The organism is Pseudomonas sp. NFACC02 (genome assembly GCF_900110765.1).
Lineage (GTDB): Bacteria > Pseudomonadota > Gammaproteobacteria > Pseudomonadales > Pseudomonadaceae > Aquipseudomonas.
Genome location: NZ_FOEO01000012.1, coordinates 1 through 57671 on the forward strand (window position 1 = coordinate 1; position 57671 = coordinate 57671).

At 60.7% G+C, this 57671-nt stretch carries 51 protein-coding genes (1 of these 51 running past the window's edge); 15 read left to right on the top strand and 36 right to left on the bottom strand.

Features of this window, described 5'->3' with window-relative positions; all coding sequences use genetic code 11:
• From BMY73_RS12420 to BMY73_RS12510, 19 genes are all read right to left on the bottom strand, one after another.
• Nucleotides 1–239: DUF4372 domain-containing protein (locus BMY73_RS12420; RefSeq protein ID WP_139214213.1), on the bottom strand; the 239-nt coding region annotated here is incomplete at its 3' end.
• A 207-nt stretch (nucleotides 240–446) separates the two neighbouring features.
• Nucleotides 447–1301: an urea ABC transporter ATP-binding protein UrtD gene (gene urtD, locus BMY73_RS12425; protein WP_092407380.1), complete on the bottom strand. Its 855-nt coding sequence runs from the start codon at nucleotides 1299–1301 to the stop codon at nucleotides 447–449.
• On the bottom strand, nucleotides 1298–2377 hold the full coding sequence (gene urtC, locus BMY73_RS12430; protein WP_092407383.1) for an urea ABC transporter permease subunit UrtC: 1080 nt from the start codon (nucleotides 2375–2377) through the stop codon (nucleotides 1298–1300). Before urtC ends, urtD begins: the two co-directional genes overlap by 4 nt.
• The gene (gene urtB, locus BMY73_RS12435; RefSeq protein ID WP_092407385.1) at nucleotides 2377–3966 is read right to left on the bottom strand and encodes an urea ABC transporter permease subunit UrtB; all 1590 of its coding nucleotides are present in this window, start codon (nucleotides 3964–3966) and stop codon (nucleotides 2377–2379) included. The genes urtC and urtB overlap by 1 nt, the downstream gene beginning before the upstream one ends.
• 167 nt (nucleotides 3967–4133) lie before the next feature.
• Nucleotides 4134–5399, bottom strand: a complete 1266-nt coding sequence (urtA, locus tag BMY73_RS12440; RefSeq protein ID WP_062378900.1) for an urea ABC transporter substrate-binding protein — start codon at nucleotides 5397–5399, stop codon at nucleotides 4134–4136.
• A gap of 353 nt (nucleotides 5400–5752) precedes the next feature.
• The gene (locus BMY73_RS12445) at nucleotides 5753–7126 is read right to left on the bottom strand and encodes a PepSY-associated TM helix domain-containing protein (protein ID WP_092407387.1); all 1374 of its coding nucleotides are present in this window, start codon (nucleotides 7124–7126) and stop codon (nucleotides 5753–5755) included.
• Nucleotides 7127–7211: 85 nt separating this feature from the next.
• The gene (locus BMY73_RS12450) at nucleotides 7212–7658 is read right to left on the bottom strand and encodes a DUF2946 domain-containing protein (protein WP_092407556.1); all 447 of its coding nucleotides are present in this window, start codon (nucleotides 7656–7658) and stop codon (nucleotides 7212–7214) included.
• A gap of 37 nt (nucleotides 7659–7695) precedes the next feature.
• Complete coding sequence (locus BMY73_RS12455; RefSeq protein WP_092407389.1) at nucleotides 7696–8187, bottom strand: copper chaperone PCu(A)C; 492 nt, start codon at nucleotides 8185–8187, stop codon at nucleotides 7696–7698.
• Nucleotides 8188–8239: 52 nt separating this feature from the next.
• On the bottom strand, nucleotides 8240–8665 hold the full coding sequence (locus tag BMY73_RS12460; RefSeq protein ID WP_092407558.1) for a DUF2946 domain-containing protein: 426 nt from the start codon (nucleotides 8663–8665) through the stop codon (nucleotides 8240–8242).
• A gap of 68 nt (nucleotides 8666–8733) precedes the next feature.
• Entirely contained in the window at nucleotides 8734–9057 is a 324-nt protein-coding gene (locus tag BMY73_RS12465) for a helix-turn-helix domain-containing transcriptional regulator (RefSeq protein ID WP_092407391.1), read from the bottom strand.
• Nucleotides 9057–9395 (bottom strand): type II toxin-antitoxin system RelE/ParE family toxin, encoded by a 339-nt coding sequence (locus BMY73_RS12470; protein ID WP_092407393.1) that lies wholly within the window; start codon nucleotides 9393–9395, stop codon nucleotides 9057–9059. Before BMY73_RS12470 ends, BMY73_RS12465 begins: the two co-directional genes overlap by 1 nt.
• Before the next feature lie 102 nt (nucleotides 9396–9497).
• Nucleotides 9498–10235, bottom strand: a complete 738-nt coding sequence (locus BMY73_RS12475) for a cobalt-precorrin-6A reductase (RefSeq protein ID WP_092407395.1) — start codon at nucleotides 10233–10235, stop codon at nucleotides 9498–9500.
• The gene (locus BMY73_RS12480; RefSeq protein WP_092407397.1) at nucleotides 10232–11329 is read right to left on the bottom strand and encodes a cobalt-precorrin-5B (C(1))-methyltransferase; all 1098 of its coding nucleotides are present in this window, start codon (nucleotides 11327–11329) and stop codon (nucleotides 10232–10234) included. Before BMY73_RS12480 ends, BMY73_RS12475 begins: the two co-directional genes overlap by 4 nt.
• Nucleotides 11329–12531, bottom strand: a complete 1203-nt coding sequence (locus tag BMY73_RS12485; protein WP_062378888.1) for a bifunctional cobalt-precorrin-7 (C(5))-methyltransferase/cobalt-precorrin-6B (C(15))-methyltransferase — start codon at nucleotides 12529–12531, stop codon at nucleotides 11329–11331. Before BMY73_RS12485 ends, BMY73_RS12480 begins: the two co-directional genes overlap by 1 nt.
• A complete protein-coding gene (locus tag BMY73_RS12490) occupies nucleotides 12516–12887 on the bottom strand; it encodes a hypothetical protein (RefSeq protein WP_062378886.1) in 372 nt (123 codons plus the stop codon). The genes BMY73_RS12485 and BMY73_RS12490 overlap by 16 nt, the downstream gene beginning before the upstream one ends.
• 40 nt (nucleotides 12888–12927) lie before the next feature.
• Nucleotides 12928–13503, bottom strand: a complete 576-nt coding sequence (locus BMY73_RS12495) for a hypothetical protein (RefSeq protein WP_139214215.1) — start codon at nucleotides 13501–13503, stop codon at nucleotides 12928–12930.
• On the bottom strand, nucleotides 13484–13852 hold the full coding sequence (locus BMY73_RS12500; RefSeq protein ID WP_092407399.1) for a hypothetical protein: 369 nt from the start codon (nucleotides 13850–13852) through the stop codon (nucleotides 13484–13486). The genes BMY73_RS12495 and BMY73_RS12500 overlap by 20 nt, the downstream gene beginning before the upstream one ends.
• 98 nt (nucleotides 13853–13950) lie before the next feature.
• Nucleotides 13951–14523, bottom strand: coding sequence for a hypothetical protein (locus BMY73_RS12505; RefSeq protein WP_062378877.1), 573 nt, complete (start codon nucleotides 14521–14523; stop codon nucleotides 13951–13953).
• Nucleotides 14504–15790, bottom strand: a complete 1287-nt coding sequence (locus BMY73_RS12510; RefSeq protein WP_092407401.1) for a PAAR domain-containing protein — start codon at nucleotides 15788–15790, stop codon at nucleotides 14504–14506. The genes BMY73_RS12505 and BMY73_RS12510 overlap by 20 nt, the downstream gene beginning before the upstream one ends.
• 338 nt (nucleotides 15791–16128) lie before the next feature.
• Here BMY73_RS12510 and cobG point away from each other — a divergent pair, with 338 nt between their 5' ends.
• The 7 genes from cobG (at nucleotide 16129) to BMY73_RS12545 (ending at nucleotide 23073) form a co-directional block, all read left to right on the top strand.
• Complete coding sequence (gene cobG / locus BMY73_RS12515; RefSeq protein WP_371914972.1) at nucleotides 16129–17481, top strand: precorrin-3B synthase; 1353 nt, start codon at nucleotides 16129–16131, stop codon at nucleotides 17479–17481.
• Nucleotides 17474–18100, top strand: a complete 627-nt coding sequence (locus BMY73_RS12520) for a precorrin-8X methylmutase (protein WP_092407405.1) — start codon at nucleotides 17474–17476, stop codon at nucleotides 18098–18100. Before cobG ends, BMY73_RS12520 begins: the two co-directional genes overlap by 8 nt.
• Nucleotides 18097–18831, top strand: a complete 735-nt coding sequence (locus BMY73_RS12525) for a precorrin-2 C(20)-methyltransferase (RefSeq protein ID WP_371914973.1) — start codon at nucleotides 18097–18099, stop codon at nucleotides 18829–18831. Before BMY73_RS12520 ends, BMY73_RS12525 begins: the two co-directional genes overlap by 4 nt.
• Nucleotides 18831–20543: a precorrin-3B C(17)-methyltransferase gene (gene cobJ / locus BMY73_RS12530; RefSeq protein ID WP_092407407.1), complete on the top strand. Its 1713-nt coding sequence runs from the start codon at nucleotides 18831–18833 to the stop codon at nucleotides 20541–20543. The genes BMY73_RS12525 and cobJ overlap by 1 nt, the downstream gene beginning before the upstream one ends.
• A gap of 343 nt (nucleotides 20544–20886) precedes the next feature.
• Nucleotides 20887–21687 (top strand): hypothetical protein, encoded by an 801-nt coding sequence (locus BMY73_RS12535; protein WP_092407409.1) that lies wholly within the window; start codon nucleotides 20887–20889, stop codon nucleotides 21685–21687.
• Between the two features lie 50 nt (nucleotides 21688–21737).
• On the top strand, nucleotides 21738–22451 hold the full coding sequence (locus tag BMY73_RS12540) for a hypothetical protein (protein WP_092407411.1): 714 nt from the start codon (nucleotides 21738–21740) through the stop codon (nucleotides 22449–22451).
• Nucleotides 22435–23073, top strand: coding sequence for a hypothetical protein (locus BMY73_RS12545; protein WP_062378867.1), 639 nt, complete (start codon nucleotides 22435–22437; stop codon nucleotides 23071–23073). Before BMY73_RS12540 ends, BMY73_RS12545 begins: the two co-directional genes overlap by 17 nt.
• 20 nt (nucleotides 23074–23093) lie before the next feature.
• Here the strand turns inward: BMY73_RS12545 and BMY73_RS12550 are convergent, their stop codons facing one another.
• From BMY73_RS12550 to BMY73_RS12610, 13 genes are all read right to left on the bottom strand, one after another.
• Complete coding sequence (locus tag BMY73_RS12550; protein WP_092407413.1) at nucleotides 23094–23690, bottom strand: MarC family protein; 597 nt, start codon at nucleotides 23688–23690, stop codon at nucleotides 23094–23096.
• Nucleotides 23691–23755: 65 nt separating this feature from the next.
• Nucleotides 23756–26551: a hybrid sensor histidine kinase/response regulator gene (locus tag BMY73_RS12555; RefSeq protein WP_062378982.1), complete on the bottom strand. Its 2796-nt coding sequence runs from the start codon at nucleotides 26549–26551 to the stop codon at nucleotides 23756–23758.
• 93 nt (nucleotides 26552–26644) lie between these two features.
• Entirely contained in the window at nucleotides 26645–27940 is a 1296-nt protein-coding gene (gene purD, locus BMY73_RS12560; RefSeq protein ID WP_092407415.1) for a phosphoribosylamine--glycine ligase, read from the bottom strand.
• Between the two features lie 173 nt (nucleotides 27941–28113).
• Nucleotides 28114–29721 (bottom strand): bifunctional phosphoribosylaminoimidazolecarboxamide formyltransferase/IMP cyclohydrolase, encoded by a 1608-nt coding sequence (gene purH / locus BMY73_RS12565; protein ID WP_092407417.1) that lies wholly within the window; start codon nucleotides 29719–29721, stop codon nucleotides 28114–28116.
• Between the two features lie 81 nt (nucleotides 29722–29802).
• A complete protein-coding gene (gene fis, locus BMY73_RS12570; RefSeq protein WP_062378860.1) occupies nucleotides 29803–30123 on the bottom strand; it encodes a DNA-binding transcriptional regulator Fis in 321 nt (106 codons plus the stop codon).
• Nucleotides 30120–31133, bottom strand: coding sequence for a tRNA dihydrouridine synthase DusB (gene dusB, locus BMY73_RS12575; RefSeq protein ID WP_062378859.1), 1014 nt, complete (start codon nucleotides 31131–31133; stop codon nucleotides 30120–30122). The genes fis and dusB overlap by 4 nt, the downstream gene beginning before the upstream one ends.
• Nucleotides 31134–31427: 294 nt before the next feature.
• Entirely contained in the window at nucleotides 31428–32810 is a 1383-nt protein-coding gene (locus tag BMY73_RS12580) for a DUF3426 domain-containing protein (RefSeq protein ID WP_092407419.1), read from the bottom strand.
• Between the two features lie 47 nt (nucleotides 32811–32857).
• Nucleotides 32858–33736 (bottom strand): 50S ribosomal protein L11 methyltransferase, encoded by an 879-nt coding sequence (prmA, locus tag BMY73_RS12585; protein ID WP_092407421.1) that lies wholly within the window; start codon nucleotides 33734–33736, stop codon nucleotides 32858–32860.
• Between the two features lie 135 nt (nucleotides 33737–33871).
• Nucleotides 33872–35236 (bottom strand): acetyl-CoA carboxylase biotin carboxylase subunit, encoded by a 1365-nt coding sequence (gene accC / locus BMY73_RS12590; RefSeq protein WP_062378854.1) that lies wholly within the window; start codon nucleotides 35234–35236, stop codon nucleotides 33872–33874.
• 17 nt (nucleotides 35237–35253) lie between these two features.
• Complete coding sequence (accB, locus tag BMY73_RS12595) at nucleotides 35254–35715, bottom strand: acetyl-CoA carboxylase biotin carboxyl carrier protein (protein ID WP_062378852.1); 462 nt, start codon at nucleotides 35713–35715, stop codon at nucleotides 35254–35256.
• An 80-nt stretch (nucleotides 35716–35795) separates the two neighbouring features.
• A complete protein-coding gene (gene aroQ, locus BMY73_RS12600) occupies nucleotides 35796–36248 on the bottom strand; it encodes a type II 3-dehydroquinate dehydratase (RefSeq protein WP_062378850.1) in 453 nt (150 codons plus the stop codon).
• Nucleotides 36249–36414: 166 nt separating this feature from the next.
• A complete protein-coding gene (locus BMY73_RS12605) occupies nucleotides 36415–38202 on the bottom strand; it encodes a protein-disulfide reductase DsbD (RefSeq protein WP_092407423.1) in 1788 nt (595 codons plus the stop codon).
• Between the two features lie 170 nt (nucleotides 38203–38372).
• Nucleotides 38373–40031, bottom strand: a complete 1659-nt coding sequence (locus tag BMY73_RS12610; protein ID WP_062378847.1) for a response regulator — start codon at nucleotides 40029–40031, stop codon at nucleotides 38373–38375.
• Between the two features lie 384 nt (nucleotides 40032–40415).
• On the opposite strand from BMY73_RS12610, the gene BMY73_RS12615 reads away from it, so the two are divergent.
• The 6 genes from BMY73_RS12615 to BMY73_RS12640 all read left to right on the top strand — a co-directional run bounded on the left by BMY73_RS12615 (nucleotide 40416) and on the right by BMY73_RS12640 (nucleotide 47070).
• Nucleotides 40416–41510 (top strand): DUF2333 family protein, encoded by a 1095-nt coding sequence (locus tag BMY73_RS12615; RefSeq protein ID WP_092407425.1) that lies wholly within the window; start codon nucleotides 40416–40418, stop codon nucleotides 41508–41510.
• A 3-nt stretch (nucleotides 41511–41513) separates the two neighbouring features.
• The gene (locus BMY73_RS12620) at nucleotides 41514–42059 is read left to right on the top strand and encodes an NUDIX hydrolase (protein WP_062378844.1); all 546 of its coding nucleotides are present in this window, start codon (nucleotides 41514–41516) and stop codon (nucleotides 42057–42059) included.
• Between the two features lie 185 nt (nucleotides 42060–42244).
• Nucleotides 42245–42616, top strand: coding sequence for a translation initiation factor Sui1 (locus BMY73_RS12625; RefSeq protein ID WP_092407562.1), 372 nt, complete (start codon nucleotides 42245–42247; stop codon nucleotides 42614–42616).
• A gap of 185 nt (nucleotides 42617–42801) precedes the next feature.
• Nucleotides 42802–44715, top strand: a complete 1914-nt coding sequence (speA, locus tag BMY73_RS12630) for an arginine decarboxylase (RefSeq protein ID WP_092407427.1) — start codon at nucleotides 42802–42804, stop codon at nucleotides 44713–44715.
• A gap of 187 nt (nucleotides 44716–44902) precedes the next feature.
• Nucleotides 44903–46099 (top strand): contractile injection system protein, VgrG/Pvc8 family, encoded by a 1197-nt coding sequence (locus BMY73_RS12635; protein WP_092407429.1) that lies wholly within the window; start codon nucleotides 44903–44905, stop codon nucleotides 46097–46099.
• A gap of 83 nt (nucleotides 46100–46182) precedes the next feature.
• On the top strand, nucleotides 46183–47070 hold the full coding sequence (locus BMY73_RS12640; protein WP_092407431.1) for an alpha/beta hydrolase: 888 nt from the start codon (nucleotides 46183–46185) through the stop codon (nucleotides 47068–47070).
• A gap of 330 nt (nucleotides 47071–47400) precedes the next feature.
• Here BMY73_RS12640 and BMY73_RS12645 read toward each other — a convergent pair whose 3' ends face one another.
• Nucleotides 47401–48774, bottom strand: a complete 1374-nt coding sequence (locus tag BMY73_RS12645; protein ID WP_092407433.1) for an MATE family efflux transporter — start codon at nucleotides 48772–48774, stop codon at nucleotides 47401–47403.
• A gap of 187 nt (nucleotides 48775–48961) precedes the next feature.
• Here BMY73_RS12645 and BMY73_RS12650 point away from each other — a divergent pair, with 187 nt between their 5' ends.
• Nucleotides 48962–53890: an alpha-2-macroglobulin family protein gene (locus BMY73_RS12650; RefSeq protein ID WP_092407435.1), complete on the top strand. Its 4929-nt coding sequence runs from the start codon at nucleotides 48962–48964 to the stop codon at nucleotides 53888–53890.
• A 148-nt stretch (nucleotides 53891–54038) separates the two neighbouring features.
• On the opposite strand, the gene BMY73_RS12655 is transcribed toward BMY73_RS12650, so the two are convergent.
• Entirely contained in the window at nucleotides 54039–54332 is a 294-nt protein-coding gene (locus BMY73_RS12655) for a hypothetical protein (protein ID WP_092407437.1), read from the bottom strand.
• Nucleotides 54333–54565: 233 nt separating this feature from the next.
• Here BMY73_RS12655 and pbpC point away from each other — a divergent pair, with 233 nt between their 5' ends.
• The gene (pbpC, locus tag BMY73_RS12660) at nucleotides 54566–56914 is read left to right on the top strand and encodes a peptidoglycan glycosyltransferase PbpC (RefSeq protein ID WP_256571172.1); all 2349 of its coding nucleotides are present in this window, start codon (nucleotides 54566–54568) and stop codon (nucleotides 56912–56914) included.
• Between the two features lie 61 nt (nucleotides 56915–56975).
• Here pbpC and BMY73_RS12665 read toward each other — a convergent pair whose 3' ends face one another.
• Nucleotides 56976–57542 carry a DUF4136 domain-containing protein gene (locus tag BMY73_RS12665; RefSeq protein ID WP_092407441.1) on the bottom strand — a complete coding sequence of 189 codons (567 nt, stop codon included), beginning with the start codon at nucleotides 57540–57542 and terminating at the stop codon, nucleotides 56976–56978.
• A gap of 55 nt (nucleotides 57543–57597) precedes the next feature.
• Nucleotides 57598–57671, bottom strand: partial view of a DUF4136 domain-containing protein gene (locus BMY73_RS12670; protein WP_092407443.1) — the 3' end only. Its footprint extends 550 nt past the window's final position; only the last 74 of its 624 coding nucleotides appear in the window; its start codon lies off the right edge, out of view — the gene reads right to left on this strand; the stop codon is at nucleotides 57598–57600.

Here is a 57671-nt window from a genome sequence, read left to right on the forward strand (position 1 = left end):
GAGCGAGCGATGGGACCGGCCCGGAGATGGTAGCGATGCGGGGCCAGAGTCTCGGAGAAAGTCGCCAGGGACCGCAGGCTCAAGGCTTGGGTTAAATGGCCGCTGACCAACGTCACCAACAATTGCCAGGAAGTGCAGCGTTTGACGTAGCGATCAGCTTGATGTGCTTCGACGGATCGCTCGAATGAAGAGCGTGGGATGGCACTGAGCAACTGAGTTAAAAAAGTGCTGGAAAACATGAGTCAAAATCGAGTCTGAAAAATCCGATTATGACTGAAGGCGGCCAACAGCAAGGGGGAGCAAGCTCCCCCTTCGGTTTTTACCGGACACTAGTGACGCTCCGCGTGGGAATGCCGCGATGGACGCTCTGCGTCCGCGATGTGACGCAGAGCGTCACGGGATGCATTCCCACGCAGAGCGTGGCAACGATCAAATAACTGGGCGGTTCACCGCCCCAGATACACCTCGATCACCCGCTCATCCGCCTGCACGTCCTCAAGCGATCCCTCGGCCAGCACGCTGCCCTGATGCAGCACCGTGACGTGGTCGGCGATGGTGCCGACGAAGCCCATGTCATGCTCGACCACCATCAGCGAGTGCTTGCCCGCGAGGCTCTTGAACAGCTCGGCGGTGAATTCGGTTTCGGCGTCGGTCATGCCCGCGACGGGTTCATCGAGCAGCAGCAGTTGCGGGTCTTGAACCAGCAACATGCCGATCTCCAGAAACTGCTTCTGGCCGTGGGACAGCAAACCGGCCGGACGCGACATCGACGAGGTCAGGCGGATGGTTTCCAGCACCTCATCGATACGGTCGCGCTGCTCGCCGTTGAGCGTCGCCCGCAGGCTCGCCCAGACCGACTTGTCAGTCTTCTGCGCCAGCTCCAGATTCTCGAACACGCTCAAGGCTTCGAACACCGTGGGTTTCTGAAACTTGCGGCCAATGCCGGCCTGAGCGATCTGGACCTCGCTCATTTTCGTCAGGTCCAGGGTTTCACCGAACCAGGCTTTGCCGTGGCTGGGGCGGGTCTTGCCGGTGATCACGTCCATCAGCGTGGTCTTGCCCGCGCCGTTGGGGCCGATGATGCAGCGCAGTTCGCCGACGCCGATGTACAGGTTCAGATCGTTGAGTGCTTTGAAGCCATCGAAGCTGACGCTGATGTCTTCCAGGGTCAGGATGGTGCCGTGCAGCGTGTTCAGGCCCTCGCCAGCCACTTGCCCCAGGCCGATGGCGTCACGGCTGGTGCCGGCATCGCTGTTAGGGTCCAGCATCGGGTCGAAGGCGGGAGTCGGCGTGCTTTTCATTGTTCGCCCCTTTTCTTGATCAGGCCAATCACGCCTTTGGGCAGGTACAGCGTCACCACGATGAACAGCGCGCCGAGGAAGAACAGCCAGTATTCGGGGAAGGCCACGGTGAACCAGCTCTTCATGCCATTGACCAGACCAGCACCGAGCAACGGGCCGATCAACGTTCCGCGACCGCCCAGCGCAACCCAGACAGCGGCTTCGATGGAGTTGGTCGGCGACATTTCGCTTGGGTTGATGATCCCGACCTGTGGCACGTACAGTGCGCCTGCCAGGCCACACAGTACGGCGCTCAGCACCCAGACGAACAGCTTGAAACCACGGGGATCGTAGCCGCAGAACATCAGACGGTTTTCGGCATCCCGCACGGCGGTCAACACCCGGCCGAATTTACTGCGCGCCAGTTTCCAGCCGACATACAGGCTGCCCACCAGCAACAGCACGGTGAGCAAAAACAGGACGGCGCGGGTGCCTTGCGAGGTGATGCTGAACCCCAGGATGCTGCGGAAGTTGGTGAAACCGTTGTTGCCACCAAAACCGGTTTCGTTGCGGAAAAACAACAGCATTCCGGCGAAGGTGAGCGCTTGGGTCATGATCGAGAAGTACACGCCTTTGATCCGCGAGCGGAAGGCGAAGAAACCGAACACCAATGCCAACAGCCCCGGCGCCAGCACCACCAGGCACATGGCCCAGAGGAAATGTTCGGTGCCCACCCAGTACCAAGGTAGCTCGGTCCACGACAGGAACGTCATGAAGGCCGGCAGGCTGTCGCCCGACGCCTCACGCATCAGGTACATGCCCATGGCATAGCCGCCCAGCGCGAAGAACAGGCCGTGGCCCAGCGACAGCAGGCCCGCGTATCCCCAGACCAGATCCAGCGCGAGCGCGACGATGGCGTAACACAGAATCTTGCCGACCAGCGTCAGGGTGTAGGCTGAAACCTGCAGGTTGTTGCCCTCGGGCAGCAAGGACATCAGCGGCAGGGCGATCAACACGGCGAGGATGACCACGCCGACGGAGATCGTGACTTTGGTGCCAGCGCGTTGCGCGGCGGTAACCATCAGTGGCTGATTCATCAGTCGATCACCCGTCCTTTGAGCGCGAACAGACCTTGCGGACGTTTCTGGATAAACAGAATGATCAGCGCCAGGATCAGGATCTTGCCCAGTACTGCGCCGATTTGCGGTTCGAGAATCTTGTTGGCGATGCCCAGGCCGAAGGCGGCCATTACGCTGCCTGCCAGTTGGCCGACGCCGCCGAGCACCACCACCAGGAAGGAGTCGATGATGTAGCTCTGGCCCAGGTCGGGTCCGACGTTACCGATCTGACTCAACGCCACGCCGCCGAGCCCGGCGATGCCCGAACCCAGCCCGAAGGCCATCATGTCGATACGACCAGTCGGCACGCCACAGCACGCCGCCATGTTGCGGTTCTGGGTCACGGCCCGCACGTTCAGGCCCAGACGAGTCTTGTTCAGCAGCAGCCAGGTGAGCACCACGACGAACAGCGCGAAGCCAATGATGATGATCCGGTTATATGGCAGGACCAGATTGGGCAGCACTTGAATGCCGCCCGACAGCCATTCCGGGTTGGCGACTTCGACGTTCTGCGCGCCGAACACCACGCGAATCAGCTGGATCAGCATCAGGCTGATGCCCCACGTGGCCAGCAGGGTTTCCAGAGGACGGCCATAGAGGTGGCGAATCACGGTGCGTTCCAGCGCCATGCCGATACAGGCCGTGACGAAGAATGCGACGGGCAATGCCACCAGTGGATAAACCTCGATCGCGCCCGGTGCGTAACGCTGAAACATGATCTGCACAACGTAGGTGGCGTAGGCGCCGAGCATCAGCATCTCGCCATGGGCCATGTTGATCACGCCCAGCAGACCGAAGGTGATCGCCAGTCCGAGTGCCGCGAGCAACAGGATCGAACCGAGCGAAATGCCGCTGAAGACCTGACCGATCACTTCCCCGATCATGAGTTTGCGTTTGACCTGAGCCAGACTGGTTTCAGCGGCCAGACGCACGCTCGGGTCGGTTTCGACATTAGGTTCGAGCAGGTTTTCCAGGCGGGTACGGGCCAGCGGGTCGCCGGTTTCGCCCAGCAGGCGAACGGCGGCCAGACGCACCGTCGGGCTGGTGTCAACCAGTTGCAGGTTGGCCAGTGCCAGGCTCAACGCCGCGTGCACGGCATCGTCTTTTTCGCTGGCGACCTGTTGCATAAGCCATTGCAATTGCGCAGGACGCGCGCTTTTTTGCAGCGTCAATGCTGCGGCCAGACGCAACCTGGCGTCGGCGGCGAGCAACTGATGACTCGCCAGCGCGGTCTCCACCAGCCCGCGAAGGCGGTTGTTCAGGCTGATCGCTTGAGGCTCGTCAGGGGTGGGGGCATCGGCCAGCGCAGGAGCGTTCGGGTCGACGGCAGTGAAGGTGTCGCCATTCTGGATGAAGGCACGGTTGCTGCTGTCGGCGGCCACGCGGCCTTCCTGCAAGGCAATCAGTAAATCTACGCGCGCCGGGTCGGGCCTGGCAGCCCAGGCTTCCAGCAGTTCAGCGCGTTCGGAGGATTCGGCCGCGACAAAGTCGCTGGCATCGCTGGCGTGCGCGGCCAAGGGCAGCAACAGGCTCAGGGCGAGAATGAGACGGTAGAAAGATCTGGGCATATCGGTGTCCTGGAAGCACCCGCATGACGTAACGTCATGCGCAGATGCTGATCGTTCCCACGCTCTGCGTGGGAATGCATCCCTGACGCTCTGCGTCATCCGTTAAACGACGCAGAGCGTCCAAGCATGGTGCCCACGGGGACCTTGGGCACCATCAGGGACGGGTGTCAGTTACTCTTCACCGCATAGTCAGGCTTTTTGTCGTTACCCGGAATGTACGGGCTCCAGGGTTGCGCGCGGATCGGCTCTTTGGTCTTCCACACGACGTTGAACTGACCGTCGGCCCTGATCTCGCCGATCATGACCGGCTTGTGCAGGTGGTGGTTGGTCTTGTCCATTTCCAGGGTGAAGCCCGACGGCGCAGCGAACGTCTGGCCGGCCATGGCTTCGCGGACTTTATCCACGTCGGTCGACTTGGCTTTCTCGACCGCTTGAGCCCACATGTGGATGCCCACGTAGGTGGCTTCCATCGGGTCGTTGGTCACCGCCTTGTCCGCATTCGGCAGGTTGTGAGCCTTGGCGTAGGCTTTCCAGTCAGCGACGAATTTGGTGTTGACCGGGTTCTTCACCGACTCGAAGTAGTTCCAGGCGGCCAGGTTGCCCACCAGCGGTTTGGTGTCGACGCCGCGCAATTCTTCTTCGCCGACCGAGAACGCCACGACGGGAACGTCGGTGGCCTTCAGGCCCTGGTTACCCAGTTCCTTGTAGAACGGAACGTTGGAGTCGCCGTTGACGGTAGAGATCACAGCGGTCTTGCCACCTGCCGAGAACTTCTTGATGTTGGCCACGATGGTCTGGTAATCGCTGTGACCGAACGGGGTGTAGACCTCTTCGATGTCGCTGTCCTTCACGCCTTTGGAGTGCAGGAAGGAGCGCAGAATCTTGTTGGTGGTGCGCGGGTAGACGTAGTCGGTGCCCAGCAGGAAGAAGCGTTTGGCGGCGCCGCCGTCTTCGCTCATCAGGTACTCAACCGCAGGAATGGCCTGCTGGTTAGGCGCGGCGCCGGTGTAGAACACGTTCGGCGACATCTCTTCACCTTCGTACTGCACCGGGTAGAACAGCAGGCCGTTCAGCTCCTCGAACACCGGCAGCACTGACTTGCGCGACACCGAGGTCCAGCAGCCGAAGACGACGGCAACCTTGTCCTGCGTGATCAACTGACGCGCCTTTTCCGCGAACAGCGGCCAGTTGGATGCCGGGTCAACCACCACGGCCTCCAGCTTCTTGCCGTTGACACCGCCTTTGGCGTTGATTTCGTCGATGGTCATCAGCGCCATGTCTTTGAGCGACGTCTCAGAGATGGCCATGGTGCCAGACAAAGAATGCAGAATGCCGACCTTGATGGTTTCAGCGGCCTGGACCGTCCAGGTCATTCCCATCGCGGCGATCGATGCGGACAAGGTGAACGCTTTAAGCAAACTACGACGCTTCATTGGCTAGCTCCATTTTTCGATTTTTTTAGTCATGACTGCTATTGGCGGTGCAGAGGGTGAGGCTGCTTAGGCTTTAGCAAACGCTGGGCCAAGGCGTGAAACGTCGCAAAATGGAATGAAAACGTCGCGCGCTCAGGGGAAGGTGCGCCAATGTGGGGCTGAGTTGACGGAGTGGTGCGCAGGGTGCGCCGATGTGGTGCGGGGAAGTTGTCGGATCCGACAGGTTTTTACAGTGAGTCCGCGCAGAATGGCGGCGGCTCATGTGAGAAACGAAGGGCGGGGCCTGAAACCGGAAATGAGGAGGAATTCATCACTAAACCACCCAAGAGGTTCCAGGCCCCGCAGGACGCAATCTAAGCTGTTGCCGCAGATTTGGCAAAGCGCGAACGTGCTATCCGATCGAGCAACCATACTGCCAGCATGGAAATCCCGACGAGCGGAAAGGCAATGCCCAGCACGATCATCACCGCCGTCGCGATTTTCCAGCGCGGCAGGTCATGGCGCAGGGGCGGAACGCCGAAACGGTTTTGTGGACGGCGCTTCCACCAGATGACGATTCCGCTGACCGAACTGAGCAAGACCATCAGGCAGACCAACAGGATCAGCAACTGATTCACCCAGCCAAACATCCTGCCTTCATGCAGCATCACGCCCAGCTCGGTGGCTTTGGACACCGCGCTGTAGTCGGTGTACCGCACGTCCGCCAGCACCTTGCCGGTGTATTGATCGACATGCAGGGTGGCGTCGTTGCGCGGGTCATCCGCAAACACCGAAACCGTGAACACGCCATCGGCGGTTTTCGGCGGGGTGATGCTGTATCCGGGCTCGACCTTGCGCTCATTGGCAATGTCGACGACCCGCTGCAGCGTAATCGTCGGAGAGGCCGGCGCGCTGGACATGCCGGTGTGGTGCATGTGCTCGGCATGGTCGCCACCGGACACCGGCATCGGTGTATTTTCCACCGCCCACGGCACCGTCTGCACACGGGCATTGTTCAGGTCGCCCGCTTGTTTTTCGGATGTGGGCACGTCGTTCCACATTGCAGCCGGGAAGGTGTTCCAGACATCGGCGTACACCTTGCCCCACAGGCCGGTCCAGGTCATGCCGCTCAGCAGCATGAACAACAGGGCGACTGAACCCCAGAATCCGGTCACGGCATGCAAGTCGCGCCACAGTACCCGACCACGTGCGCTGATGCGGGGCCAGAGCACGCCGGCCGACGAACGCCCCCGAGGCCACCACAGGTAAACGCCTGACACAACGAGGACAATCCCCCAGCCCGCCGCCATTTCAATCAGGCGATCACCCACTGTGCCGATCAGCAGCTCGCCATGTATCGCCCGGGCCATCGCCTGCAAATTGTTCATGGCGTCCTGTGTGCCCAGCACCTTGCCGTTGTACGGGTCGATGAACAGGTTCACCTCCCGGCCGTCCTGCTTGATGACGAACTGCGCACTGCTCTCAGCATGGGCGGGAGGCAGGTACTTGCTGATCAGTGCCTGCGGATAGGCCTCGAGCACGCGCTGTTGCTGTTCGTCAGCGGACAACCTGTGATGCGCAGGTTTGACCGTCAGCAGGTCGTGGTACATCAGCGAATCGAGCTGAGGTTTGAACAGGTAAACCATGCCGGTCAGTGACAGCATGATCATGAAAGGCGCAACGAACAGGCCGGCATAGAAATGCCATCGCCACGCCAGGTTGTAGAACGAAACGTTGGGTTTGGACATGGTGCAACGCTCCCGTCAGGGATGAACACGGCGCAGCTCGCGGGCCGCTCGAACGCGGCCCGCGGGTACGAAATCTTTTTTGGGATCAGGCGACTGACGAGAAGGGAGGAGCACGACTGCGGGCGTTGGGGAACACACTGCGTTGAGCGTGACCCTGTTGCGGGGCTGCGTTGTAGAAGTCAGCAGGTCTTGGTGGAACAGGGGCCACGACCGCGAGGGTCCGGGTCAGTGCCGGGCAACTGAACAGCAAGGTGCAATAGCCGCACTTGGCCCAGATCACATGGTCGACGCCCGCCACGTCACCGGTGTCCGCGTGATGCCCGCTATGGTCATCCGCTGCCATGTTCATTGGCGCCGACATGTCCATGTTGGCCGGCATCGAGGCGACCATCGACATGCCCGCGTGATGCTCCATCGGCATCGACTGCGAGATCAGCGGTCCGATGAAGATCATCAGCATGGCGAACAGGCTCAGCCATGCACCCGATGTCTTACCGGGTGCAGGCGTGGAGCGGTCGCGTATCGCGGACAGGCGGCTCAATGGAAATCAGCTATGGCGGTCAGGGCTGTCAGTGGGCGTGAACCGGAGGCGCATCGTCGGGTGCCTGTTTCTGCACCTGGACGTCAACCGTCACGTCGCCGGTTTTCTCGAAATGAAGGGTCAGCGGGAAGGACTGGCCGTCTCTCAGCTTCGAGCGGTCTTTAAGATCCAGCAGCATGACGTGGTAAGCCATGGGCGCGAATTTCACCTCGCCACCGGCCGGAATGTCCACTGTCTGCACCTGCTGCATCTTCATCAGACCATCTTTGTTCACATGCTCGTGCAATTGAGCGGCGCCAGCGACAGGGCTGTCGACACCGGTGAGACGATCGGCGTCCGGGCCCGCATTGCTGATCACGAAGTACGCCGCCACGGTGGGCGCATTCGGCGGCAGCTCCATCGACCACGGATGGGCGATTGCGAGATGGCCCTTTGTATACTCATGAGCGTCAACGTAGCAGGCAGGCAACAGCAACGCCGCGAGTAACAGGACGCTTTTTCGTGTGACGGTTTTCAACATGGCAACGAGCCTCCAATCATTCAGAAACGCGACGTGCTGCGTGAACGAACGATCAGACGCGAGGGGAGGCGCGAGGATTGAGGCTCGGCCATTGCTGGCGCGGTGGCGCGTGAAAAACCAGGATCGCCGACGGGAAACGCATCGGCTCGAAGATCGCGAACACCCCGAACATCTGATCGCTCGGAAGGGCCACCAGCGACAACGACCCGGAACAGCACGGGCAGTGCTGCATCGACGAATGCTGACCGCCGTCAGGCGCGCGCTGACTGACTTTGCCGACCAGCCCCAGTGGCGTGGCGACGAGCTGGGTACCGTTGCCGGTGCAGAAACTGCCCCACACCACCTGCTCGCCTTGCGTGCGCGGCATGGTCGGCGTCATCGGCATCGCCAGCATGCCGAACAGCAGCGCAAAACACGCCACCCAGGCAAAGGCCCGGCGCCGTTTGAGGCTGATGAGTCGATCTTGTTGTTCTTTCATGTCGGCCATTTAGCCTGAATGGCCGTGAGATGTAAAAAGCACAGCCGCGACGTTATGTCGCGGGTGCCTCACTGAGCGGGGATTGCCTGCACCTGAATGTCGACTTTCAGCCAGGAACGCATGGCTGCAAAGATAGCCGCCAGATTGTCCATGCTCGGATTGCCATGGGCGGACAGCATGCGGTGAAGGCTTTTGCTTGGCTTTTCAGTCTCCTTTGCCAGCGCTTCAAACCCAAGGGTCGCATTCACCAGATCACGAAGGATGATCCGGGCGACCTCGGGATCGCCGTTCAGGAAAAGGGTGGCGGCCTCATCCAGCAGGCCTTGCGCAAACGCGGGATCCTGCTGAACCCGCTCGTTGATCGTGAGTTTGTAGCTGCGGGTCAGAGCCATCAGGCGCCTCGTCCATTCGTTTGTTTTTTGGCTGCTTTGTAATCGGCTATCAACGTTCTGGCGCGCTTGATGTCTGCGGTTTGCCCTGACTTCGTTCCTCCGCCAAACAGGATGATCAGCCGCTGGCCTTCCTGGAGCAGGTAGATCCGGTAACCGGGCCCCCAGTTGATTCGATACTCGCCCAAACCATCGAGCCACTTGATGTTAGACGTATTACCCGACTCCAGCCTGGCCAGCGCGGTATGCACTTTTATCGCTGCCGGCGCAGGCAATTTGCTGAACCAGTCATGAAAGGGGCTTTTCTGATCGTTGGATATATATTCTTGAACAATGATCATTGGGGATGATAGTAACGCTTAAGTTACTAGTTTGGCCATCAGCTTGTTGGGTCGCCAATTTTCTCGCCGATCAAGTTGTTCAGTGCGGTACATAGATATGCTTCAGTGAAAATAATCCAATGCAGCCAGCAACTCCTCAATCCGCCCAAACTCCCTGTCCACCGCCGCCAACACCGGCCGCTTCAACACCAACACTGGCAACCCTCGTTCCCTGGCCACTTCAAGCTTGGGCTCGGTGGCGCGGCTGCCGCTGTTTTTGCTGACCAGCACGTCGATGTTGCGGCGCTCGAACAGCTCGCGTTCATCTTCAAGATGAAAGGGCCCGCGCGCGCCGATCACTTCACAGCGTTGGTTGCCGGGATACACGTCCAGCGCGCGGAGCGTCCAGAACTGGTGCTCGGGGATTTCATGGAGATGCTGCAAGGGCTCGCGGCCGAGGGTGAACAGTGGACGCTTGAAAGGGGCGAGGGCGGCGATCAGGTCTGGCCAGTTGCTGACTTCACGCCAGTCATCGCCCTGACCTGGCCGCCATGACGGGCGACGCAGGGCCCAGCAGGGCACATGGGCGAGTCGTGCTGCGACGGCAGCGTTGTGGCTGATCTGCGCGGCATACGGGTGAGTCGCGTCGAGAATCAGGGAGATGCCTTCTTCACGCACGAACTGCGCGAGGCCCTCAGCGCCACCGTAACCGCCAACACGCACCCGGCATTGCAGGTCGCTGGGCACGCGGCCGACGCCTGCGAGGCTGTAGACATGCTGCGGCCCCAAGGTTCGGGCAATCGCCAGTGCCTCAGTCACGCCCCCCAGCAGCAGGACGCGAGGTCTTTGGTGCTGTTTCAATGGAAATCCCCCGCATGGCCAACGATCCCGCCTTGACGGTCGATCGCGAACACTTCCACCTGGACCTGCGCGGGCACCACGCTTCGAGCGAAGTCCAGCGCGTGCTGGCAGACCGCATCGCCCAGCGCCACGCCGACGGCCGAGGCCATCGCCAGCGCTTGCTGACTGGTATTGGCGGACCGGATGTTCTGTTGCAGCTCGGCATCGGCGCCAATCGCCGCTGCCCATTGCGCTAGCTGATCCAGGTTGATGCTGGAGTGGCGGCTGTGCAGGTCCATATGACCGGCAGCCAGTTTGCTGATCTTGCCGAAACCACCGCACAGGCTGAGTTTATCCACAGGCACTTTGCGCAAGTGCTTGAGCACGGCGCCCACGAAGTCGCCCATCTCGATCAGCGCGATGTCGGGCAAGTGGTAAACGCGGCGCATGGTGTCTTCACTGGCATTGCCAGTGCAGGCCGCGATGTGCTGATAGCCGTTGGTTCTGGCGACGTCGATGCCTTGATGAATCGACGCGATGTAGGCCGCGCAGGAAAACGGTCGGACAATGCCGCTGGTGCCAAGGATCGACAAACCACCCAGGATACCCAGGCGCGGGTTCATGGTTTTGAGCGCCAGTTCGCCCCCGTTTTCCACACAGACGGTTATTTCGAAACCACCGCTGTAGCCAAACTCATCGGCCAGGCCGGTCAAATGTTCGGTCATCATCTTGCGCGGAACCGGGTTGATGGCGGGTTCGCCAACGCCAAGGACCAGGCCCGGTCGGGTCACCGTACCAACACCGGGACCTGCGACAAAACGGATGCCGGGCGCAGCGATCAGACGCACCTGTGAATACAGCAGCGCACCATGGGTCACGTCGGGATCGTCACCGGCATCCTTGATCGTGCCGGCTTCAGCGCCGGTGTCCGTCGCGCGACAGAACTCCAGGCGCATTTGTACCTGCTTGCCTTTGGGCAGCGTGATGTCGATTGCGTCGTTGACCTCGCCTGCCAACAGCAGCCGCGCGGCCGCCAGCGACGTTGCCGTGGCACAACTGCCCGTAGTCAGGCCACTGCGCAGGGGCGCAGGTTGTTCGGCGGTTTCCTCGCGCATCAGGGCTTGATCGCTTCAAGCAACGTGATGGGCAGCGCCTGACGCCAGGTGTCGAACTCGCCCAGCGGTTTGGCGTGCGCCAGATGAATACGGGTCAGGTCCCCGCCGTGTTGCTCGCGCCAGTTCACCAGCATCGCCTCGCTTTGGAGGGTGACCGCATTGGCCACGAGCCGTCCCCCCGAGCGCAACTGTTGCCAGCAACTGTCCAGCACCCCTGCGCGCGTGACACCACCGCCGATGAAGATCGCATCAGGCGGCTCCAGTCCTTCAAGCGCGTCCGGCGCGCGGCCGCGTATCAGTTGCAGACCCGGCACGCCGAGCGCGTCCCGGTTGAATTCGATCAGTTGTTGGCGATCTTCATTGGACTCGATCGCCACGGCCCGGCATGTCGGGTGTGCGCGCATCCATTCGATACCGATGGAACCGCACCCCGCGCCGACGTCCCACAGCAACTCGCCGGGAACCGGAGCAAGGCGTGTCAGCGTGATCGCACGCACATCGCGCTTGGTCAGTTGGCCGTCATGGCGAAACGCATCGTCCGGCAGGCCGCCCAACGGTGACAGGCGCAGGGTGTTCGGCTCTGCACGGCACTCGATAGCGACCAGGTTCAAGGCGGCGATTTCCGGGTTCGACCATTCGTTGGCCACGCCGTCGATTCGCCGCTCCAAGGCGCCACCCAAGTGTTCGAGAACGGTCATATGGCTGAGGCCGAATCCGCGTTCCCGCAAAAGCGCCGCGATGGCGGCCGGGCTGCTGCCATCGTTGCTCAGCACCAACAGCCGCAGCCCGTTGTGCAGTTGCGCGTTCAGTGCGGCCAGCGGGCGGGCCACCACCGACAAAGTCACGACGTCCTGCAACGCCCAGCCCAGACGCGCGGCAGCCAGCGAATAGGAGGAGGGCGCGGGAATCACTCGCATCTGATCGATGGGCACATGACGGGACAGGCTCACGCCAACGCCAAACAGCATCGGGTCGCCGCTGGCGATAACGCAGACTGGCTCTCCGTGCTGCTCCAGAACCGGTTGCAACGAGAACGGGCTCGACCACTGACGCCGCTCGGCCTGAATGCACGGCGGCAGCAGATCGAGCTGACGCGAACTGCCAAACACCAGGCGTGCGCGCAGAAGCGCATGCCGGGCATTTTTGCCCAACCCCTTATAGCCGTCTTCACCGATTCCCACGACCGTCAGCCACGGTGACATGTATTGCCCTCAAACCTGATGCTTGCAACAGGCCGACTGGATCGGCCTGTGGATAAGCTCGGCATGATACAGCGGCGCCAGGCTTGCGTCGTCAGACAGCCTATCGACCCCACTGCCCACATCATTCGCCGCTCCTCAAACGACCCCGACGTATTCTTGTAATCCGAACGCCGAATAAACGCCTTTGCCTTTATCCGCAGATGATCAGCCAGCAGCTGCGCAAGGCTTTCGTTGGTCTGCGGAAAAAACTGAATGCCTTCCTCGATGGCAAGATCCGGCAGGTTGTCCATGTCGGTGCACAGGCGTAGCTGTGGATTTTTGCTGTGGAGGAGACTGAGCTTGCGGAATCTGGGCATGGTCTACCACTCCAAAGGTGTCAGGAGTTTTTAGAAACAGTCACTGCGGGGTAGGGCAGCTTGCAGCGGCGACCTTGAGCATCTTGGCGTGGTCCATATAATGTTCAGGATCGTATGGCTCGGCAGTTATTTTGAAACTGGATCGGTTTCTATGAAGCCACTGAGAAACGGTCAACGCCCAAAGTCGGCCATCGTGACGGGCAAACAAATCGAAGTCATGAACCGTAAGATTGCTGGATTCATCCAAAGCGGAGTACCGGTAACGCAGCTTTGTGTACCAACCCTCAATTTTAGTTATCTCCTTGATCGCCTCAGTCGCTTGCATTTCGTCGGCGTGGCTTAGCGCATACATGGTGCCGATAGTCAGTTTTTCGTTTTCTTTAAGCTCCGCTAACGGTGCCGGCAGAGGCTCGCGGCTGATCAGTCTTGATGTGTTGCAATAAAATACCCATTTTCCGGATGCAACATAGTCGTCGGCATATATCACTATTCCATTGCCTTGATCTGTCTTGTATGTGCTTGTCATCTGATTGAATCCGTAGTAGGTCACTGTCGTTAGTGACAGGAAGAAGAGAGTGGTGCTCAACCAAGGAGTTTTAGTTGGGCTGAAATTCAAACTGGCCTCCTGGAACCCCTAACGGTGTGTTGCCAGAAGTTACTGGGTTGATAGCCCCTATTGTCTGGTAGGTAAAAAATAGAGACTTGTCGTTATCTTTGCGCTCTTCTTTTAATATATTCCACCTACGACACCATTCTTCCGACGGTGCTGCATCACCACTCATGTCACATAAGTTCCCCATCCGTCTTTCTTCAAACGACCCCCACGTATTCTTGTAATCCGAACGCCGAATAAACGCCTTTACCTTGATCCGCAGATGATCAGCCAACAGTTGCGCCAGGCTTTCGTTGGTCTGCGGAAAAAACTGAATGCCTTCCTCGATGGCAAGATCGGGCAGGTTGCCCATGCCCCCTGCCGATGCACAGGCGGCTGTGGAGGAGAGTGAGCTTGCGGAATCTAGGCATGGTCTACCACTCCAAAGGTGTCAGAAGTTTTTAGCAACAGTCACTGTGGTGTAGGGCAGCTTGCGGCGGCGGCCTTGAGCATCTTGGCGTGGTCCATATAATGTTCAGGATCGTATGGTTGGGCGGTTATCTCGAAGCTGGACTTATTGCCAACGATTGACTGCCAGACTTTTAATGCCCATGCTTGACCATTGTGCCTAGCCAATAAATCAAAAGTATGCACATTTAGATCGCTGTATTGATCTAGGCTGGAGTAGTGATAACGTAAGCTTTTGTGCCAGCTCTCTATGTTTGTTATTGCTTTAATGGCTTCAATCGCTTCCGCCTGTTCAGTTTTGCTCAGTGAGTACATATTGCCTATTGTCAATTTTCCTGCGTTCTCAATTTCGGCAATCGGAGGCTGCAGAGGCTGACGGCTGATCAGTCTAGAGTTGGTGCAGTCAAATACCCATTTGCCAGTATTTACAAAGTCGTCTGCATAGACGATCACGCCATTTCCAAAATCCTGATTATATACGCTAGTCATTGTTTTGATTCCGCTGTAGCCGACTATCAGTAGTGGGCAGGAAAAAAAGATTGCAAGCCAGAAGTATTTATTTTGGCGAAAATACATAGTGCCCTCCGGGGGCACCGACAGGCGTGTTGCCTGAAAGTACTGGGTTAATCGCCCCTATCTGTTGATAAGTAAACTTATGTTCGTCATTGTACTTCCGTCGTTCATTGTCGAGTTTTTTCCATTTCCAGCACCATTCTTCCCCAGGCGCATTGTTTCCGCTGATACCACATAACTTCCCCAACTGCCGCTCCTCAAATGACCCCCACGTATTTTTGTAATCCGAACGCCGAATAAACGCCTTTACCTTGATCCGCAGATGGTCAGCCAACAGTTGCGCCAGGCTTTCGTTGGTCTGCGGAAAAAACTGAATGCCTTCCTCGATGGCAAGATCGGGCAGGTTGCCCATTCCAGTGCGGCAGGCGTAGCTGTGGACTTCTGCCGTGGAGGAGAACGAGTTTGCGGAAATCTGGCGGTAGTTCAGTACGTCAAGGGACATTTCCTGGTCTTCAGGCAGTTGATAGCCGAAGGCAATGCGCTGAGGTACGCCATGGCTGAATACCGAGAGGTGTTCGACCGGGGATTGTTTGCGGTCCTTGCCCTGGTTCAGGTAGTCGATCAATCCCTGGGCGCTGGTGACGCCGATCAGTGTGGTGCCATAAGCCTCGGCGGAATGACGTGCTGCGTTGAGCATGGCGTCGTTATAGGCCGGGGTGAACACCACCAGCGTGCGGGTTAGGTCGGGTTGGCTATGCCTGAACTCGGCGAGTGCCCGCACCGCCTGACCGATGAACATCATCTTGTTGCCCGAAGCGCTGTCGTGCTGGCTGCCGGCAACGGCGATCAGTTCGGGTGTGAGCGGTGCCTCGGGGGTTGGTTCAGTGGTTGCCTCAGCGGTCGGGTCGCCGGGTTGTACCAATGCTCCCGAAAGCAGGGCGCGCTGTGGCAGTTGTGGATCGTCCAGCAATTCGGCCATCAGTTGATCATCGACCGAACCGTCCGGGCGAACAGCGCCGAGTTTGGCGAAATCAACCACGGCCCGAGTGCAGGTGCCTGCGAACTTGAAGCCTCCAAGGGTGTCGGGACTGCCCGATGTAAGGGTGCCGCCATGACTGGTCAGACTGCCGAGGTGAGCCAGTGGCCGATGGTCAACGACGATGTAGGGGAAGCCGGTGGTGATGACGGCACCACAGCCGCATACATCGCCAACCCTTGCGGCGCCTATGAAGTTGATCTGCGTGGTGGATGAAGCCGATTGGATGGGCGATGCACCGTGACCGGGAATCGGGCACAGGTGCATGTCGCCAAGTCGAGCGGTGGGGATCATGCCATTCCTTGGTTAGCGGGTAGGGAAGCGAACGCTAGCGGAACGGCCGGATGGGGTATGTAGGAGGCGTCCCGGAATGTGGGAGGATCTTTCCCTTGACGCTGTACGGTGCCAAAAAGGGAGGGCGCTCGCCGAGCGCTCATCAGGTGAACAGCGTTGGAGGCGACGTTTGATGTTCACATTTTTTGCGAGCGAGCGCTCTGGACCAGAGGGGGATTCAACGCAGACGGGACCATCCGACAGACCGGGTTTTCATGGCCGCCGTCAAAGCAGGCATAATACGGCGCCTGCAGACGCCCATCTCTGCTCCATCCAGTCCGATCACGTCAGGTGAACCTTTGACCGAGCCGCTGTCCGCTCGCCCGCCCGCTACGGCTTTGCGCCCCTCGGCCTGTCCGGGGTTGCTGCGTATCGTCCCGGCGCTGGACGGCGGAATCTGCCGGATCAAGCTGCCCGGTGGCGTGATCTCGGCGTCGCAGGCGCTTGCTGTGGCCGACGCGGCAGAGCGTTTTGCGGGCGGTGTGATCGAGGCGACCAACCGTGGCAACCTGCAGATTCGCGGAATTGGAGCCGACCACGACGGACTGATTCGCACGCTGCTGAACGCTGGATTGGGGCCGAGGAATCCCGCCAGCGACGACGTTCGTAACCTGATGCTCAGCCCGGCGGCGGGCGTCGATCCGCAGCAGCTGTTCGACGCGCGACCCCTCGCCGAGCAGATTCTGCTCACGCTGGAAAACCATCCGCGCTTTCATGAGCTTTCCCCCAAATTCGCGCTATCGCTGGATGCCGGTGAAGGGCTTGCGATGCTCGAACACCCCCATGACCTTTGGCTATCAGCGCTGAACTTGGGGGGTGAAACCCTGCTCGGGTTCGGTTTGTCGGGGTGTCCGGCGAAGGACTTTCCTGTGGCCGCCGTGCCATTGAGCGCAGGCGTGGAGCTTGTGGTCGCGGTGCTTGAACTGTTTCTGGAGCACGCTCGTCCTGAGCAGACCCGCATGCGTCATCTGCTTGAGGACCTGCCGGTGCCTGTTTTTCTGGGGCAGGTCTCTGAACGGTTGACGACGCCATTAAGGACAGATCGAGCCATCACCTCATGGCGCCGAACGCCGGCTCGGGTGAATGCCCATATCGGTTTCTCCCCCCAAAAGCAGTCCGGTCTGATGTGTGTGGGCGGCGTCGTGCCCTTAGGGCGCCTGACGCCGTCCACGTTGCGCGACGCGGCGACCTTGGCTGTCGAGCTCGGGGACGGAACGCTGACCATGACCCCATGGCAGAGCCTGATGCTGCGCAACGTCCGCAATGAACGAGCCGCGCTTGCCCTCGACGGATTACGCGCGGCGGGGTTGCTGTGCGAGGCCGACAAGGCGCTGTCGCAAATGATTGCCTGTACCGGCGCTGCCGCCTGCGGCAAAGGGCTGGCCGACACCAAGGCAGACGCGTTGCTGCTGGCAGCGTACCTGCAAGAGCGGGGCGTCAGTCCGGGCGTTCATGTGTCGGGCTGCGACCGATCCTGCGCAGCGGCCCATACCGCGCCGATCACCTTGCTGGCGGTTTCCGCCGGCCATTACGACCTGTATTTTCGTCACGCGGATCAGCCGGGGTTCGGCGCGTTGCGTGGGCGTGACCTCACTATTGAAGCAGTCGGCGCATTGTTGACCGCCGACTCACGGAGCAACACCGATGATTGATTACATCCGCGACGGCCAGGAGATTTACCGTCACTCCTTCGCGATCATTCGTGCCGAGGCCAACCTCGACAGGATCCCGGCCGACCTGGAAAAGCTGGCGGTGCGTGTGATTCACGCATGCGGCATGGTCGATGCGGTCGACGGGCTGCGCTTCTCTCCCGGCGCGGGCACAGCGGGACGTCAGGCGCTGGCCGCGGGCGCGCCGATTCTGTGCGACGCACACATGGTGGCCGAAGGCGTGACCCGTGCGCGTTTGCCGGCGAACAATCAGGTGATCTGCACGCTCAAACATGACGGCGTTCCAACGCTTGCCCGCGAACTGGGTAATACCCGCTCCGCCGCCGCGCTCGAACTGTGGCGCCCGCATCTCGAAGGCGCCGTTGTCGTGATCGGCAACGCGCCCACCGCGCTGTTCTACCTGCTGGAAATGATCGACGCCGGTGCGCCGAAACCCGCGCTGATACTCGGTTTCCCCGTGGGCTTCGTCGGGGCCGCCGAATCCAAGGACATGCTTGCCGCTGACAGCCGTGGCGTGCCTTACGTGATCATGCAGGGGCGTCGCGGTGGCAGCGCCATGGCCGCAGCGGCGGTGAATGCGCTCGCCACGGAGATCGAATGATGCCGGTTCGCGGTCGGTTGATTGGTCTGGGCGTGGGCCCGGGCGATCCTGAGCTCATCACTGTCAAAGCGCTTCGCTTGCTGCGCGAATCACCGGTAGTGGCCTACTTCGTCGCCAAGGGCAAGAAAGGCAATGCGTTCGGTATCATCGAAGCGCACCTGCAAGCCGCTCAGACGCTGATGCCGCTGGTCTACCCGGTGACCACCGAGGCCCTGCCCGCACCGATGTCCTACGAGCAGATCATCAGCGACTTCTACGACACCGCCAGTCTCGATGTCGCGGCGCATCTGGACGCGGGCCGTGACGTGGCCGTGATTTGCGAGGGCGACCCCTTTTTCTATGGCTCCTACATGTACCTGCACGATCGCCTCGCTGAGCGCTACGAGGCCGAAGTCGTGCCGGGTGTCTGCTCCATGCTGGGAGGCGCCTCGGTGCTGGGCGCGCCGCTGGTGTACCGCAATCAAAGCCTGTCGGTGTTGTCGGGTGTGCTCTCGGCCGACGAGCTCAAGCGCAAGCTGGTGGATGCCGATGCGGCGGTGATCATGAAGCTGGGCCGTAACCTGCCGAAAGTCCGGCAAGTGTTGATCGAGACGGGCCTTGCCGAACGGGCGCTCTACGTGGAGCGCGCGACCATGAGTAACCAGAAAATCGTGCCACTGGCCGAGGTCGATCCAATGTCGTCGCCGTACTTCTCGCTGATCATCGTTCCGGGCGAAAGGTGGCAAGGCTGATGGGAAGATCGAACACCAGGACGCCAGCCATCGTCATTCTGGGCAAGGGCGCCCTGAACACGGCACGGCGTATTCAAGAGCTGTATGCCGACGCCCTCGTTTATGGTCTGGCTGAGCGTGTGGAAGGGGCTGATCGTACGTACTCCGAGTTCGGCGCGACCGTGCGCCAGCTGTATCAGCAGGACACGCCGATCATCGCGCTGTGCGCGGCGGGTATCGTGATTCGGACACTGGCGCCGCTGTTGCTCGAAAAAGGCGCCGAGCCGCCTGTGCTGGCGGTCGCCGAGGATGGCAGTGCGGTCGTGCCGCTGCTGGGCGGACTGGGCGGTGTCAACGTGATGGCCCGGGAAATTGCTGCGGGCTTGAACACGGCTGCGGCGATCACCACCAGCGGTGAACTGCGCTTCGGCACTTGCCTGCTCAATCCCCCGTCCGGTTATGCGCTCGGCGATCTGGAACTGGGCAAGCGTTTCGTTTCCGATCTGTTGTCTGGCGAAGCCGTGCGCATCGAGGGCGCCGCGCCGTGGCTGGCTCAGGCGCAATTGCCGGAAGACGATCACGCGCAACTGGCGATCCATGTCGGATACGCCGAGCGCGAACCCTGCGCCAACGAATTGCTGATCTACCCGCGCAATGTGCTGGTGGCGGTCGAGGCTACTGTGCCTGATCTGGCTGAAGCGGTGCGTGGCGCACTTCATGAATCGCGCATTGCCGTTCAGGCGCTCGCGTGCCTGCTGGCCAGCGAAAACGACATGACGAACGCTGCGTTGCACGCCGCTGCCGATACGTTGGGTGTGCCATTGCGCTTCACGGCTCATGCATCGGCGGCTGACATGGCGCGACAAGTGCTGCCGCAACTGCTACCACCTCTTAGCCCCCTGCAAGGCATCGCTATCGCGGCGGCGGCTGACCCGCTGGACGTCGACCGTATCGGTCGTGGCCGCGGACGGGTGGCGGTCATCGGGCTTGGACCGGGGGCTGCCGACTTCATGATTCCTGCGGTAAAAGCTGAACTGGCGCGGGCTAACGACGTTCTGGGTTACGAGACCTACGTGCGCATGGCGGGCCCATTCCGTTCCGATCAGGTCCTGCACTGCACGGATAACCGAGAGGAAATGCAGCGCGCGCGTCACGCCTTCGAGCTGGCTGCGCAAGGGCGTTCGGTGGTGGTGGTATCGTCGGGTGACCCCGGCGTGTTCGCCATGGCCTCGGCGGTGCTGGAGGCGCTGCACGAGTCCGACAATGTTCAATGGCATGCAGTAGAGCTGGAAATCCTGCCCGGTGTTTCAGCCTCGCTGGCGACAGCGGCTCAGGCGGGCGCACCGCTGGGGCACGACTTCTGCGTCATGTCCCTGTCTGACAACCTCAAGCCTTGGGACGTCATCGAAAAGCGGCTGGACCTGGCGTGCCAGGCCGACCTGGCGTTGGCGTTCTACAACCCGATTTCACGATCCCGTCCCTGGCAACTCGGGCGGGCATTGGAAATAGTGCGTCAGCATCGCAGTCCACAAACGCCGGTCACATTGGGCCGCGATATCGGCCGACCGGGTCAGACCCTTCGCATCATCACCTTGGGTGAACTGACGCCCGACCAGGTGGACATGCGCACAATGGTGCTCGTCGGTTCGTCGACGACGTGTGTGTTTCCGCGCGCCAACGGTGATCAGTGGGTTTACACGCCCAGGTGGTATGGCGAGAAACCGGGCAAGTGATGTGAGTGAATTCCCGCCCAGAGGTGTGGGACTTGTCTGAGCGTCGACAAGGCATCGTCAGTACGCCTTCGATGAATAGCGCCCGTTTGCTCGCCGAATCAGACGCGGACGGGCGACGCCCTGCGTCGGTTCTTTCCCAGTCGCTTCATTGATTCCCAGCAAGGTCCGTTGTCCATGGGGGAGAGGCGTCGCTGGCGAAGATGCCTTGCTCAATCGCCTTGTAGGATCTGTCTCCTCCGCAGCTGGACTTCCCGTTCCAGACCGCCTGTTTTCAGTCGCTAAAAGTTGATTAATCTCGGTCTTGTCCAGTGAAGGACATGACTTACTTTAAGGGATTAAACAAATGAGCTTTGAAACAGGTATGAACAGCGACGCCACACGGGCTTTTATCGCCAACAGTGACATGGCCGACGGTACGCTGTCGCTGATGGATCATATTTCGGCATTGAACCAGCCGATGCCGCTGGCTAACCCCGAGCCGGCGGTGGGCGCCGTGGTTGGCAGTAGCTTGCTCGCCTTTACCGACGGAGTGTCGCGCCAGAACAGAGAGGACGTCATGGACTCGTTCCTGTTCGCGACGCTGGTGGCCAACAAAAAATACAATCCTGAGACCCAGACCGCAGAGTGGTACGGCCTGTTTAACAAGGTCCTCTCGAAAGTGGGCTGGCTCTCGCGCAGCTGGAATTATGCGCGTTATCGCTCCAACCACCAGCGTTTCACCATGGATCAGGCTGCGATTGAAATTCTGGGCTCCGCTATTGCAGCGGCGACGCTGCCGGGCCCTGCCTCGGCTGCGATGTTGAAGGTGGCGGCGGATACGGTCAACGCGCTCAAGGCGCAGGAAAAACCGCGACGCCTGTTTGACCGTCAGACCAAATCCCACAACGGCGCGAACTTTCTTGTCGGTGCATGCACCGAATCGGCAGGCGGTACGGTCAGCCTGGCGATGGGCGCGGTTAATTTCCTGACCTCGTCCAACGTTACTGATGTGTTGTTCTGGGAGTGGAGCAGCACCGAGGTCAAGACCTTCCGTGCTGAAAGCAATTTGAGCTTGAACACTCGGATGTATGCGCGGAATCGACAGTTCATTCAGGATCGGCTCGACGATAGCGCCAGGTCGGCCATTGAAGAGTTTGATATCTAAGAATCACGAAGGGGCGCCAGTCGCCCCTTCTTTCATCCCGGGAGGTTCTTGTGAATCAAGGAACGATTGAAGGGCACATCAATGCTGGCTGTGTCGTGTTCATGTCGGCGGCCTGCAGCGATCAGCAAAAAAAAGACGTGATGGACTGCACGCTTTACACGCAATTGGCTGCGTCCAAACGGCATTCGCGTTTTGACGCCGCGCTGGATTGGCGGCATACCTGGCTGGCGGCGTTGAACAGGTTCGGCTGGGCGGTCAGAAGTCATGACAGTCGAAGTTTGCCGGCTGCTGAAGTGGGACGAGGGACGGTGTGGGACTGGGTCGACAAGCAATTGCCGGCCTTCATCCCCAAATCGCTTTTTGCTGAGGGGGCTGCCCTCGCCACATGCTCTGTGAAGGAGCACCCCGATCAGCCCGCTGTAGCGATGTTGAACCGTCAGGTCATTGAGACTTCTTTTGAAGATCCCGCATCGGGTGTGTCGGAACGAAAAATTGCCCTGCAACTGGCAGTGTTTGAGCCGACGACCGGGCTTGGCTTGATGGTGCTCTCGTTCACGACGCGTCAGCCCTCGTCTGCGGAGCTTCTGGTTGAGGTGTTCAACCCGGAGGAGGTGCGGGGCAATATCGAGATGGCGTTTTACTCCGCGCGCGTGATGGAAATCGTCTACGCGCAGTTTCGGGAGAAGATAAATCAAGCCCTCAATGATCGTCGTGCGGGTCTGATTTACACGCTTCAGGAGGTCCGCGATGTCCAGCCGCAATGACACCCTGTTAATGGGGAATAACCTGGTGTCGTTCGAGGCTTCGGTTTCCCGCAGCCTGCGTGACGACATTCTGGACTGCCTGTTGTACGCGGAGCACTCGGCGAACAAGAAACATGACCGCAGCCTCCACTGGAAGCTGTGGATCGAACAGTATCAACGGGTGCTCTATCAGAACGGCGGCCGACTGACCGGGGCGATCAACGCTGATCAGTTGATCATCCAGCATATCCGTGAACTCAGATATGTTCCGTACGCGATCGCAGGGAGCGCCACCTCCCGGGAATTGCAAGCTGTGCTGGAGCGATCCATCAGCAAGCTGCTTGACAGCAGTCATGCCCGAACATTCTTCAATTCATGGTTCTCATCTGGTCGTTCGGAAAGTTTTCAGGTCATCCCGTGCTGCGCCAACGAAGGCGGTGGCGTAAGCATTCTGGTGTGCGGTTTGCAAATGACCTCACGAGCTTTCAAGCCCGGACCTGTTGCCTGGGAAGCGGGCGGTGATCTGACCATTCGTTCCAATGGAGGCTCATTCTTGCTCTCTGAAGAAAGCTACCAGCCCTACAGGGAACGCATCAGGGCGCACTTGGCCCGGCAGGCCCGCCAGGCGATTCTTGAGCTATAAAGGCGTGACGGCGGGACGGTTCAAGGCACCAGATAACCCTTGATGCCGGTGAAGATGATCTGCGCAGCCAGCGCGCAAACAAAGAGCCCCATCAGCCGACTGACGATCTGTAAACCCTGATCGCCCAGCACACGCTCGATGCTGTTGGACAGGTAAAGCACCACACCGACGGTGAAGCTGGCCAGGGCAATGCTGACAATGGCGGTCAGTTTGTCGTCCCAATGTGGCTGGCTGACGCCCATCACCAGGAGGGCGCCGATGGTGCCGGGGCCTACGGTGATCGGGATGGTCAGTGGAACGATGGTCACGTCTTGCTGCACGTTGTCGGTCTGAACGCCGGACTTACCCTGTGCCATGCCCAGCGCGGAGATGAACAGCACGCTTCCGGCGCCGATCCGGAAAGCGTCGGCAGTGATGCCGAAGACGGTGAAGATCACGCGCCCGAACAGGTACAGCAGCACGCTCGATACCAAGGTTGCGAAAGCAACCTTCCACGCCAGGTAACGACGTTCTTTGCGCGAATAGCCTCGGCTCAGGCTGATGAAGCAGGACAGGACGAAGAACGGGCTATAAAGCACCAACATCTTCAGGTAAACGCTGAACAACACATGCAGCATGGTTTGAGCTCGTGGCGGCAGACTTGGACCGGGCAAGTCTATCAGGCGCCACGCAAGGTCGAGGTTCAGTTTTGCTGATAGCGCCCCGGGTCGCCGGCTTCTTCAACCGCCGCGTTACGAGCCCGTTGCTCGACCCAGTACTCCACCAGCTCACGCAGTTGAGACAACTCCACGGGTTTGGACATGTGACCGTCCATGCCTGACTGGCGGGCGCGGTCCTTGTGTTCGGCCAGAATGTGGGCGGTCAGCGCAACCACAGGGGTGCGTGACCGTTGATTGCCCATCTCCCAGGCGCGCAATTGCTGAGTGGCCGAGAAGCCGTCGAGAATCGGCATTTCGCAATCCATCAGCACGAGATCGTAACGCTGGGCTTTCATGGCTCGCAGCGCTTCCTCGCCATTGCTGGCGGTGTCGGGCTGGAGATTGAGTTTGCCCAGCATGCCGCGGATGACCTTGGTGGAGATGCTGTTGTCTTCTGCGACGAGGATGCGGAAGTCGCTGGGTACGTCGACCTCGAGGTTGACGACAGGCGAGGGCGGAAACGGCGCCTGGCCTTTATTGCGCTGATTCAGTTCGTCGGCCAGTGTGGTCTTGAGGGTGTAGCCGGCCACCGGCTTGGCGAGGATGCGTTTGACGCCGGCATTGCGCGCGATGATCTTGCTCGGTGCGTTGCTGATGCCGGTGAGCATGATCAGCAGAATATCGTGATTGAGGCTTGGGTCTTCCTTGATCTTGGCTGCGAGCTGCATGCCGGTCATGCCGGGCATGTTCTGGTCGAGCAACACGATGTCGAAATAGTCACGCAGGTGTGCTTTGGTGCGCAGCAGCGCCAGGGCTTCTTTGCCTGACGGCACCGCGCTGACGTTCAAGCCCCAGGCGCTGCATTGCTGGACAAGCACCTTGCGGCAGGTGTCGTTGTCGTCCACCACGAGCACGCGTGCGCCTTTAAGCGGGCTGTCGAGGTCGGCGGGTGGTTGTTCCAGTCGTTCAGCGTCCAGCGGCAGGCTCAACCACAAGGTGCTGCCTTGGTTGCTGCCACTCTGAATGCCGAACTCGCCGTTCATCAACAGAATCAGCTGGCGCGCGATCACCAGCCCCAAGTGGCCGCCGACCTTGCTGGCGGCCAGAAAGTTCTTGCTGTGCAGTTCAGCATGAAGCAAGGCATCACGCTCTTTGGGCGTGAGCGGCGTACCACTGTCCTGAACGGCGATGCGCAGACGCGGTTTGCCTCCACGGGAGTCGAGGGCGACCACCAGCAGGATCTCGCCCTCGTCGGTCTTTTTTAACGCGTTTTCCAGCAGGCTGAGCAGTGTCTGTCGCAATCGGGTCGGGTCACCGCTGATTACACGCGGGACTTGCGGCTGGATGAAGCTGATCAACTCGACACTTTGCTGTTCGGCCTTCGCGCGGAAGATGCTGAGGCAGTCTTCGATCATCGCGTTGAGGTCGAACTGGACGTCATCCAGTTCGATCTGCCCGGACTCAAGCTTGGTGATGTCGAGGATCTCGTTGATCAGTGTCAGCAGCTCGTTGCCGGCGCTATGAATCGTCTGCACGTAGTCGCGTTGTTTGACCGATAACGGGGTGCCCAGCAGCAACTCGGTCATGCCGAGCACACCGTTCATGGGGGTACGGATCTCGTGGCTGATCTTCGCCAGAAATTCAGCTTTGGCGTTGATCTCGGCGGTGCTCGCCGCCAGCTCCCGGCTGATACTGAAGTTGTCTTCGGTGATGCTGCGATGGCGCTCGCTCAGTGCGATGCTCATCAGCAGACCACACAGGCAGAACATGCCCATCACCGCAATGATCAGGGTTTGCGCCGCAATGGTCGTCAGCCAGAGCATGGCCGGGAGAATCACCAGATTGCCGAGGTTGAAGACGATCATCGCGATGACGAAGGGGCGCGCGGGCGCATACCCTTTCTGCAGGTGATAGATCGACACCAGCGTGATCGTGAGCGTGGTGAGGGCGACCAGCAGGAAGGTCAGGATGTTCAGCGGCAATGTGTCGACGAACAGCACCAGCAAGCCGCCGAAGCCGACGATCAACAACACACTCATCAGCAGCCGGTTCAACGCCTCGACGCCGCGCTGGACGAAGAAACAGTAGGCGTACATCAGGCCGGTGGCGGCGGCAAGCAACAGGGCAAGGTGAGCGCTGGGGGTTTGTGCCAGATGCCAGTGCGGCAACCAGGGCGCCTGCAGGTTGAGCAGCAACAGTGCGCTCAGCCCCAGAAAACCTTCGCAGGCCGCTAGCCACAGACTGCTGGCCGAGCGCGATTGAGCGAAGCGCGTGATGTTCTGCACGATCAGCATGATCAGCGAGCCGAAGAACAGCCCGAGTAATAGCGGCCGGCGTTCATCGGCAGCGCTTGCCACCGCAGATTGCAGAGAAATATTGGGCCGCAACTCCTGTTCTGACTTCAGGCGCAGGTAGATATCCAGCGGTTTGTCGCTCTGTGGGACCGGCAACAGAAAGTCGATGGAGGGCAATGGATGAGCGGCACGAGGGACTTTGTTACCCGAGCGTGAGTGATCGATCAAGGTCTCGCCATCGAGCACGTACATGTCAACGGTCGCGAGATCCGGAGCGAAGATACGGACCAGTTGTTCGTGGTTGGTGGGGGGCAGGAGGTAGTGCAGCCACAGCGCTGAGTCGCGGGGAGTGGCGCGGACCTGGTCAAGTTCGACCGGGCTGAATTGTGAATCGTAATGCGCAGAGCGAACATCACTGAGTTGCAGGTTGGCCTGATCGTCGACAAGGGTCGACCATCCTGCGCTGACCTCGGCGCAAGCCGAAGGGACACAGGGCAGAGCCATCATGGCGATGATCAAACAAGTGGCAATCCTGAGCCAGCGCACGGCGAAATCCCTTCGTGAATGAAGCCAGTTGACTCTGGGGCGGCACTGGGTCATCAGCCGGTTTTCCATCAGGAAAACCGGCTGGCTCCAGACTTACTCCAGATGCTCGCCGCGTTCTCGGGCAATGGCGCGATAGCCAATGTCCTTGCGGTAAAAACAGCCTTTCCAGTCAATCTCTGCAGCCAGATCGTACGCCTGCTTCTGGGCATTGCCTACGCTGTCGCCCAGCGCGGTTGCACACAGAACGCGACCACCGGACGTCACCACCTGGCCGTCCTTGAGCGCCGTACCGGCATGGAACACCTTGCCCGGCAATGCGGCAGCGGCGTCCAGACCGTGGATCACGTCGCCTTTGGCGTAATCGGCAGGATAACCGCCTGCCGCCAATACGATACCCAGGCTCGGACGCGGGTCCCATTGAGCCTCGACTTTATCCAGAGCTTGCGCCAATGCGGCCTCGACCAGCAAGACCAGGCTCGATTGCAGCCGCAGCATGACCGGTTGGGTTTCCGGGTCGCCGAAGCGGCAGTTGAACTCGATGACCTTCGGGTTTCCGGCCTTGTCGATCATGAGACCAGCATAGAGGAAGCCGGTGTAAACGTTGCCTTCGTCTGCCATGCCTCTGACAGTCGGCCAGATCACCTGATCCATCACGCGCTGGTGCACGTCGGCGGTGACCACCGGTGCAGGGGAGTATGCGCCCATGCCGCCCGTGTTGGGGCCGCTGTCGCCATCGCCCACACGCTTGTGGTCCTGGCTGGTCGCCATCGGCAGCACGTTCTTGCCGTCGACCATGACGATGAAGCTGGCTTCTTCGCCGTCGAGGAACTCTTCGATGACGACACGCGAACCCGCGTCGCCGAACGTGTTGCCTGCGAGCATGTCGCGCACGGCGTCTTCGGCTTCTTCCAGGGTCATGGCGACGATCACGCCCTTGCCTGCCGCCAGGCCGTCGGCCTTGATCACTATCGGTGCGCCTTTCTCGCGCAGGTAGGCCAATGCCGGCTCGATCTCGGTGAAGTTCTGGTAATCAGCGGTAGGAATCTTGTGACGGGCCAGGAAGTCTTTGGTGAAGGCTTTCGAACCCTCCAGCTGTGCAGCGCCCTTGGTCGGACCGAAGCAGTCCAGACCGCGGGAACGGAAAAGATCGACCACGCCGGCGACCAGTGGGACTTCCGGGCCGACGATGGTGAGCGAAACGTTCTTCTCGGCGAAGTCAGCCAGTTGCTCGAGCGACAGGACATCAATGGCGACGTTCTCGCATTTGGCTTCGATGGCCGTGCCCGCGTTGCCTGGGGCGACGAAGACCTTCTGGACGCGCGGGTCCTGCGCGACCTTCCAGGCCAGAGTGTGTTCACGGCCACCGCTGCCGATGATGAGTACGTTCATTTTTCTAACCTCGATGACGCTAATTCTGTGTGGGGCAAACGCCGAGTCGTCGGCGCAATGCCTGTCCATGTAGGAGCGCGCTTGCCCGCGATTCAGTCACCGCGGTGTTTCAGTTACACCGCATCATGGCCATCGCGGGCGATCGCGCTTCTACAAGGTCTGTGTCGTATCTATCAGTGCCTGAAATGGCGCATGCCCGTGAAGACCATGGCGATACCCGCTTCATCGGCCGCCGCGATCACTTCGTTGTCACGCATCGAGCCGCCGGGCTGAATCACTGCCGTGATGCCGACCTTGGCGGCATTGTCGATGCCGTCACGGAACGGGAAGAAGGCGTCCGACGCCATGACCGCACCCTGAACTTGCAGGCCTGCGTGCTCGGCCTTGATGGCCGCAATGCGTGCGGAGTTCACACGGCTCATCTGGCCGGCGCCGACACCGATGGTCTGACGGTTCTTGGCGTAGACGATGGCGTTTGATTTAACGTATTTGGCGACTTTCCACGCGAAGATCAGGTCGTGGATTTCCTGCTCGCTTGGCGCGCGTTGGGTCACGACTTTCAGATCGTCGGCGGTGATCATGCCGATGTCGCGGCTCTGCACCAGCAGGCCGCCGTTGACGCGCTTGTAGTCCCACGCCGGTGCACGATCAGCCGCCCACTGGCCGCTGGTCAGCAGGCGAACATTGGCTTTGCTGGCGACGATGGCTCGCGCTTCGGCGCTGACGCTGGGTGCGATGATCACTTCGACGAACTGGCGCTCGACGATGGCCTTGGCGGTCTCGGCGTCCAGTTCACGGTTAAAGGCGATGATGCCGCCGAACGCCGACTCGCTGTCGGTGGCATAGGCCAGCTCGTACGCCTGGCGAATGCCGCCTTCTGCATCCGGGCTGACCGCCACGCCGCACGGGTTGGCGTGCTTGACGATGACGCAGGCCGGCTTGACGAAGCTCTTTACGCACTCCAGGGCAGCGTCGGTGTCCGCAACGTTGTTGTAGGAGAGTTCCTTGCCCTGCAGTTGGGTTGCGGTGGCGATGCCGACCTCGGCAGGTTTTGCTTCAACGTAGAACGCCGCGCTCTGATGCGGGTTCTCGCCGTAGCGCATTTCCTGAGCCTTGATGAACTGGGTGTTGAAGGTGCGAGGGAATTCGCTGCGGCCTTCGGTCGACAGGGTCTCGGCGGTCTGGTCGACGCTGCCCAGGTAGTTGGCGATCATGCCGTCGTATGCAGCGGTGTGTTCGAACGCCTTGAGCATCAGGTCGAAACGCTGTGCGTAGGTCAGGCCTCCGGCCTTGAGGCTTTCCAGCACCTGGCCGTAGTCGCTTGCGTTGACCACGATAGCGACGTCTTTGTGGTTTTTAGCCGCCGAGCGGACCATGGTCGGACCGCCGATGTCGATGTTTTCAATTGCGGTCGGCAGGTCGCAGCCTGGCTTGGAAACCGTGGCTTCGAACGGATACAGGTTCACGGCGACCAGGTCGATTGGCTTGATGCCGTGTTCGGCCATGATGGCGTCGTCGGTGCCGCGACGGCCCAGGATGCCACCGTGGATTTTCGGGTGAAGGGTTTTGACCCGACCGTCCATCATTTCTGCAAAGCCGGTGTAATCCGCGACTTCTACCGCTGCAACGCCGTTGTCCTTGAGCAGCTTGAAGGTGCCGCCGGTGGAGAGGATCTCGACGCCCAGGGCTTCGAGTTCACGGGCGAATTCAAGGATCCCGGTCTTGTCGGAAACGCTGATCAAGGCGCGGCGGATCGGCAGGCGGGTAGTCTGGTCGGTCATCTCAACTTCCATCAAAAGCAAATGAGTTCTACAAAAAAAGCGACCGCATTGAAGTGAGGTCGCTTTTTGTGTTTTGGATGCTTACAGCAGGTCGTACTGCTTGAGTTTCTTGCGCAAGGTGCCACGGTTCAGGCCGAGCAGTTCGGATGCCTTCGTCTGGTTGCCCTTGACGTAATTCATCACGCACTCGAGCAACGGGGCTTCGACTTCCGAGAGCACCAGATTGTAGACATCAGTGACGGCAGCACCCTCAAGGTGAGCGAAATAATTGTGCAGCGCCTTTTCGACGCTTCCGCGAAGGGTCTGACCTTCTGCGCTCGGCGTATTGAGGTGCTGTTTCAAATTGACGTTGTCGCTCACGGGTGTTGTTCCACTCACTAAAGTCTCTGTCATCATCGTCATGCGGCCACCTCTTGTTCGTTCCCTGCTACCGGGCTTTTATCGCGTTCGGCAAAGAATTCCCGAACGTTGGCGCACTGTGCTTCCGTATCTTCCAAACGATTGAAACGGGCGCGAAACTCCCTGGCGCCCGGCAAGGTTGCGAGATACCAGCCGACGTGTTTACGGGCGATCCGCACGCCCATAACGTCGCCATAGAACGTGTGAAGCGCGGCCAGATGCTCTAGCAGAATGCGTTCCACTTCACCCAACGCCAGTGCAGGGAGTTTTTCCCCGGTGCGCAGGTAGTGTTCTATCTCGCGAAAAATCCATGGGCGCCCTTGGGCGGCCCGGCCAATCAACAGTCCGTCGGCCCCGGTCGCGTGCAGGACGTGCCGGGCTTTTTCCGGTGAATCGATGTCGCCGTTGGCGAACACCGGAATCGACACCGCCTGCTTTATCGCTGCGATCGTGTCGTACTCGGCTTCACCGGTGTAGAGATCCGCGCGGGTCCGACCATGTACCGCCAAGGCCTGGATTCCGGCTTGTTCGGCGATTCGGGCGACCGTCAGACCATTTTTGTTCGCCCGGTCCCAACCGGTACGAATTTTCAGGGTGACCGGCACGTCGACTGCCGCGACCACCGCGTGCAGGATTTCGGTCACCAACTGTTCATCTTTCAACAGTGCGGAACCAGCGGCCTTGTTGCAGACCTTTTTGGCCGGACAGCCCATGTTGATATCGATGATCTGCGCGCCAAGTTCGACGTTGGCACGTGCTGCATCCGCCAGCATCTGCGGATCTCCACCGGCGATCTGTACCGAACGGGGTTCGGGATCACCTTCGTGGATCATGCGCAACCGCGATTTGCGGCTGTTCCACAGGCTCATGTCACTGGTGACCATTTCCGAAACCACCAGGCCCGCGCCGAGTCGGCGACAGAGCTGTCGGAAGGGCTGGTCGGTGACGCCCGCCATGGGGGCGAGAATCAAGCCGTTTTGCAATGTATATGGGCCGATGCGTACCGCCGACATAGGGTGACCTGTTGTGGGGCCGAATCACGAGGTCTGGTCCGAAAAGTGCCACCAATCAAAGTCGGCGCGACGGTTCAGACGGGACCCAGAGTATGAAAAAGGGTGGGCATGATACCCGCTCTCGATGACTGGATAAAGGCTGAATTGGATAAAATCTGAACAGTTATTCTCTTATCGCGAATGGTTAGCTTCGAGACAGGGCCGTCATAAAACTGTCGTCGGTTTTTCAGTCGCTCTACGCCGCATTTCTATGCGGTCGCCGCGCTCGCATCCAGGGAAAGCCGGTCTCGGAGTTTACTCCGGCGAGCGAAAACTCAAACTGTAATTCACCGCCTTCGGACCGGGGTCGAGAATGTCCAGAGCAATGTGGATCGGCGTCTGCGGCGGCATTTCGTCCTTTCCGGCCAGTTCGCCGCTCAGGTATTCGCCTGGCTTGAACCGACGACTGGCAATCAACTGACCACTGGCGTCGGCGAAGCGCAGTTCCAGCAGTGGAAACGGCTGAGAGAACGAGGCACGGTTGTAGATGATCGCATCCACCACCAGCGCGCCCTGAAACTCGGGGTGACTGCGAACCACCAGATTGCTGCTTTTGAGCAGCTTGATGTCGACCTTGGAAGGCACCTTGCAGCCGATCTGGGGGCAGAGTTCCTGAAACCAGGGGCGGTACTGGTCCTGACGGGCAAGCTCCTCGAAGTGATAAGCGATGTACTGCCCCGCCAGCGCACCGAGCGCAATCAACACCAACAGCAGCCAGAGCACGCGGCGCCCCCAGCGAGGTTTGGGCTTTTGCCAGGCGAGCTGCAGCGGATCGTCCGTCAGATCCAGCAACGCCCGGTCGCGCAGGGCCGGTTCGCTGCGCTCGCGCTTGCCACGGGCGTGTGGTCGTTCGCCCTCATCGTTGTCTTCCAGAGGGTGAGCGTGATCGCGGTCGTCGTCGCCATCCAGCGCCGAAAAGCGTTCGGAGCCATGTGGCTCATCGGTTTCAGCATCGGAATGGCGCAGGTGAGCAGGTGGCGGTTCGTCGTCGATGTCGTCGGTGCTCAGTGACAGCGAAGGCTCGGTGCGGTGGTCGTCGTCCCGGTCAATGTCTTCGCCAACCAGCGCCTCGTCGAGAGGGGCTTGATCGTCGTGTTCGACGATGACTTCGGCGCGTAATTCCGGCAGGTGGTCGACGTCGTCGTGGCTCAGCCCTTGGTCCCAGTGTTCGGTCGTGACTTCGGGGTCGTCGCGACGGGCGCTGAAAGACTCGACCTCGTCGTGGTCACGGGCGTGGCTGGCGCGGCCGAAGGATTCGGGCAATTGAATCTCGCGCTGCTCAAGGCGGGCGAGCTCCACGTCGAGGTCGTCCAGATCCAGGCTGTCCACGTCGACATGACGGCTTTCGCGCGTGACCGGCAGCGGGGCGGGCTCGGCCACCGTGACGGAGTGGCTGGCAAGGACGGCAGGCGTTTCCTCCGGTCCGGGTACCGGAACCGGCGCGGATGTGGTGTCGGCAGGCGGTTCACTGCCTGCGTTCGCGGCCCCGATCCGTTGCTCCAACAGTTGTTTCGCGGCGTTGAACACTTGCAGGCAAGAGCCGCAACGCACCATGCCTCGAGCGACGCTCAACTGGGCGTGGCTGACGCGGAAACGGGTCTGGCAGTGCGGGCACTGGGTGACGAAACTGTCGGTCATGCGGGTATCCGGGATTAACGAGCGCCTAAAGGTGTATGGTCAGTGGATCAGCGGCGACGACCCGTAATCCGCACCCAGCCGTCACGGTTAGCGATCGGGTCCAGGTCGAATGTGTCGGCGTAGGCCGCGGCGACTTCGTCGCCTTGTTCCGCGAGAATGCCGGACAGGGCCAGGCGTCCACCGGGTTTGACCAGACTGGCCAGCTGAGGTGCCAGAGACACCAGAGGTCCTGCAAGAATATTAGCGACCAGGACGTCGGCTGGCTCTTTCGGCAGGTCTTCGGGCAGATAGAGCGGAAATTTCTCCGCCGGTACGTGGTTGCGCCCCGCGTTGTCACGGGAGGCTTCCAGTGCCTGGACGTCGATATCGGTGCCGACCGCATGCCTGGCCCCCAGCAGCAGGGCGGCAATGGCAAGGATGCCCGAGCCGCAGCCAAAGTCGAGGACGTTGCAGTCGCTCAGGTCCTGACCGTCCAGCCATTCCAGGCACAGGGCAGTGGTCGGGTGCGTACCGGTGCCGAAGGCCAGGCCTGGATCGAGCAGCAGGTTGACGGCATCGGGCTCGGGTGCTGCGTGCCAGCTTGGCACGATCCACAGACGCTGGCCAAAACGCATGGGCTGGAAGTTGTCCATCCAGCTGCGCTCCCAGTCCTGGTCTTCGATCACTTCGTGCAGGTGCTCCGGCAGGTCGGTGCCGGTCAGCAGCTTGAGGTGTGCAAGGACCTGATCGGGGTTGGTGTCGGCTTCAAACAGAGCCAGCAGGTGCGTGTGCGACCACAGCGGCGTGGTGTTGAGTTCAGGTTCGAAGATCGGCTGGTCTTCAGCGTCCATGAACGTCACCGACACGGCCCCGACCTCAAGCAGCGCGTCTTCGTAGGTTTCGGCTTGTTCTGGGCTGATGGCGAGACGGACTTGCAGCCAAGGCATGGCGGATTACCTTCGAATTGAAAAAGAGACAGGCGGCGTTATGCCACGAAAGACCCGCAAGTTTACGGGGTTCGGGGAGAAACAACAAAGCCGCTCGAAAGCGGCTTTGTTGGTCTGCAGCACTTGATGGGCGGATCAGTGTTTCTCACCGGCCAGTTTGTGTTCCAGGTAGTGAATGTTGACGCCGCCTTTGCAGAAGCCTTCATCGCGGGTCAGATCACGGTGCAGCGGGATGTTGGTCTTGATCCCGTCGACCACGATTTCGTCCAGGGCATTGCGCATGCGAGCCATGGCTTCATCGCGGTCCTTGCCCCAGGTGATCAGCTTGCCAATCAGCGAGTCGTAGTTCGGTGGAACCGCATAACCGCTGTACAGGTGCGAGTCGACGCGAACGCCGTTACCGCCCGGTGCATGGAAATGCTTGACCGTGCCAGGGCTTGGCATGAAGGTTTTCGGGTCTTCGGCGTTGATCCGGCACTCAAGGGCGTGACCGTGAATCTTCACGTCATCCTGGGTGTACGACAACACATTGCCAGCGGCGATGCTCAGCATCTCCTTGACGATGTCGATGCCGGTGACCATTTCCGAAACCGGGTGCTCTACCTGAACGCGGGTGTTCATTTCAATGAAATAGAACGCGCCGTTTTCGTACAGGAATTCGAACGTACCGGCACCGCGATAACCGATGTCGATGCAGGCCTTGACGCAACGCGCCAGCACTTCTGCGCGGGCTTTTTCGTCGATGCCAGGCGCCGGCGCTTCTTCAAGCACTTTCTGGTGGCGGCGTTGCAGCGAGCAATCACGGTCGCCCAGGTGGATGGCGTGACCCTGGCCGTCGGACAGTACCTGGACTTCCACGTGACGTGGGTTGGTCAGGAATTTCTCCAGATAGACCATCGGGTTGCCGAAGGCAGCACCGGCTTCGCTACGGGTCAGTTTGGCCGAAGCGATCAGGTCTTCTTCCTTGTGGACCACGCGCATGCCGCGACCACCGCCGCCGCCAGCGGCTTTGATGATCACCGGGTAACCGACCTGACGGCCGATGCGCAGCGCTTCTTCTTCGTCTTCCGGCAGTGGGCCGTCTGAGCCCGGAACCGTCGGCACGTTCGCCTTGATCATGGCGTCCTTGGCCGACACTTTGTCGCCCATCAGGCGAATGGTGTCAGCTTTGGGGCCGATGAAGGCAAAACCGGATTTCTCGACCTGCTCGGCGAAATCGGCGTTTTCGGCCAGGAAGCCGTAGCCAGGGTGAATCGCCGTGGCGCCGGTCACTTCGGCGGCCGCAATGATCGCCGGGATGTGCAGGTAGGACTGAGCAGCCGATGCCGGACCGATGCAGACGGATTCGTCCGCCAGACCCAGGTGCATCAGGTCCTTGTCAGCCTTGGAGTAAACGGCGACGGTCTTGATGCCCAGCTCTTTGCAGGCACGCAGGATCCGCAGGGCAATTTCACCGCGGTTGGCGATCAGAACTTTTTCCAACTTCGCAGGTTTCAACATCGTTGGCTCTCCGCGGTTCAAACGATGGTGAACAGCGGCTGGTCATACTCAACCGGCTGGCCGTCTTCGACGAGGATGGACTCGATCACGCCGCTGGTTTCGGCTTCGATGTGGTTCATCATTTTCATCGCTTCGACGATGCACAGGGTGTCGCCTTTCTTCACGGTCTGGCCGACTTCAACGAAGGCAGGCGAGGACGGCGAAGCTTTGCGGTAGAAGGTGCCGACCATTGGCGAACGGGCTACGGTGCCGTTCAGTTTTGCGGCGGCTGGCGCTTCGGCCGCAGCGGCAGCGACAGGTGCGGCGGCTGGAGCCGGTGCTGCCGGAGCGGCGACCGGTGCCGGCGCGTAGTACTGCTGTGCTGGAGTCTTGCTGTGACGGCTGATTCGTACGGACTCTTCGCCTTCACGGATTTCCAGTTCGTCGATGCCAGACTCTTCCAGCAGTTCGATCAGTTTCTTGACTTTACGGATATCCATTAATCATCAACTCCCAAGGGACGGTCAGGGGTATTCGGTAGCCGGTTCAGGCTGTGTGGCTCAGTGCGAAACTGCGCCGCTCATGCCTTTGAACGATTGGCCAGTTGTTCCAGGGCAGCCTCCAGGGCCAGTCGGTAACCGCTGGCGCCAAGGCCGCAGATCACGCCTACAGCGACATCTGAAAAGTAGGAGTGATGGCGGAAAGGTTCGCGCTTGTGCACGTTCGAGAGGTGCACTTCGATGAATGGGATGCTCACTCCCAGCAATGCGTCACGTATTGCGACACTTGTGTGAGTAAAAGCAGCCGGATTGATCAGAATGAAGTCCACGCCTTCATCGCGCGCAGCGTGGATGCGGTCGATCAATTCGTACTCGGCATTGCTTTGCAGGTACATCAGATGGTGGCCGGCTTCGCGCGCACGCTTCTCCAGATCCTGGTTGATATCGGCCAACGTGATCGAGCCATAGATCCCCGGTTCGCGGGTGCCCAGCAGATTCAGGTTAGGTCCGTGAAGAACCAGAAAGGTCGCCATCGTGTGTTCCTTGTTGTGTGCGTTGTCGACGCCGCGAGGGCGAGACAGGATGCAGGTACAAACCGTTGAAGCGCAGCGACTATGCCGGAAAGCGCAATGGACTGTCCAGTTACCGACAATATTCAGCACGATGTCCGATGTTCACGCAAAGTTTGTGACTAAGAGCCTAAATTTGGTCATTTGCTCTAGAAAGGTGCTCGGAGAAGCCCTGAACATCAATTTCGCCGACGACGCGTGCATTTGTCAGCTCGTTCCCGTCTTTTCCGAAAAACAGCAACGCCGGTGGACCAAACAATTTGTAACGATCCAGCAATGCACGCTGCTCTGGGCTGCTGTCGGTCATGTCGAAGCGAATCAAACGAAACCCCTTGAGCTGACTGACAATTTCCGGATTTGGCAGGACCTCGTGCTCGATCACTTTGCAACTGATGCACCAGTCCGCGTACCAGTCGACCAGCACCGGTTTTTCGGCGGTCCTGGACGCCGCGAGGATGCGGTCCAGCTCGTCTGGCCGGGTCACGGTCTGCCATTGCTCCGCTGTTTTCCATCCCTGCTCGCCGGAGATCTGCGCCACCTGGGCGCGGCCCAACGGTCGTAACGGATCCGTCTGTCCGCTGAGCGCTCCGTACCAGCAGGAAAGAGCGTAGACCAGGAGAAACAAACCGAGCAGTTGGGCAAGGCGACCGCGCGTGGTCTTTTCGGTGAATTCCAGTGCGCCGAGGAACACCGCGACGCCCGCCCATAGAAGGCCGATCAGGACCAGCGTAATCTGGCCCGGGATGACGCGGCTGAGCAGCGCGATTGCGAGCGCTAGCAGCAAAACGCCAATCGCATTCTTGACCGTGACCAGCCAGGGGCCGCTTTTCGGCAGCCAAGCGGCACCGCCGGTGGCGACGACGACCAGCGGCGCGCCCATGCCCAGGCCGAGAGCGAACAATTTCAAGGCGCCGCCCAATGCGTCGCCGCTGGCACTGATGTAGAGCAAGGCGCCAGCCAGAGGCGCTGAAACGCAAGGTGAAACCAGCAGGCTTGAAACGACGCCCAGCACCGCAGCGCCCCACAGTGAGCCGCCCTGGGTCGTGCCCGCGATGCGGTCGAGTCTGTCGTTCAGCACCCGGGGCAGGCGCAGTTCGAAGGCGCCGAACATGGCGATGGCGAACACCACGAAGAACAGTGAAAACGGCACCAGCACCCAGGCCGATTGCAGGCGAGCCTGCAGATTGAGGCTCGCGCCGAACACCCCCATGAGCGCACCGAGCAGCGCGAAACAGATCGCCATCGGCAGTACATACGCCAGCGACAGAGACAAGCCACGCAATCCGCCAATCTGCCCTCTCAACACCACGCCGGAGAGAATCGGCAGCATGGGCAACACGCAGGGGGTGAAAGTCAGGCCGACGCCTGCGAGGAAAAACAGCGCCAGTTGTTTCCAGCTGAGCGGCGTGTCGCTTTGGCTTGTGGCCGCTGCCTCGACCTTCGAGGGCGCAGTGCGTCCAATGCTCAATCGCTCGGTTTCAGGCGGGTAGCACAGGCCTTTGTCCGCACAGCCCTGATAGGTCACGACCAGCGTGAAGGGGCGGGTGTCGCCGGCTTTGCGCGGGAGGCTGACGTCGAGAATGCCGTGATAGACCTCCACGTCGCCGAAGTATTCGTCGTGCTTCTTTTCGCCGTCAGGCAGTTGCGCTGCGCCCAGGCCGATGTCGGCCGGCTCGGTCCGAAACTGGAAACGATGGCGGTACAGGTAATAGCCTTCGGTGGCGACGAACTGCAATCTGATCGACTCAGGGGAGGTGTCGATCAGGTTCAGTTGAAAGGCCTGACGAACCGGCAGGAAATCCTTGCTGTTGTCGAGGGCAGCGCCGCCCAGTGTGGAAGCAGGCCGACTGTCCAGCAGGCTCGCGCTGAAAGCGGGCAGGGCGAAGGTCAGCAGTATCAGACAAAGCAGGCGTCGCATGGTGGTCTCGCATCACAGAGGTCCGCGCATGATAGCGGAGTGTTTGCGCAGGTGCAGGGAAGTGCGGTGGTTCTATCCGGCGGCGCACGCAGTCCTTGTAGGAGCGCGCTTGCCCGCGATCGCGATCTGGCGAGCAACTTCGCCGTGTCAGATTGAGCGCGGCATGTGGACTAGCTGATGTCCACCGTCGGATGCTTTCTCACCAGCATCAACTCGTCCCGCAAACCGTGCACCTGATTACGCCCGGCCTTCTTCGCGCGGTACAGCGCCTCGTCTGCCTGTGACGCCATCATCAATGCATCGTCATGTTCGCCCAGCTCGACCACGCCGGCGCTGAATGTACAGAACAGATCGGTCGGTTGTGCGGGGTAGTGAATCTCGGCGAAGCGCCGACGGATTTCGTCCAATACGCCATAGGCTGCGTTCAGATCGGTGTCGGGCATGACCACAGCGAACTCTTCGCCGCCGTAACGACCGATGAAGTCGGTCTTGCGCAGGCGCTGTTTCAGAAACAACGCCAAGCTTTTGATCACACGGTCGCCCATGGGGTGACCGTGGCCATCGTTGACCTTCTTGAAGTGGTCAATGTCCAGCATCGCGAAGCTCAGCGGCTTGTTCTCGCGGCGCGCGCGAAAACTGCAATCTTCGAGCAACTGCAGAATGTGCGTGTGGTTATAAAGCCCGGTGAGGCTGTCGCGTACCATGCGAGCCTTGAGGTTGCGTGCCCGTGCTGCACGGTTGCGCACCGTGGTGATCAAGTGGCGTGGCTTGATCGGTTTGGTGAGGAAGTCGTCGCCCCCTTCGCTCATCGCGTCCAGTTGTTTATCCAGATCGTCTTCAGCCGAAAGGTAGATGATCGGCACGCTGACATAACGGTCGTTGTGGCGAATCACCTTCGCCAGCTCCGTGCCTGTGCAGCCTGGCATGTACATGTCGAGGATGATCAGGTCTGGCTGAAAGTCCGCCAGCTCCGCCATGGTCTGGATAGGGTCGAGCAGCGTGCGGGTGACGATGCCCGCGCTGTTCAGCAGGCGTTCGGTGTGTGTGGCCTGCGCGCGCGAGTCGTCGATGATCAGCACTTTATAAGGCTCGTACTGCGCGACCCGCGTGAGGATCTCGATTTTCTCCAGCAGGCTGGAGGCCTCCAGCGTACCGGTCAGAAACTCTTCGCCGCCAGCGCGCACGGCTGCCAGCCGCGTGGGCGTGTCGGTTTCGTGATGACTGAAGAACAGCAACGGCAGCTTCTGTTCAAGGCCTTCCTGCATTTTGGCGGCCAGTTTCAGACCTTCGCCGACGCCGCCAAAATCCACGTCCATCACCACGGCGGCAGGCAACCGCTCGGCCAGCGTCGCGTGAAAGGCCTGAATACTGTCGAGCGACTGTGCACTCAATCCGAAGAATTCCAGTTGTTTGGCCAGCCGCTCGGCACGCTCGTAATCTTGGAGCATCACGTAAATAGGCTTGCGCAGTGGCGGCAACGCGGTGTGTTCCAGGCGGTCCCCATGGCGCAAACCGGTGCGCGACAGTCGCTGCATCAGGCGGTTGAGGTCCGTGATCAATCCACTGCTCAAGCGACCGCGGTTGGCTTCCACTTCGTGTAGGGAGTGACTGATGCTGCGCGCCAGTTGAGCGTGTTCGGCCTGTTCGAAGCGCTCGGCGAAACGCAGCAGCCGCTGGTTTGCCTCACTGAGCTCTTCCATGTCGGCCACCGACCATTCGCTCTGCTGCAGGCGCTGCCAGACCTCCAGGATCTGGCGTGCCTGGTGGATGACGCGCTGGGCGAAATGAAGCTTGAGGCGGTCGCGGCTTGGATCTTCTGCTTCGGTCATGTCCTGACTACTTATAGGGGAAACCCTGATGCAAATGCTGGCGGTATGCTAGCACTAGTTTTAGAGAACGAGTGCACCACAAGTCATTTTGTTGTCATTTTTTCAGCGAATTACGCGTCAAATTTCCATCTTTTCAAAGCGATACGGTGTAATGTTCGACAAAAATCTGATGAGTGGTTGCGTGACCTTGCAGTCAGGTTATGCCTGATGCGTAACGCTTCGCTCGGGCAAGCGGCTCGGAAGCGTCTGTGTCACCGGATACCGCATGACGCCTACAGGCCTGTCGATTACGCAACTGGACCTTCCGGCGCGTTCCTGCCAAACGCACCTTGCTGTAAGGTTGCGGTCCTAAGCACTGAATTCCGTGATTGAAAGGACAAGGCCATGCTGGATTGGAAGAAGCGCTCGGGCACTGCGGGCGGGGGTGAACGTGTTGATGAGAAGCCAGTGGGCAAGGCGCCTCGGGGCTATTGGGGCGGCTTGTTCTTCAGCCGTGCCGTAGGTGCCGTGATCGGCATCTATCTGGTGGTCACCGTCGTGCTGGGCATCTGGTGGAGCAGCGAACCTGCTCTGTTTCCGGTTCAGCAGCAGGCTCAGGCCGCCGCCGAGCGTGAAGGCAAGCAGATGGTGATCGGCTACACCACCGTCGAGACGCTCAAGACCGTCGCATCGACCTTGCTCGACAAGCCAGGCGGCTACATTTCCAACGACCGTTTCCCGCCGGGCCTGTGGATGGACAACATGCCGAGCTGGGAATATGGCGTGCTGGTCCAGGTGCGTGATTTGAGCCGTGCGTTGCGCAAAGACTTCGCCCGTTCACAATCGCAGTCGGCCGAAGACAGCGACCTGGCGCGCGCCGAACCATTGTTCAACTTCGACAACAAGAGCTGGGTGCTGCCTTCAAGTGAGTCCCAGTACCGCGATGGCATCGCCGCACTCAGCCGTTACCAGGCGCGCTTGTCCGATCCGAACCAGAAAGGCGCGCTGTTCTACACCCGCGCCGACAACCTGAACAACTGGCTGGGCGATGTCGGTACTCGTCTGGGGTCGCTGTCCCAGCGTCTGTCGGCCAGCGTGGGGCGGGTCAAGCTCAACAGCACGTTGAAAACCGAAGCGCAGTCCACGGTGACCGTGAAGCCGGGCGAAGTGCCGCAGGTCGACGAAGAGATCGTCGAAACCCCATGGATGCAGATCGACAACGTGTTCTACGAGGCGCGTGGTCAAGCATGGGCGTTGTCCCACTTGCTGCGTGCAATCGAGGTTGATTTCGCCGATGTGCTGGCGAAAAAGAACGCGACAGTGAGCGTGCGCCAGATCATTCGTGAGCTGGAAGCGTCCCAGGAGCCGATGTGGAGCCCGGTGATTCTCAACGGTAGCCCGTTCGGTGTGCTCGCCAACCACTCGCTGGTCATGGCCAACTACCTGTCGCGCGCCAACGCTGCGGTCATCGACTTGCGCCAGTTGTTGTCTCAGGGTTGATCGATGTCTTTCTCTGAGAGGGAAGTCGCGCACCGCGCGGCTTCCGATGCCGAACGGATTGCCTGGGTCGATCGTCAGGATCGACTGCTGGGCTCGTTGCCTCGCGCCGAGTTACGCGAACGTGGGCTGATCGGTCGTGGCACCTACATTCTGCTGTTCAATTCCGCTGGCGAGCTGTGTGTGCATCGGCGCACGCTTAGCAAGGCGATCTATCCCGGTTACTGGGATGTTGCCGCCGGCGGGATGGTTCAGGCCGATGAGAGTTATGTCGAGTCGGCTGCGCGTGAACTGGAAGAGGAGCTGGGCGTTTCGGGTGTCGAGTTGACCGTCCACGAGCGGTTTTTCTTCGATCAGCCTGACAACCGCTTGTGGTGCGCGGTGTTTTCAGCGGTCTGGGACGGGCCGTTGACACTTCAGCCAGAAGAGGTGATTGAAGCGCGCTTCATCGCAGTCGATCAGGTGCTGCGCGAAACCGCCGAAAAGCCTTATTGCCCGGACTCTCTGGCGGCGTTGAAGCGCTATTTGGCCAACGTCGCAAATGTCCCGTAAATTGGCGCATATTTGCACTTAGCATCAACGCTTTTTGCCGTTACACTGCGCGACCTTTTTCAAGCTGGACTGCCATGCGGTTCAGTAGCGCTGCCCCTGCCTGAGTGGGGCTTCGCGGTCGGCCCAGCAGCGTGCTTCCAACCGTCTGCCCGACCAGACTTTGGTCCTCAAGAAGAGGATTGCCGGTGGCCAAAAAAGCCGCATCCTTCGCCGCCCTCGGTGGCCTGGTGTTTTCAACCGACGCAGGACGGCACTGTCCCGACTGCCGTCAGCCCGTCGATGCCTGTATCTGCAAGAAATCCGTTATCCCCGAAGGTGACGGGATCGCCCGTGTCCGCCGCGAGAGCAAAGGTCGCGGCGGCAAGACGGTGACGACCATCACCGGCGTGCCGCTGGCCGAGGATGCGCTCAAGGAGCTGGCGACTACGCTCAAACGTCGCTGCGGAACCGGTGGAGCACTCAAGGACGGCGTGATCGAGATCCAGGGCGATCATGTCGAGACGCTGCTGGCGGAACTGGTCAAGCAGGGCTTCAAGGCGAAAAAGTCGGGCGGTTGAATCGTCCTGTCCAACCCGCCTTGGGGTTCGTTGTCGGTCTGGTACTGGTCTGTAAAAACAAACTCTGCTGTTCGATGCGGGTCTACTGCCGCACAGCGAGCTGGCGCCAAACCGTCATTTCCACTCTATACACTGCGCCCAGCCGGTCAGGCCGGGGCTTTATGACTTCTATATAGGGGACTTCGATGTCCGTACGACGCACACGCAAAGACGATGGCAGCCAATGGACCGTGGCAGACAGCCGCAGTGTCTATGGGATTCGTCATTGGGGGGCTGGTTATTTTGCTATCAACGAAGCCGGCCGCGTTGAAGTTCGTCCCAATGGTCCGGGCAGTTCGCCCATCGACCTTTACGAGCAGGTAGACGAGCTGCGCAAGAGCGGTTTGTCGTTGCCACTGCTGGTGCGCTTCCCTGACATCCTGCAAGACCGCGTGCGTCAGCTGACCGGTGCGTTCGACGAGAATATCGAGCGTCTGGAGTACCAGAGCAAATACACCGCGCTGTACCCGATCAAGGTCAACCAGCAAGAGGCGGTGGTGGAAAACATCATTGCCACGCAGAACGTTTCCATCGGCCTTGAAGCCGGCTCCAAGCCTGAGCTGATGGCCGTGCTGGCCCTGGCGCCGAAAGGCGGCACCATCGTCTGCAACGGTTACAAGGACCGCGAGTTCATCCGTCTGGCGTTGATGGGGCAGAAGCTGGGCCACAACGTCTTCATCGTCATCGAGAAAGAATCCGAAGTCGAACTGGTGATCGAGGAGGCCGCCGAGCTCAAGGTCGCGCCCCAGGTCGGTCTGCGCGTGCGCCTGTCATCGCTGGCGTCGAGCAAGTGGGCTGACACCGGCGGCGAAAAGTCCAAGTTCGGTTTGTCCGCAGCTCAGCTGTTGTCGGTCGTCGAGCGCTTTACCAAGGCCGGTCTGGATCAGGGCATCCGTCTGCTGCACTTCCACATGGGCTCGCAGATCGCCAACCTTGCGGACTATCAACATGGCTTCAAGGAAGCGATTCGTTACTACGGCGAACTGCGGAATCTGGGCTTGCCGGTTGACCACATCGACGTTGGCGGCGGTCTGGGGGTCGACTATGACGGTACCCACTCGCGCAACGCCAGTTCCATCAACTACGACATGGACGATTACGCCGGTGTCGTGGTCGGCATGCTCAAGGAGTTCTGCGATGCGCAGGGTCTGCCGCACCCGCACATCTTTTCGGAAAGCGGCCGGTCGCTGACCGCGCACCACGCAATGCTGGTGATTCAGGTCACCGACGTCGAGCGTCACAACGATGAAGTGCCAGACATCACCGACAAGGAAAACCTGCCGGAAACCCTGCAGTGGCTGATTGATCTGCTGGGGCCGACCGACATCGAGATGGTCACCGAAACCTACTGGCGTGCCACGCATTACATGAGCGACATCGCCTCGCAGTACTCGGATGGCAAGATCACGCTGGCGCAGAAGGCCCTGGGCGAACAGTGCTATTTCGCGGTCTGCCGCCGTCTGCACAACTCGCTGAAGGCGCGTCAGCGCTCGCACCGTCAGGTGCTGGACGAGCTCAACGACAAGCTGGCCGACAAGTACATCTGCAACTTCTCGGTGTTCCAGAGCTTGCCGGACACCTGGGCGATCGATCAGGTGTTGCCGATCATTCCGTTGCACCGTCTGGACGAAGAGCCGCTGCGTCGTGCGGTTCTGCAAGACCTGACCTGCGACTCCGACGGCAAGATCAATCAGTACGTCGACGAGCAGAGCATCGAAACCAGTTTGCCGGTTCACGCCCTGAACGAAGGCGAAGACTATCTGCTGGGCGTATTCCTGGTGGGTGCGTATCAGGAAATCCTGGGCGACATGCACAACCTGTTCGGTGACACCGACTCGGTGAACATCTACCAGAACGCCGATGGCAGCGCTTACTCGGCGGGCATCGAAACCCACGACACCATCGAAGACATGCTGCGTTACGTGCACTTGTCGCCGGAAGAACTGATGACCCACTACCGGGACAAAGTCGCCAGCGCCAAGATCAGCCCGCGTGAGCGGACCCACTACCTGGACGCGCTGCGCCTGGGTCTGACGCGGTCTTCCTACCTGTCGTCCTGATCGCCGGCAACGCCTTCGGAGCGGGCCCCTGACGGGCCCGTTTTTTATTTCTCCTACATATTGTTGGCGGCCTGCTGTCCGCTTCTGTAGGTCATTTCCTGTTCTGCGTTTACCCCCTCTACTTGACGCGCCTTCTCCTCCAGAATCGCCGCCCCGTCTGAATCAGTCTGTAGAGGTCGCCCGTCCCATGCACCCGTTCGTCAATGCCGCCAATCTGCGTCTGGAGCTCAACCGTCCCAAGCGGGTCATCGAGGTGCTGACCTGTCAGGGAGGCGAAACGTACAACCAGCCCTACACCTTTCAGCTGGAAGTTTTCGTTCCCCTCAGCACCCCGCTGGAGGCCCATGAGCTGCTGTTCTGCCCGGCGTATCTGCATGTCAAAAACGCGCACTCCGGCATTCACGGGCATATCCAGAGCATCGTGCGCAGTACGCGCGAGGATGTCTTCGGCGACCTGTCGGGGTTTCGGCCCAGACGCTACCTCATCACGTTGGGACCACGAATGGGGCTCATGGCGTATCGGCACAATCGGCGCATCTTTCAGGACATGACTGCCCATCAGATCATCACGCAAGTCCTGAGCGAACACGGAATCGATGACAGCACTTACCTGTGGCAACGCCATCAACCGTGTCGGGTTCGCGATTACTGCGCACAGTATTGCGAGAGCGATCTGCAACTGGTGCAACGTCTGTGCGACGAGGAGAACATGCACTATCACTTCGAGCACACCCGCACCCGGCATGTGGTGGTGTTTATCGAAAAGCCGGATACAGCCGCCCTCGGTGTCTCGTCGCGCCCTGCCGACGGCCCTGCAAACCGGGCTGGGGGTGATGCGCCGCGAACGATGTCCCCGCGTTTGAGCGTACAACGGGCGTGTGTCGTCGGCAGATTGTTCGAGCCAGCCAGGCGGGATGCGCGGGGGCGACTCAATGTCCGGTTCGAATGGGGCAACCAGGGCGACGGCGCACGTTTCAACGAGTGCTGGATTCCTCTCGATCCGAGCCTCGAAGGCGTTGATGACCCATGGTGGGGGGGGATGGAAGTCGTGGTGAGTTTTCGTGATGACAACCCGGACGATCCCTTTATCACTCATCGGTTGTGGGATCCCGACATCAATCCTGTCGCACACGAAGGGCCCGCTAACACGGCGTGCGCAGGGATCACGGCACGCGTGGACAGCCGAGCGTTTCTGGGCGACTCACAGCAGTTCTCGATCGATGACCAACTGACCGTACATATGGCCGAGAACAACGAATTGCAGTTCAGGGTGGGTTCGAGCCAGGTCACTCTTGCGACCGACACCCTGACACTGAGCGGCCCGCGGGTGGCATTGTCCTCCCTTGCCGACGCGCAGGGTGACGGCGTGGGGAAGGGGGCCTGAACGCGCATCCAACTATTGCGCCGGGGTGCAGTCGTAACGCTAAGCGGCCATGACTGTTCTGACCGTTTCCAAGAGGACGCGCGATGATCAGAAAGGCACTGAAATGGTTTTTTGTCGGCGGTCTGCTGGGGCTGATGATGGGGTGTTCGCCGTTGAAGGTGCTCAATGCCTTGACACCGGAGGACACCTTCAGCAGGACGGCAGACCTCCGCTACGGCAGCGATCCGCGCAACAGGCTGGACGTCTACACCCCGACTCACGCGGCAAAAAATGCGCCGGTAGTGGTGTTCTTCTATGGCGGCAGTTGGAACAGCGGCTCTCGCAGCGACTACCGTTTCGTCGGTGAGGCGCTGGCTTCGCGCGGGATCGTTGCAGTGTTGGCCGATTACCGGCTTTATCCGCAGGTGCATTACCAAGGGTTTCTGGAGGACAGCGCGCGAGCAGTGGGTTGGACCCGCGAACACATAGGCCAGTATGGCGGCGATGCATCGCGGCTTTACGTGATGGGGCACAGCGCGGGCGGGTACAACGCCGCGATGCTGGCACTGGATCCGAAGTGGCTGGCCAGTGTGGGTATGAAACCCTCGATGCTGCGTGGCTGGATCGGTCTGGCCGGCCCGTATGACTTTCTACCCATCGAAAACCCGGACGTGAAGCCGGTGTTTTTCTTTCCTAACTCACCGCCTGATTCTCAACCGATCAACCACGTCAGTGCCGCCTCGCCACCCGCGCTGTTGATCGCGGCCACGGACGACACCTTGGTCGACCCGCAACGCAACACCGGCGGCATGGCCCGACGCCTGCGGCAACAAGGTGTATCGGTACGAGAACTGTACTTTTCGAAACCCGGACACGCGACGCTGGTGGCCGCGTTCTCCCGACCGATGCGCAGCCTGGCGCCGGTGCTGGATGAAGTGATCGATTTCATTCATGCGCAGGATCAGACGCCGCTGGCAGGACGCGACTTGTAACGTCGATACCGAGATCAAGCCTTCGGAGCGACGCGGCACCTGGGGGGACGTCCGAGGTTACGAGGGCAGGGAGTGCGGAGTGTCGGTTGCCATAGATGTTGCTGACCCAGCGTATTCGCCAGCAAGCCGGCTCCCACAGTATCAGCGTTGTCCTCAAGCCCTCGGAACGACGCGGCACCTGTGGGAGACGTCCGAGGTTACGAGGGTATGGGCCGCAATTCGGACGAAGGCGGTGTGTCAGTCACTGTTGAGGGTGCTGACCCAGCGCATTCGCCAGCAAGCCGGCTACACGGTCTGAGCACAGGTTCGTGAGTCGACGCACGCTGTCACTTATCTGGAAATTGTCTCCGTTTGATCGGGCTGCCATTGGCTGAACCAGCCGCCCGTACGATTCAACCGTCGAGCGATGTGGCCCAGCGTTACGGCACGCAGCGCCATGAACAGGAGGAAGACCACCCAGAGGCCATGGTTGCCGAAGCTGCTGGCCAGCCATGCGAAGGGCGCCGTGAGCAGGGCGGTCAGCACCATGGCATTGCGCATATCCCGGGCTCGGGTGGCGCCGATGAACAGGCCGTCGAGCAGGTAACTCCAGACCGCGACCAGCGGCAGTACCGCCAGATAAGGCAGATAAATAAAGGCAATGTCGCGGACCGGCTGGATGTTGGTCTGCATCTCGATAAACCAGTGCCCTGCGAACAGGAACAGCAGGGCAAATGCCACGCTGCAGATCAAGGACCAGCCACCGGCGACGTTAAGCGAGCGACGCAAGGCATCGCGGTCGCGTGAGCCGATCGCATGTCCACACAGCGCTTCGACGGCATGCGCCAGTCCATCGAGTGCGTTGGCGGTGAGCAGCAGGCCGTTCAACAGCAAGGCATTGGCCGCCACGGTGGCATCGCCCAGTCGCGCGCCCTGCACGGTGATCAGGAAGAACACCGATTGGAGCACCAGGCTCCGTATGAAAATGTCGCGATTGACGGCCAGCAACGGACGCCAGCTCTTCCAGCGTTTCAGCAGTCCCAATGCCAGATGGCCCGGGTAATCCCGTAGACCTTTATGCGTCAGAGCGAGCCCCAGCAAGGCACCGATCCATTCCGCCAGGACGGAGGCGCGTGCGCTGCCGACAACCCCCCACTCCAGGCCGATCACAAACCACAGATTCAGCGCAATGTTCACCAGGTTGGTCGTCAGGAGAATGGCCAGCGGTGCGCGCGCGTTCTGCAGCCCCAGGAACCAGCCGACCAGCGCATAGCTGGCCAGCGCTGCCGGAAGGCCGAACAACCGGGTATGGAAAAAATCGCGTGTCAGCTCGTTGAGATCGGGCGAAGGTTGCATCATTTCCAGCGCCAGGTGCTGGAACGGCAGCCCGATCAACCCCAGCAGCACCGCGAAGCCCATGGCCAGCAACAGGCCCTGTAACAGCACCTGACGTAACGCCGCACCGTCGTTGCGTCCGGCTGCCTGAGCGGCAAACCCGGTGGTGCCCATGCGCAAAAAGCTCATGGCCCACGCCAGAAAGCCGTACAGCGTGCCGCCCACCGCGACGGCGCCCAACTGATGAGCGTGGGGCAGATGACCGATGACCGTGCTGTCCACCAGCGAAACCAATGGCACGGAAATGTTCGACAGAATCATCGGCGCCGCCAGCGCCCAGACGTGTCGATGGGTGACACGATGACGCCAGTCAGTGAGGAAATGGGACATGGGTACTCGGTGGAGTGGGGTGCATGGGAAGGGCGGCATTGTAGCGGGATACCGGCTTCGGCGCAGGTCGACTGACGCTGCGAACAAACGCACAAACTCACGGTCTATTCGCGCGCTACGCTTTACGATCGGGTTTGCGGTGCTATAACTGCTGCTCCTCATAACAACTGCCGCCAATGAGAGCCTCATGCTTAACAAAGGATTGTTCCTGGCCTGCGCGCTGGTACTGCTCAGTGCCTGCGATTCCTCCACGTCCGATAAACCTGCGTCAGCCCCGGCATCTTCGGCTGCGCCCGCGACGCAGCCCGCCGCCGCAGAGTCTGCCAGGCCCAAGCCCGCTGTCGACATTCCTGCGCTGAGCAAACGCTACGCCGGACGTGAGCTGACGGTGGTCGACGTCTCGGAAATCCAGCTCGACGGCGCGAGTACGCTGTCGGTGAGTTTTTCGGTGCCACTGAGCCCCGATCAGAAGTTCGCTGAAAAGGTGCACCTGGTCGACAGCAAGGACGGCAAGGTCGACGGTGCCTGGGAACTCTCGGACAACCTGATGGAGCTGCGTCTGCGCCATCTGGAGCCAAAGCGCAAACTGGTCCTGACGATTGATCCTGGCTTGGCGGCCGTGAACAACAACACCCTGGCGGCTGAATATTCCGCGCGCCTGGAAACATCCGATCTGCAAGCCACGGTTGGCTTCGCCAGTCGCGGCAGCCTGTTGCCGACCCGTCTGGCTGAAGGTCTGCCGGTGATTGCGCTGAACGTCGACAAGGTCGATGTCGAATTTTTCCGCATCAAACCCGATTCACTGCCCGCATTCCTCAGTTCGTGGGAGGGCTCGTCCAGCCTGCAGAGTTACGAATCCAAAGAGCTGCTGCCCATGGCCGATCTGGTCTATGGCGGCCGGTTCGACCTGAACCCTGCGCGCAACACCCGGGAGACCGTGCTGCTGCCGATTGCCGGGCTCAAGCCGCTGCAACAGCCGGGCGTTTACCTGGCCGTGATGCGCGCCTCCGGTACCTACAACTATTCCCTGCCCGCAACGCTCTTCACCCTCAGCGACATTGGCTTGTCCGTGCACCGCTACAGCAACCGGCTGGACGTATTCACCCAGGCGCTTGAGGGCGGCAAGGCGCTGAACGGTGTGGACCTCGACCTGTATGACGACAAGGGGCGAGTGATCGGCCAGGGCAAGACCGATAATGCCGGGCACGCCGAGCTGCCATTGCCGGCCAAGGCACAGGTGTTGCTCGCGCACCAGGGCGAACAGACCAGCCTGTTGCGCCTGAACAGCGCCGCGCTGGATCTGGCCGAGTTCGACATCACTGGTCCTAAGGCGCACCCGTTGCAGTTCTTCATTTTTGGCCCGCGTGATTTGTACCGACCCGGCGAGACGGTGTTGCTCAACGGCCTGTTGCGCGACAACGACGGCAAGCGTGTGAAACCACAACCGATCACGGTGGAAGTGCGCCGACCGGATGAGCAGGTCAGCCGCAAATTCGTGTGGGACGCTGACGCCACGGGCCTGTACCAATATCAGCTGCAATTGTCGGATGAGGCACCGACAGGGCGTTGGCAACTGGTGTTCGACCTCGGCGACGGCAAGCCGCAGTTGTACGAGTTTCAGGTCGAGGACTTCCTGCCCGAACGCATGGCCCTCGAACTCAAGGGCAGTGACACACCGCTGGCACCCGATGCGCCATTCGACATCGCCATCAATGGCCGTTACCTCTACGGCGCGCCGGCTTCGGGCAACCGTCTGACCGGCCAGCTTTACGTGCGGCCATTGCGCGAGGCCGTTCCGGCGTTGCCGGGTTATCAGTTTGGCTCAGTGACCGAGGAAGACCTCAAGCAGGATCTGGAAATCGAAGACAGCACACTCGATGCCAATGGCGAGCTGGAGCTGAGCATCGACAGTCAATGGGCCAAAGCTCGTTCGCCACTGGAACTGGTGCTGCAGGCCAGCTTGCAGGAATCAGGCGGTCGGCCCATCACGCGTCGCCTGACCCAGCCTGTCTGGCCTGCCGACAAATTGCCGGGTTTGCGCGGCCTGTTCGACGGCGACGCCACCGATGGCGACGGCCCGGTTGAGTTCGAGGTGCTGATGGCCGACGCCGAAGGCCACAAACTGGCGGCCGACAACCTCAAAGTGCGGCTGATTCGCGAGCGTCGTGACTACTACTGGAATTACTCCGACAGCGACGGTTGGAGTTATCACTACAACGAGAAATTTCTCAATCTGTCCGAAGAAACGGTCAGCGTGAAAAAGGACGCCACGGCGAAGGTCAGCTTCCCGGTCGAGTGGGGCCCTTACCGCGTCGAGGTTGAAGACCCGGCGACCGGGTTGATCAGCAGCGTGCGCTTCTGGGCCGGTTACCGCTGGCAGGACAACGCCGAAGGCGGCGCGGTGCGCCCTGATCAGGTCAAACTGGCGCTGGACAAACCGGCCTACGCCGACGGTGACACGGCCAAAGTCACAGTGACGCCACCGAGCGCCGGCAAAGGCTACCTGTTGGTGGAATCCAGCGACGGCCCTCTGTGGTGGCAGGAGATCGACGTGCCGGCCGAAGGCAAAACCTTCGATATCCCGATGGACAAGAAATGGGCGCGCCACGATTTGTACGTCAGTGCGCTGGTGATCCGTCCCGGCGAGCGCAAAGCTAACGTCACGCCTAAACGCGCAGTCGGCGTGCTGCACCTGCCGCTGGACCGCTCGCAACGCAAGCTGGCGTTGACCGTCACGGCGCCGGAAAAAATGCGGCCCAAGCAACCGCTCACGCTCAAGATCAACGCGAAGAACGCCGACGGGTCGATCCCCAGGGACGTGCATGTGCTGGTGGCGGCGGTCGACGTTGGCATTCTCAACATCACCGAGTACGCCACGCCTGATCCATTCGCCAGCCTGTTCGGGCGCAAGGAATACGGCGCTGACCAACTCGATGTGTATGGCCAGTTGATCGAAGCCGGTCGCAACCGTCTTGCCAGCCTGGCGTTCGGCGGCGACGCTGCGCTGGCCAAGGGCGGTAAGCGTCCCGAAACCGGCGTCACCATCGTTGCCCTGCAGAGCGCGCCGGTGACGTTGAACGAGCAGGGCGATGCGCAAGTCAGCGTCGACATTCCTGATTTCAATGGTGAGCTGCGCATCATGGCGCAGGCCTGGACGGATGAACGCTACGGCATGGCCGAAGCGAAAACCGTGGTCGCCGCGCCGCTGATTGCCGAGCTGTCGGCACCGCGCTTCCTGGCCGGTGGCGACCAGACCAGCGTGGCACTGGACCTCTCGAACCTGTCAGGCAAGGCACAGAAGCTCAACGTGCAGGTCACGGCCGAAGGACAGTTGGGCCTGGCCCAGGGTGAGGTCAGCAAAGCGGTGAGTCTGACCCAGGGCCAGCGCACGACGTTGCAGATTCCGGTGAAAGCGCAGGGCGGTTTCGGCCAGGGCGTGATCAGAGTCACGGTCAATGGCATGGACTTGCCGGGCGAGAACCTGCCGCCGTTCAGTCGCGAATGGACCCTTGGCGTGCGTCCGGCCTATCCGGCGATGCTGCGGCAATACCGGGCGGTGCTGAAGGATCAGGCGTGGAGTCTGCCTGAAGGTACGCTCGACGCATTCGAACCGGCAGGGCGCGAGGCATTGCTGTCGGTGTCGAGCCGTCCGCCGCTGAACCTTGGCGAGCAGATTCGTGCGCTGAAGGCTTACCCCTACGGTTGCCTTGAGCAAACCACCAGCGGCCTGTATCCGTCTCTGTATGCCGATGCTGCAACCCTCAAGCGGCTGGGCCTCGAGGGCGAACCCGACGCAGTGCGCAAACGCAAGATCGAACTGGGCATCGAGCGATTGCTCGGGATGCAGCGCTACAACGGCAGTTTCGGCCTGTGGGGCGCCGACGGTGAAGAGGAATACTGGCTGACTGCGTACGTCACCGACTTCCTGCTGCGCGCGCGCGATCAGGGCTATGCCGTGCCGCCGGACGCGTTGAAAAAAGCCAGCGAGCGTTTGCTGCGTTACTTGCAGGAGCGAAACCAGATCGAGGTCAACTACAGCGAAAACGCCGACCACACGCGCTTTGCGGTGCAGGCGTATGCCGGGCTCGTGTTGTCGCGCAGCCAGCAGGCGCCTTTGGGCGCGTTGCGCAGCCTGTTCGACCGCCGCGCGGATGCCCGCTCGGGATTGCCCCTGGTGCAACTGTCGATCGCGCTGGAAAAGATGGGCGACAAACCTCGCGCCGATCAGGCCTTGCTGGCCGGGCTGGCGGCGGGTCGCAAGGCCAACGACTGGCTCGCCGATTACGGCAGTCCGTTGCGCGATCAGGCGTTGATTCTGTCCCTGCTCGAAGAGAACAAGCTGGCGACGGACAAGGTCGAAGAGCGCTTGTTTGCATTGTCCGATCAACTGGCCGCCAGCCGTTATCTGTCGACGCAGGAACGTAACTCACTGTTTCTGGCGGGGCGTGATCTGCTCGGCAAGCCGGAAGGCAAGTGGGCTGCGACGTTGAACAGCGGCAGCAACAACCGTGAACTGAGCAATGACCAGCCGGGCGTCAAGCTGGACAGTTCGGTACTGGCGTCGCCGTTGACCGTGCAGAACACCAGCGGCGACACGCTGTATCAACAGATGACGATCTCCGGGTACCCGTCGCAACCGCCTGCGGCCGGTGGAGAGAATCTGGCGATTCGTCGTGAGTACCTCGGAATGGATGGCGAGGCGCTGAATCTCAACGCCCTGAAGAGCGGCGAACTGGTGCTGGTGCACCTGGAGGTCAAAGCCAAGGAACGGGTGCCGGATGCGCTGGTAGTGGACTTGCTGCCCGCCGGCCTTGAGATCGAAAACCAGAACCTGGCGCAAAGTGCGGCCAGCCTTGAAGACGCCAGTGAGTCAGTGAAGCAGTGGCGCGAGTCGATGGAAAACGCCGGCGTGAAACACCAGGAGTTTCGCGGCGACCGTTATGTAGCCGCCATGGATCTTCAGGGCTTTAACACCGTTCACCTGCTGTACCTGGCGCGTGCCGTGACACCGGGCATCTACCGCGTGCCGCCGCCACAAGTGGAGTCGATGTACCGGCCGAACTGGCAGGCGCTGGGCGAAACGCCTGCGCAGTTGGTGGTGAAAGGGAAGAAGTGAACAAGGGGAGGGCATTCCCTGTCGGAACGCGGTCACTGAGTGTAGGAGCGCGCTTGCCCGCGATTGCGGTACGTCAGCTGACATCTACGTCACAGACAAACCGGATTCGCGGGCAAGCGCGCTCCTACAGGATCGGTGTTTCGTGCAATTAGTGAATAATCCAGCTCAACAACCACAGCCCCAGAAACAGCCAGATGATCCCCATGATGATCGAGGCGCGCATGAAGGCGCGGATGGCCGAATACAGCAGCATCAGGCCGATGATCAGGGCCACGATGCTGATCAGCGAGGTGTCCATGCCCAGCGTGCGTGACAGGCCGTCGACGAAATTGCCACCGGCATGAGTGAACATGTTGAACAACCAGCTTAACCCGTCGACCACGAAGCGAATCACGGCCCCGATTACCTGGCCAAGCCATTCGAAAACGCTTTCTACCTGCATGTCTGCTTCCTGATGAAAGGGATGGAACACAATAAAGACTGTTCGCTTTGGCTGTCGATGGGCGAAGCGAGTTCCGTGAAGCATAAAGGCTGCCTGCCATGACGCGCAGATTTCTTGTGGGGTGCGCAAGATCCCTGTGGGAGCGAGCTTGCTCGCGAATCGGCCTGTCACCTGATGCTGAGTCGACTGACCCGACGCCTTCGCGAGCAAGCTCGCTCCCACAGGATCCCGGTTTGCCGCAAGGTCGGTGGCAAGGGGCGAGACGTGCAGGACGCTGGATCATCGGCAGCCTGCTGTTGATCTGCCTGCTGCTCTGGCTGGCGGACCGGATCTGGCCACTGCCGCTGCCCAAGGATGATCTGGCGCGAGTGGTGCTCGCTGAAGACGGCACGCCGTTGTGGCGTTTCGCCGATGCCAACGGCGTGTGGCGTTACCCGGTGACGGCCGATCAGGTGTCGCCGTATTACCTCGAAGCGCTGCTTACCTACGAAGATCGCTGGTTCTATCAGCATCCCGGCGTGAACCCGATGGCGCTGGTAAGGGCCACCTGGCAGAACCTCAGTGGCGGCCACGTGGTGTCGGGCGGCAGCACGTTGTCGATGCAGGTCGTGCGCTTGCTCGATCCCCATTCGCGCACGCTGCGAGGGAAGCTTCGCCAGTTGTGGCGCACCGCGCAGCTCGAATGGCATTTGTCCAAGCAGGAAATCCTTGGCCTCTACCTCAATCGCGCGCCGTTCGGTGGCACCCTGCAAGGCGTTGCGGCGGCCAGTTGGGCGTATTTGGGCAAGCCGCCACAACAGCTGACGCGTGCTGAGGCAGCGCTGCTCGCCGTCCTGCCGCAGGCGCCGAGCCGTTTGCGCCCGGATCGTCATCCTCAGCGTGCCCAGGCGGCGCGCGACAAAGTACTGAGGCGTCTGGCCGAGTTCAACGTCTGGCCGCAGCAATCGGTCGAGGAGGCGCTGGAAGAACCGTTGTTACTTGCGCCGCGACAGGAACCGAGCCTCGCACCGCTGCTCGCCCGGCGACTCAACCGTCCGGACAGCCCACCCTTGATCCGCACAACGCTGGATGCAGGGCTGCAGCGTCGTCTTGAAGACTTGCTGCTGGGCTGGCGTGCGCGGCTCCCGGAACGCACCTCGGCTGCGATTCTGGTGGTGGAAGCCGAGAACATGGCCGTGCGCGCTTATGTGGGCTCGGTGGACATCGGCGATGCCAAGCGCTTCGGTCATGTGGATATGGTCAGCGCGCTCCGGTCACCAGGCTCGACGCTCAAACCTTTTCTGTACGGCAAAGCGATGGACGCCGGGCTGATTCACTCCGAATCGCTGTTGCAGGACGTGCCACGACGCTACGGCGATTACCGGCCGGGCAACTTCTCGTCTGGGTTCAACGGCGCGGTGGCAGCCAGCTCAGCCCTGTCGATGTCGCTCAATCTGCCTGCGGTGCAACTGCTCGAAGCTTACGGTCCCAAACGCTTTGCCGCCGAGTTGCGCAATGGCGGTGTTCCGCTGACCCTGCCACCGTTGGCCGAACCGAATCTGGCATTGATACTCGGCGGCGCGGGCAGTCGACTGGAGGATCTGGTGGGCGGTTACAGTGCATTTGCGCGAGGCGGGCGCAGTGCCGACATTCGCTTGCAACCGGACGATCGTCTGCGTGACCGGCCGATGATGTCGCCGGGGGCCGCGTGGATTGTCCGGCGCATCCTCACCGGTCAGTCGCGGCCCGATCTGGACCCCCATGCCGAGCTGGTACAGCGTCCGCAACTGGCCTGGAAAACCGGCACCAGCTACGGTTTTCGGGACGCCTGGTCAATTGGCGTCGGGCCGAGGTTCTTGATCGGCGTGTGGATCGGTCGGCCAGACGGCACGCCGGTGCCGGGGCAATTCGGGCTGGCATCGGCCGCGCCACTGATGCTGCAGGTTCACGATCTGCTGGTGAACCGCGATGCTCAGCGAAACATCGTGCCGCCCGTATTGCCGGTGCCGCTCAACGTTGGCGTGGCTGCCATCTGCTGGCCGTTGGGGCAACCGATGAGCAAGAGCGATCCCAACTGTCGGCGTCAGCGTTTTGCCTGGACGCTGGACGGCACCACGCCGCCGACCTTGCAGGCCACGGATCAACCGCTGGATCTCGGACTACTGGAAAAAATCTGGGTCAACGACAAGGGCCTGCGGGTGGGTGCAGATTGTCCGCAGGCACAGGCTCGGGACATTGCGCTCTGGCCTGCGCCGTTGGAGCCCTGGCTCGCGAAAAGTGAACGCCGCGAGGCGCGCTTGCCCGCCGTCGATCCGGCTTGCCCGCCGGACGGGCCTGGCCCGACCGCGCCGCTGACGATTGTCGGCGTTCGCGAGGGCGATCATCTGCGTTTGCCGACAGGCAGTCAGCAACTGTTGCGTCTGAACCTGTCGGCACTGGGAGGCAGCGGTCGACGGTGGTGGTTCATCGACGGAGCGCCGGTGGGCGATACCGCGAATCAGGACAGCTACAACCACACCTTCACCCGCCTGGGCCGCTATCAACTGAGCGTGCTGGACGAAAGCGGCCAGACCGCGCGGGTGGAGTTCAGCGTGGTGGATTGAAGCCACCGCAAGCGACACGCGTTAAATGGACTCAGCGGCTTCTGCTTGCGGCGCGTGGCGGCTATCTGGGCGGATACTGCTGCAGGATTTTCTGAACCGTCTGACGCAGCGCCAGCTCGCGCGCTGCCGGGTTGGCATTACTGTCGCTCACGACCTGCTCGGTGCTGCCGCGCCACACCAGCTTGCCGTCCTTACCGTCGAGCATGTCGATCTGCAGGGTCGAGACCTTGTAATCGACATTGCGCGTCTCGGTGCCGATCGGACCGCCCCAGTAACCGCCCCACGGGTTGCCCCAATAACCGCCACCGCCGTAGTTAGTGGTGACCATTTGCTGACGGTTTTCGACGATCAGCCAGGCTTGCACCTGCAAATCGGCCCTGGCCCCGGGAGCTGCCATGCGCAGCCCACGCTGATCGAGTTGTTCGCTCACCGACTGGCGAATGCGTTGTTCGGTCAGGTCGCTCTTGATGCGTGGGTCGTTTGGCTGATATTGCAGGGCGGGCTCTTTCCAGGCCCAGGTTCGATACCCTCCGAAGTCGCGCTGAGCGTCGAAGTCACGAGTGACCCGATCGGTCTGGCAGGCGGCGAGCAGCAAGGCAACACACACGACAGCGATACAGCGAAACATGTTGGTTCTCCAGTGCATGCACATAACGTTTGCGTAGCGGGACTGTGTAGCGGGGCTACGACGGAGGGTAGGCGGTCAGCGCGCGCTGCACGGCCTGGCGTAACGCTTTGGCACGTTCCGACTGATCGC

Excerpts from the sequence above, each read along its gene's own strand:
- urtD (WP_092407380.1), bottom strand. The coding sequence starts at position 1,301 with ATGAAAAGCACGCCGACTCCCGCCTTCGACCCGATGCTGGACCCTAAC.
- urtC (WP_092407383.1), bottom strand. The coding sequence starts at position 2,377 with ATGAATCAGCCACTGATGGTTACCGCCGCGCAACGCGCTGGCACCAAA.
- urtB (WP_092407385.1), bottom strand. The coding sequence starts at position 3,966 with ATGCCCAGATCTTTCTACCGTCTCATTCTCGCCCTGAGCCTGTTGCTG.
- urtA (WP_062378900.1), bottom strand. The coding sequence starts at position 5,399 with ATGAAGCGTCGTAGTTTGCTTAAAGCGTTCACCTTGTCCGCATCGATC.
- BMY73_RS12445 (WP_092407387.1), bottom strand. The coding sequence starts at position 7,126 with ATGTCCAAACCCAACGTTTCGTTCTACAACCTGGCGTGGCGATGGCAT.
- BMY73_RS12455 (WP_092407389.1), bottom strand. The coding sequence starts at position 8,187 with ATGTTGAAAACCGTCACACGAAAAAGCGTCCTGTTACTCGCGGCGTTG.
- BMY73_RS12460 (WP_092407558.1), bottom strand. The coding sequence starts at position 8,665 with ATGAAAGAACAACAAGATCGACTCATCAGCCTCAAACGGCGCCGGGCC.
- BMY73_RS12465 (WP_092407391.1), bottom strand. The coding sequence starts at position 9,057 with ATGGCTCTGACCCGCAGCTACAAACTCACGATCAACGAGCGGGTTCAG.
- BMY73_RS12470 (WP_092407393.1), bottom strand. The coding sequence starts at position 9,395 with ATGATCATTGTTCAAGAATATATATCCAACGATCAGAAAAGCCCCTTT.
- BMY73_RS12480 (WP_092407397.1), bottom strand. The coding sequence starts at position 11,329 with ATGCGCGAGGAAACCGCCGAACAACCTGCGCCCCTGCGCAGTGGCCTG.
- BMY73_RS12485 (WP_062378888.1), bottom strand. The coding sequence starts at position 12,531 with ATGTCACCGTGGCTGACGGTCGTGGGAATCGGTGAAGACGGCTATAAG.
- BMY73_RS12490 (WP_062378886.1), bottom strand. The coding sequence starts at position 12,887 with ATGCCCAGATTCCGCAAGCTCAGTCTCCTCCACAGCAAAAATCCACAG.
- BMY73_RS12500 (WP_092407399.1), bottom strand. The coding sequence starts at position 13,852 with ATGGGCAACCTGCCCGATCTTGCCATCGAGGAAGGCATTCAGTTTTTT.
- BMY73_RS12505 (WP_062378877.1), bottom strand. The coding sequence starts at position 14,523 with ATGTATTTTCGCCAAAATAAATACTTCTGGCTTGCAATCTTTTTTTCC.
- BMY73_RS12510 (WP_092407401.1), bottom strand. The coding sequence starts at position 15,790 with ATGATCCCCACCGCTCGACTTGGCGACATGCACCTGTGCCCGATTCCC.
- BMY73_RS12520 (WP_092407405.1), top strand. The coding sequence starts at position 17,474 with ATGATTGATTACATCCGCGACGGCCAGGAGATTTACCGTCACTCCTTC.
- BMY73_RS12525 (WP_371914973.1), top strand. The coding sequence starts at position 18,097 with ATGATGCCGGTTCGCGGTCGGTTGATTGGTCTGGGCGTGGGCCCGGGC.
- cobJ (WP_092407407.1), top strand. The coding sequence starts at position 18,831 with ATGGGAAGATCGAACACCAGGACGCCAGCCATCGTCATTCTGGGCAAG.
- BMY73_RS12535 (WP_092407409.1), top strand. The coding sequence starts at position 20,887 with ATGAGCTTTGAAACAGGTATGAACAGCGACGCCACACGGGCTTTTATC.
- BMY73_RS12545 (WP_062378867.1), top strand. The coding sequence starts at position 22,435 with ATGTCCAGCCGCAATGACACCCTGTTAATGGGGAATAACCTGGTGTCG.
- BMY73_RS12550 (WP_092407413.1), bottom strand. The coding sequence starts at position 23,690 with ATGCTGCATGTGTTGTTCAGCGTTTACCTGAAGATGTTGGTGCTTTAT.
- purD (WP_092407415.1), bottom strand. The coding sequence starts at position 27,940 with ATGAACGTACTCATCATCGGCAGCGGTGGCCGTGAACACACTCTGGCC.
- purH (WP_092407417.1), bottom strand. The coding sequence starts at position 29,721 with ATGACCGACCAGACTACCCGCCTGCCGATCCGCCGCGCCTTGATCAGC.
- fis (WP_062378860.1), bottom strand. The coding sequence starts at position 30,123 with ATGACGATGATGACAGAGACTTTAGTGAGTGGAACAACACCCGTGAGC.
- dusB (WP_062378859.1), bottom strand. The coding sequence starts at position 31,133 with ATGTCGGCGGTACGCATCGGCCCATATACATTGCAAAACGGCTTGATT.
- BMY73_RS12580 (WP_092407419.1), bottom strand. The coding sequence starts at position 32,810 with ATGACCGACAGTTTCGTCACCCAGTGCCCGCACTGCCAGACCCGTTTC.
- prmA (WP_092407421.1), bottom strand. The coding sequence starts at position 33,736 with ATGCCTTGGCTGCAAGTCCGTCTCGCCATCAGCCCAGAACAAGCCGAA.
- accC (WP_062378854.1), bottom strand. The coding sequence starts at position 35,236 with ATGTTGAAACCTGCGAAGTTGGAAAAAGTTCTGATCGCCAACCGCGGT.
- accB (WP_062378852.1), bottom strand. The coding sequence starts at position 35,715 with ATGGATATCCGTAAAGTCAAGAAACTGATCGAACTGCTGGAAGAGTCT.
- aroQ (WP_062378850.1), bottom strand. The coding sequence starts at position 36,248 with ATGGCGACCTTTCTGGTTCTTCACGGACCTAACCTGAATCTGCTGGGC.
- BMY73_RS12605 (WP_092407423.1), bottom strand. The coding sequence starts at position 38,202 with ATGCGACGCCTGCTTTGTCTGATACTGCTGACCTTCGCCCTGCCCGCT.
- BMY73_RS12610 (WP_062378847.1), bottom strand. The coding sequence starts at position 40,031 with ATGACCGAAGCAGAAGATCCAAGCCGCGACCGCCTCAAGCTTCATTTC.
- BMY73_RS12615 (WP_092407425.1), top strand. The coding sequence starts at position 40,416 with ATGCTGGATTGGAAGAAGCGCTCGGGCACTGCGGGCGGGGGTGAACGT.
- BMY73_RS12620 (WP_062378844.1), top strand. The coding sequence starts at position 41,514 with ATGTCTTTCTCTGAGAGGGAAGTCGCGCACCGCGCGGCTTCCGATGCC.
- speA (WP_092407427.1), top strand. The coding sequence starts at position 42,802 with ATGTCCGTACGACGCACACGCAAAGACGATGGCAGCCAATGGACCGTG.
- BMY73_RS12635 (WP_092407429.1), top strand. The coding sequence starts at position 44,903 with ATGCACCCGTTCGTCAATGCCGCCAATCTGCGTCTGGAGCTCAACCGT.
- BMY73_RS12640 (WP_092407431.1), top strand. The coding sequence starts at position 46,183 with ATGATCAGAAAGGCACTGAAATGGTTTTTTGTCGGCGGTCTGCTGGGG.
- BMY73_RS12645 (WP_092407433.1), bottom strand. The coding sequence starts at position 48,774 with ATGTCCCATTTCCTCACTGACTGGCGTCATCGTGTCACCCATCGACAC.
- BMY73_RS12650 (WP_092407435.1), top strand. The coding sequence starts at position 48,962 with ATGCTTAACAAAGGATTGTTCCTGGCCTGCGCGCTGGTACTGCTCAGT.
- BMY73_RS12655 (WP_092407437.1), bottom strand. The coding sequence starts at position 54,332 with ATGCAGGTAGAAAGCGTTTTCGAATGGCTTGGCCAGGTAATCGGGGCC.
- BMY73_RS12665 (WP_092407441.1), bottom strand. The coding sequence starts at position 57,542 with ATGTTTCGCTGTATCGCTGTCGTGTGTGTTGCCTTGCTGCTCGCCGCC.